This is a genomic window from Rothia mucilaginosa (assembly GCF_964211445.1).
Lineage (GTDB): Bacteria > Actinomycetota > Actinomycetes > Actinomycetales > Micrococcaceae > Rothia > Rothia mucilaginosa_E.
The window spans coordinates 1-53,560 of the sequence record NZ_CAXOQT010000015.1 but is presented as its reverse complement, the minus strand read 5'-3'; the positions used below and the strand labels follow the sequence as shown (position 1 = coordinate 53,560).

Here is a 53,560-nt window from a genome sequence, read left to right as displayed (position 1 = left end):
GCCCCCCTACTTCTGAAAGCTACTTCTTAGAGCCGAACACTCGCGTCCACGCCCAGTGGGTCAGCACCGCCGTACCCACCGCAACCGCCATCGGCAGCCACGCACTCGCACCCTGACCCGTAAAACCAATCAACAACGTCAACGCAGACAGCGGCGCATTCATCGAAATACCCAAAAACGCCGCCGTACCCGTCAGCGCCGCCGCATACAGCACCATCGACGCGCCACCCGGCACCCCGTCCAAAGCCGGGAACGCCCACAGTACCAGCGCCGCCACACAAAACGCGGCCGCCGCACCCAACGCCAAACCAGGCGTCAACGTACCACCATACGAACCCGAACGCAGACTCAACAGCACCACGGCAGCCTTCGCCACACACAACGCCAACACATATACTGCCGCCGCCGCAGACAAGCCGCCCGCCGCCGCATCCAGCGACACATTAAACGTGTGCTGAGTCAGCAGACGACCATTACCCAGAATCTCCGGAAGCCACAGCGAAACCACCGCGACCAGCACAAACGCCACCGGAATACGCCACAACAGAGAACGGTCCTTCGCCTTAATCTTCTCCGCACGCTGCGACAGCGCCCTAAAACCCAACGCCAGCGGAGCCAACACCACACCCGTCAACGCCGCAACCGTCAGCGTCGTCGCATCCAACGGAAGCTGCGGCACCGGGTAGGTCGGCGCATTCGAAATCACCAGATTCGCCGTGACCGTCGCCGTCCACACCGTTACCGCACCCACATACAGCGACCACAGGCTCAAACCCGCAGCCATCGCCTCCACAAGGTACACCAGGCCACCAACCGGCACCTGATACACCGCCGCCAAACCGGACGCCGCACCCGCCGCCACCAGTAGACGACGCTCACGATCACCCAGTAGCGGCGAACCATCCGGGCGAGTGCCACCAATGCGCTCCAGTAGGCGCGCGCACCGACCCGCAGCCAGGGCGCCCAGCTCACGCGGTGCGACCTCCTTACCCACCGGGGAACCCGCACCCACCGCAACAATCTGAATGACCGAATGCGAAATCTGCCGCCACAGCGACGGTGCGCGATCCTCCTCGGTAGCACCGGCAATCTGCGACTTCACGCCAACCACGCGCCGACCGCCCGACTGCAGGTAATACCAAACCAGCGCCACGAACGGGCCCAACGCCGCGAGCACCAGCGCACGACGCGCCGGGTCGGCACCGTCAGTGACCATCGGGTGATGACCCTCAGAATGACCAAACGCTAGCTCCTGCATAAAGTCCAGAACATAGTGCAAGGCAATCGCGCCCAAACCGCTGAATACGCCCGTGACCAGTGCGGCAAGAGTCAGCCCCAGCAGGAGGCGAAACGAAAAAGAACGGGAACCCGCAGGAATCTGCGGGCTATCAGAGGAAGAACTCGAGGAAGAACCAGTATGAGAAGACATAGAAAAGGGGTTTTGTGTGTTGCGTGCTGTGTGGTGTTGGAGGCTCCATACCCGGCGAAAATCGCCGCAGCTGAAGCCGATTTAATTCTACGCCCGTACTTTTACGCCTCAGCGGTGTGCCAAAGATTGAAAGGCAGAGCGGCACAGCAGGGAAGGCGCCCCAGAAAATCACATGAAACACGAGCCAGGTCACATGCCCACCGCCGTACCCGCTATGCTGGAAGGGTACGCCTCCACGCGCCTGCCGCACACCGCGCAAAGCCGCCGCCGGGCGCAGGCACCCCACTCGGAAGGATCAACGATGACCGCAACTATTGCTTTTCTCGGCACCGGCTCCATGAACGGCTCCATCGCCGCAGGCCTGCTCGCCGCAGGCCACGACCCCGCCCACATCCGCGCCACCGTGCGTAGCGAAGAATCTCGCGCCGCCCTCGCCCAGCGCCTCGGCGACAAGGTAGAAATCATCACTACCGGCGGCGAAGCTGACGGCAACCACAAGGCAACCGCCCACGCAGACGTCGTGCTGCTCGGTGTGAAGCCCTACGGCATTGTCGAGCTTGCCCGCGATATTGCACCCGCCCTCGCGCCGAATGCTGTTGTGGTGTCCGTTGCTGCTGGCGTGACCCTCGAAACCCTCGCCGAGTGCCTTCCCGCAGGTCAGCCCATTGTTCGCTGCATGCCGAACACCCCCTCCTCCGTGGGCAAGGGCGTGCTCGCCATCTCCACCACCGACACCGTGAAGGACGAGCAGAAGAAGCTCGTCGAAGAGGTCCTGGGCACCGTCGGCTTGGTCGTTGAGGTCCGCGAAGACCAGATGGATGCGGTCACCGCCGTCTCCGGTTCCGGCCCGGCATACGCGTTCCTGCTTGCGGAGGCAATGGCAACCGCCGGTGAGAAGCTCGGCCTGGACGCAGACACCGCCCTCAAGCTGGCCAGCGCAACCGTTGCCGGCGCGGGCTACCTGCTCGACGCCAACCCGGATGCGCCCGCCCTGCGCCACGCCGTGACCAGCCCGAACGGCACCACCGAGCGTGCGCTGAACACCTTCGTGGACGGTGGCCTCTTCCAGCTGACCGAGGACGCGATGCGCGCCTGTGCGGCACGTTCGGCGGAAATGAGCCAGCTGTACACCGCTGACGAGGACTAACCAGCGGAGACTAATACCGTCCGGTAGTATCCCCCTGACTAGCTGAAACTATAGAAAAACAGCCTCCTCCCGGCAGAACGGGAAGAGGCTGTTTTTCTATGTCTAATCGCGGGCTTCTCAAGGCAGCGAGGAAAAATGCGCTTAGGGTCGCGCCGCGAAACGCTCGATCAGGTCCACCTGGCCCGACACGATTAGAATGTCGCGCGAATGAATGCGGGTGGTCGCGTCCGCGTAGGTGAAGTCCTCACCGGGGGACTTAATGCCGACCACGGACACACCGTACTTGGAGCGGATATCCGACTCGGCGAGGGTGAAGCCGTGGGTTTCCTTCGGCGGGCGCATCTTCGCAATCGCGAAGTCGTCATCAAACTCAATGTAGTCCAGCAGTCGACCCGAGACCAGGTGCGCGGCACGGCGGCCGGCGTCCGCCTCCGGGTAGACCACGTGGTGCGCGCCAATACGCTCCAGAATCTTGCCGTGCGCGGGGGTGATCGCCTTCGCCCAAATTCGCTCCACGCCAATGTCCACGAGGTTCGCGGTAATCAGCACGGACGCCTCAACGGAGGTGCCCACACCCACCACAGCGGAACCGAAATCGTCCGCACCCAACTGGTGCAGGGTGTCGATATCGGTCGCGTCGGCAGAGACCACGTGGGTCAGCACGCCGGACCACTTCTGCACCAGCTCGGGGTCCTTCTCAATGGCGAGAACCTCCTTATTCTGCAGGCGCAGCTGTGCGGCAACGGCGGCACCGAAGCGACCCAAACCAATCACGAGGACGGGGGCGTTATGTGCACTAGCCAATGGTGGGCCTTTCTTCGGGGAACTTGTAGAGGCGGCGGCGTGAACGCAGCGCCAGACCGGTTGCGGCGGTTGTGGTGCCCACACGGCCAATGAGCATCAGGCCGCTAAGCACGTAGATACCCGCCGGTGGCAGGCTGGCGGAGAGACCGTTCGAGAGGCCGCAGGTCGCGAAGGCGGAGATGACCTCGAAGATTACTTCTTTGAGGTCCGCGCCGCTAATAATCAGAATCGACGCGGCACCAACACCTACCACGGTAGCACCCATAACAATCACAGAGATAGCAATGCGCAGAGAGGATTCGGGGATGGTGCGGTTGAACGCGACGACCTTCTGGTCACCGCGCGCCTCAGCAAGAATGGACAGGGCAATTACGGCGATGGTCGTGACCTTCACGCCACCCGCGGTCGAGCCGGAGCCGCCGCCAATGAACATGAGCATGTCCGTCAGGAGCGTGGAGACGGGGGTAATGCTGCTCATGTCGACCAGGTTGAAGCCGCCCGAACGCATCATGACGGAGGCAAAAATGGCATTCAGAACCTTGTCACCCGCAGAGTAGTCGCCGATGGTGGCGGGGTTGTTCCACTCGAAGAGGCCCCAGAAGAACGCGCCAAAAGCAAAGAAAAACAGGGTCGTGACGGTGGTCAGCTTCGCGGTGAGAGACCAGTGGCGGGGGCGGAAAGGATGATGCTGAATCGCAATGAAAACAGGGAAACCGAGCGAGCCCAAGAACACGGCAATGCAGATGGGCACGAGCAGGAAAAGGTCATGGCCGTAAGGCACGATGCCGTCGGAATGCGGGGTAAAGCCTGCATTGTTGAAAGCTGAAATAGCGTAGAAGATGCTGTGCCAGATGGCTTGGAACGGGTCTTCGCCGAGGGTCAGGAAACGAGGAATCAGCACAAGCGCAATGATTGCCTCGATGGAGAATGAAGCATAGGAGACGCTCTTGATGATGCCACCGACCTCGCCAAGACGGCTGATGTTCAGGTCTTCCTGTGCGATGAGCTTGGTGCGCAGACCCATCTTACGGCCGATAGCCAGCGCCAGCAGGGAGGTAATGGTTAGAGTGCCCAAACCACCGACCTGACAAGCCACAAGAATCATTGCCTGACCGAAGGTGGACCACTGGTCGGCGGTGGAGACGGTAGTCAGGCCGGTCACGGTCACCGCGCTGGTAGAGGTAAAAAATGCGTGGTGGAAAGGCGCGGGCTGCCCATCATTGGAGGAGATGGGCAGTAGCAAGGTGAGCGTAAAGAAGATGATGACCAGCAGAAACGCAGTGATTGCGGTGCGCGAAGGCGAGGCAAGAACGGTCACGTCAATAAAGTCACGGAAGCGTTCGAGGGTCTGCAGATTGAACCCCATGGGGGCGCGCTTACGCTGAACCTCGGAGGTTTCGCTCACGTGGTCGCGTAGGGCGAGCAGACGATCGAGGTCAATACCGGGCACGCTCGTGAGGATGCTAAGGTTTTCGGCCTCGAGGCGGTCGCGTCGGCTACGGTGAACCTGCTGCTTTTGAGGCACGGATGTGGTGCCGCTGAGGGTGTCCCAGCGGCGGTTGAGCTGGCCCTGGGGGTGGTGGTGTCGGCGCCGGGTGCGGCGGATGATGCGTCCCATGCGCCTCCTTCAGCGGGTGTCTGGGTGTTGGTGTGTTGGGTGGCGGATATGTGCCTGTTTTGACGCCTTCTAGTGTATCGCGCCGGGTGCCTACTGAGGGGGTTGAGGCTCTGGTGGTTTGGGGGTAAATATGTGAGCTTGGAGAAGGCGTGCGGTTGGTTTTGTGGGTGGAACCACGAAAACTATATATTCTGAATTAGCTATATAAGTATTGAGGGTCTGGGTGGCTCGCATATGCCTAGGATGAGATACAGGAAATCTCCACGAGATGTGATAGGCACTTCATGCTTTTCTCCCCTTCAGTGCTTCATATTAGAGGTAGCATTCAGCGGTCTTTCAGAATTTTTGAAGGTAATTTCCGTATCAGCCTCATTCTAAGCTTGAGGTGTCACTTTATATGTCATAATCGCTATATGCATTCTGATGTTTTTTCTGTCATCGCGGATCCGACTCGCCGCCGAATTGTGCGTATTCTCGCTGAGCAAACCCACACGGTGGGTGCAGTGGTTGAAAAGCTGGGCATGAGCCAGCCGACCATTTCGAAGCACCTGAAAGTCCTTCGCGATGCAGATGTGGTCTCCGTGACCGTGGAGGGGCAGCGTCGCCTCTACTCCCTGAACCCGGATGTATTCGCCACTGTGACCGAGTGGATTAACGAGACCGTTCAGATTGCACGCCAGTCCAATGAGGCGCACGCACCCGTGGCACTGCCCGGTGGCGTGACTGCATCTGCCTCCGACAAGACGGCAGCTGAGAAGCCGGTCGAGAAGGCCTCTGAGAAGAGCGCCCAGAAGCCTGCAGTCGAAGAGCCCGCTCAGAAGCTTGCACCTGCTGTAGCGGCACCGGCTGTAACTGCGCCTGCTGCATCCGAGAAGAGCGCAACCGCTGAAAAGACCGAGGCGACCGACTCTGAGGCTCTTACCGTTGATGCTCTTACCATTGAGGCTCCCTCCGCTGAGGAAATCGAGCAGGCACGCATTCAGCGTGCCCGCGCCCAGTACCTGACCCCGAGTGCACGCATTTACTCGCGCCCGGCGGAGCATGCTGCTGAAAGCGCCGCCTCCGAATCGACTATTGAGAAGACCGCTGCTGAGCCCACCTCGCAGGAAGAGACAGTGGATAGCACCCCGATGCGCCCCTTCACTCCCGCATCGTACGGTTACGATGCTGGGGTAACCCCCGCGGCGTCGGCAACCCCCGTTCAGCCCGCTACCCCGGCGGCATCCGCTGAGGTGAAGCCCGCTGAGACCAACAAGACCACTGAGGCGAAGCCTGTCGTAGAGGATAAGCCGGTGGTAATCGCTCAGCCTGCCGCTACTGTGTCTTACGGTATTGACCCGGCTGCGGTTGTGGGCGGTTCGATTCAGCCTATTGCTGTGACCCCCGAAGCTCCTGCTGCCGAGGAGCCCGCGGTGGCTGAGAAGACTGTCAACGAACAGCCTGCAGAAAAGGCTGAGGAGAAGCCCTCGGTTGAAGAAACCGTAGTTGCTGAGAAGCCAGCAGTTGAAGAATCTGCACCTGAGAAGGACGCGGCAGAAGAGTCTGACAAGGCTGAAAGCAAGTCTGAGCCCTCCTCTGAAGAGGCTGAGTATCAGACCATGCCCGCCTACGATTCGGTGTACCGCCCCAGCACTGAGACGACCAGCACCGAGGCGAAGGACACTCATCGCGGTGGTCTCTTCGGCTTCCTGCGTGGCCGCCGCCGCTAAGGCGCGCCCTGACGCCGTTCAACCTCCGGCATAACTCATCGATAAAGCACACACACTCTCACTCACCTTTATCTAACCGAAAGACGCATTCACGTGGCTATTCATCGTAAAATTCTGCGCTGGCTCGAGAACGAACTGTTCGAGGGCAATATTCAGCTGGGTCAGGACCTGCCCAGCGATAGCGAGATTGCACGCGCTATTGGTGTGGGTCGTTCCCGCACTCGCGAGGCTCTGCGCACCCTGGAAGATATGGATCTGGTGCAGCTGTACAACGGTCGCGGCAAGGAAATGCTGGTACACCTGAGTGATGAGCCTGCCGCTGCCGCGAGTGCCGCTCTGCGCCTGCACATGTCCAGTTCGCGTTACCCGACTCGTGACCTGGTGCAGACCCGTATTCTGCTGGAAAGCTGGGCGATTGCGCGTATTGACCCGAAGACCGTCTCCTTCGCGGAGATGGACGAGGTTCTGGAGCAGATGGAAGACTTCGACCTGTCGATTCGTGACTTCCTGGAGCTTCTGTTGACGTTCCACCACCAGGTGATGCGTTGCGGTGGTAATGAGTTGCTGGTGGGTCTGCTCGCGTCGGTGCGTCAGCCGAGTTTTGAGTCGATGCTGTCTCTGGTGGGTCGTATGCCGCTGTGGAGTAGCGCTGTTGAGCGTCTGCGTGCTGAGAGCCGCGCTATTGCGGAGGCTCTGAAGGCTGGCGACGCTGCGACTGCGCGTGCCATGGTGATTGGTCAGCTGCGCGGCATGTATTCCGATGCCGGTATTGATCTGGAGCAGGAGGCGACCTCTGCGAATGGTCTGCCGGGTGAGCCGATTGCTTCTGAGTTTGCGCCGGTTGATGTGGATGAGTTTGCCGCTGATGACTTTGATGATTTGATGCAGGACGACCCGTCCTTCGCTGATGCGGAGGCTCTGCCCGCCGCAGATGCACCCGTTGCGGCACCCGCTTCTGTGGCGCCCGCTTCGGATTCTGTTCAGGCTTCTGCTCCGTCTTCTGTCGTGGAGTACACGGTGCCTGAGGGCGATATTGTCTACATTGAGGAGACTGCTGCTGAGACTCCTGTGGAGCGGGTTGATGAGCCTGCTGAGGTTCTTTCTAGCTCTAACGCTTCTGGCTCTGACAAGGTAGAACGTTCCATTCCCGCTGTTGCTCAGCCCGCACCTGCTGCAGCTCCTGCTACTCCCGCGCAGCCTACCGCTCATTCGGTGAGCGCGGATGTGCCGCTGAGCTTCGGCACCCCGCGCCGCAGCACCCCGGTCGCTCAGGCTGCCCCGGCTGCTTCTGCGGCTCCGGTATCTGGCGCCCAGACCCTCAATTCGCAGACTCCCAGCGGTCAGCTGCCGAGCGTCCCTGCCGCCTACGCGCAGGAAGAGGCGGAGGGCCCCGCGAAGGTTCTGCGCGCCTCCACGGCGGCTCCGCGTCGCCGTAGCGGCCAGATCGTTTCCCCGGTGCGTGCGACCATCATTAAGCCGGTGGATCGTAGCCAGGTGCTGACTGCGCCTGCCCGTACCGCGCGTCCTGTGGCTGTTGCAGCTACCTCTGCGCCTGCTGAGTCTGCGTCTTCTGAGAAGGTTCTGCGTGCCCCGGCGCGTCAGCAGGAGCCCGCTACTCTGGCGGCTGAGCCTACCCGTCTTGAGGCGGCAGCGACCATCCACGACACCTACGAGAAGCTTCCCCACGAGGAGCCGGTGCAGGAGCGCCGCGGCATCTTCTCGAAGATGAAGCGTTTCTTCGGCGTGGATGTGTACGAGCCTGAGCACGACGAAGCGCAGGAGAGCCCCGAGAAGGAGCAGGCTGTGAAGGCTGAAACGAAGCCCGAATCCCAGCCTGAGCAGCCCGTCATTGACGAGGAGGCGCTGGCTCGCGCCGAGGCTGAGCGTGCTGAGCGTTTGAAGGCGCTGCACGCGGCGGCTGAGGAGAGCACCGCTGAAGAGGTTTCCGTCGAAGAGCCGGTTGAAGAACCCGCTGAAGCTTCTGAGCCCGCGCAGGAATCGGTTGAGGAGTCGGCTGAGACCGCCTCCGAGGCTGAGGAGAACACTGCTGAGGGTGCTGTAGCTTCGTCCGGTTCGGTGCTGTCTCATGGCCGCGGTAAGGGCTCGAAGAAGTCGAAGAAGAAGCGCCGCTAGGGCTACCGAATCCCTATTTCGCCCCGATATACCCCGGATATAGCCGCGGGAAAAGCGGATTTTCAGGGAAAAACTCCTGAAAAGCCGCTCTCGAATGGTGAAAATGGGGGTAAACCTAGTACTCTAGGTAGGTAGCGCTCTAAAACGCAAGGGTATTTCTGTGCCTAAAATGCGTTTTGGATCGGTTATACCGGTATAAATTTCCCCGGGTAGCTACCGAGTCGAATGGCTCGGCCGGGTACGAGTAAAGTGAGGAAATCCTATGGGTTCCGTTATCAAGAAGCGCCGCAAGCGTATGTCCAAGAAGAAGCACCGCAAGCTGCTTCGTAAGACCCGCCACCAGCGCCGCAACAAGAAGTAAATAGACTTCTTTCGCCCCGCCCTCCGTTTGGAGAGGCGGGGTTTTTGCGTTTTGAGGGGTTATCTGTGGGTCACCTGTTTGGGGTGGGGCGCGCTATCTGAGAGACTGGGATTATGACTGAAACTTCCACCATTAAAGTTCACCTCATGCGTCACGGCGAGGTGCACAACCCCGAGCGTATCGTGTACGGCCGTCTGCCCGGCTACCGCCTGTCTGATAAGGGCCAGCAGATGGTGCGTCTGAGCGCCGAGGAGTTCGCCGCTCGTGCTGAGCGCGGCTCCCGCTTCGTGCACCTGGTCTGCTCGCCGCTGCAGCGCACCCGTGAGTCTGCCGCCCCGGTTGAGGAGCTGCTGGGCCTGACCGCGCAGCCGGATGAGCGCGTCATCGAGGCGGATAACTACTTTGAGGGTCTGCACGTGAACGCACAGGAGCTGCTGCAGAACCCGCGTCACTGGACGAAGCTGTACAACCCGGCGCGCCCCTCCTGGGGTGAATCGTACCTGGATCAGGTGCGCCGTATGGCGGCGGCTGTTCAGGATGCGGCGCGTACCGCCTACGAGCGCGGCGGCGAGGGCGCGGAGGCGATTATTGTGTCGCACCAGCTGCCGATTTGGATTACTCGCCTGGGAGTTGAGGGCCGCATGCTGCAGCATGACCCGCGCGCTCGTGAATGCAACCTGGCGTCGATTACGACTCTGGCGTTTAGCACCACTGATTTTGAGCATGAGATGCCGCGTTTTGTGGAGTATTCGGAGCCTGCCGCGCCGCTGTACGGTGGCGTGATTCAGCTGCCCGGCAGCTAAAGGTCCGGCAGCTAGTTCATAAAGCTGTTTTTGAGCATAGAGAAGAGGCTGTGAGCCCATCCGCATTGGATGTGCCCACAGCCTCTTGCTGTAAACCTTGGGTGCGCGAGCCTCGCCACCCTGACTAGTTCTGCCCGTTGCCCTGATTCGGGGTGCCGTCCTCGGGGTTCTTATGTTCGGGGTCCTGCTTGTTGTTTGATTCTGCCTCGCGGCTGCGGCGTTCGCGTTCTGCCTTTGCTTTGAGCCAGCGCAGGTACTCTTCATCGTCATCGGGGGAAGAGACCGAGGGAGCCGGGGTGCTGCGTCGCTGACCGAAACCGGCGCGAGGAGTGCCTGCTGCGGGCTGCGCCTTGGGGCGGCCCAGGATGAGCCACATGATGGGGCCTACCACGGGGAAGAGCAGGGTGACGAGAACCCACAGCCACTTGGGCAGGGTTCGCGCCTCGTGTGCGGGGGTGCGGACGGCGTCCAAGAGGGTGTAGAGGGTCAGACCCACGATGAGGGCTGCGCCGCCAATAATCAGCATGGCTCGAATCATAAGCACTACTATGACACACCGCCGCGTTATCGCGGAACTATGAACCGGGTGCCCGCTAGCGGCTTAACGGTACGGCTTAACGGGACGCGCTGAGCTACGGCGCAAACCTGCACGACGCGAACCGGCGCAGAGTCGTATGTCGGCTTAGTAGCCGGTGAACACCTGAACTTCGTGGCTAATAATATCCAGCGAACCCAGCCACACGGCGAGGGCAAGAATAACGGAGTACACGAGCGCCACAATACCCGCCTGCTTGAGCACGGGAATCAGCTCGCGGCCGCCGCGCGTCCACACGGTCACGCAGGAGTGGATGGTCGGGCCCACCAGCAGGAAGATGAGCAGGAACCAGGGGTTTTCATCGAGCAGGAGCACGCCCAGACCCAGCGCCAGAGCCATCTCCACAATGTAGGTGATGCGCGACCAGCGTTCACCCAGGCGGACCGCCATGGTCAGTTTGCCCGCCTCAATGTCGGTGGGAATGTCACGCACGTTATTCGCCATGAGCAGCGCACAGGAAATCAGACCAATGCCGATAGCACCGACCCAGCCGAGCAGGGTCAGGGTGTGCGCCTGAGTGTAGAGGGTGCCCAGAGTCGCGACCAGACCAAAGTAGACGAAGACGAACACGTCACCCAAGCCCATGTAGCCGTAGGGGTGCTTGCCGCCGGTGTAGCCCCACGCCGCGAAGACGCTGGAGGCGCCAATCGCCAGGAACCACCACTGGTTCGCCAACGCAACCAGGGCAAGGCCGGCGAGCATTGCGAGGCCGAAGCAGCCGAAGGCGGCGTACTTGACGGAGCGGGGGCTTGCCACGCCGGAACCAACGAGGCGTAGCGGGCCCACGCGGTCTTCGTCGGTGCCCTTGATGCCGTCGGAGTAGTCGTTGGCGTAGTTCACGCCCACCTGCAGGAAGAACGCGACGAGGAACGCCAAGAACGCGTAGAGCGGCTTGAATTCGTTGATCTCGTAGGCGGCAGCTGAGCCGGCAATAATGGGGGCGACGGCGAGCGGCAGGGTGCGCAGGCGAGCGCCTTCAATCCATTGGGCGGCAGTTGCCACGGGGGTTCCTTCCGGGTCTAAGTGCGTATGATGCGTGGGTGTCGTGATGCGAAGGTCAGGGCATGCGGGCGGGTGCGTGCGCGGGGTGAAAACCCGCGGATGAGCCTGCTTTAGCCCTGACGATAGTCTCTGTCCAGGATACTGTATATTTCTGCGCGGTCCGGCTTGCCGGTGCTGGTGAGCGGGAAATCGGGCAGGATGCTCAGCTGCTTGGGTGCGGCGGGGGCGCCGAGCTTTTCGGCGCAGCGGGCACGCAGCAGGGCGCAGAGTTCTTCGTTCAGGGCAGTGCCATTCTCAGAAGATGCAGTCGCGGCACCGGCAGAAGGCACCAGCGTGACCGCGGCGGCAATGGCGGTGCCCCAGCGGGCATCGGGTAGCCCGATCACGCAGGCTTCACGCACGGCGGGGTGCTCTTCGAGGACGGTCGCCACTGCGCGGGCGGAGATTTTCACGCCTCCGCTGATGAGCACGTCGTCGCTGCGGCCGAGCACCTGCAGGCGCTGCTCGCTACAGTTCTCGCTGCTGTCGGGAACCGCTACAGGGCTCAGCAGCCCGTAGTCGTCGGTGCGGTACCAGCGGGTACCGTCGGCGGCGGTGAAGAAGTGCTCGGCGGTGCGGACGGTATCGCCAATGTAGCCGCTGGCGAGGTGCGCGCCGCTAATCCAGATACGACCCACCTGTGCGGGTTTCCCCTCAATATTCGGCACGGTCGGCATGCCCTCTTCGGGTACGAGCTCCACTCGCACACCGGGCAGCACGGAGCCGGAGTAGACGCATCCGCCCGCGGTTTCGGCGCTACCGTAGGTGGTCACCGTGTTCAGCCCCAGCGCGGAGGCGGCGGCGAGCAGGTCGGCGCTGGTGGGGGCGCCTCCGAGCAGGATTCCGGTGAAGGAGCCGAGCGCCTCGTGAATCTCAGCGCCCAGGCGCGGGTCGGCATCCGCGCTTTCAAGCAGCTTATGTAGCTGGGTGGGTACCAGGGAGATAAACCGGCGTGCCGAGCTCATCTGCTCAACCGCCTGCAAGAAGACCTCCGGCGTGAAATGCACCGGCTCGGTTACGGACCGGGCAATGACCGGGAAGGTCCCGGCGAGCACGGAGCGGGCGAGCACCTGCGCGCCGGCAATATAGTGCGCGGGAAGAGCCAGCAACCACTGCGAGGCGGCATCGGTGTTTGCCTCAAAGAAGTTTTCGGTGGCTGTCGCACTGGCGGCAAGCGCACGAGCGGTGAGCGCGGTGCGTTTGGGGGTTCCGGTGGAGCCGGAGGTGCCCACCACCAGGGCAATAGGCTCAGCCGCCTCTACATCCTCAGCCCCCGTGCTGTTAGCCTCAGAACTTTCCGCACCCGCCGCATAGTCACCCAACAGCTGCTCGAAGGCGCCCAGCATGGCGTGCGGGTCGGCGGGCTGATTGGCGCGCACCTGTACCGCCTGCGGGTGCAGGGCAGCCTCATGCGGGGCGGGGGAGGGCGCGAGCCCGGGTACGGGGGTGTTCATCATGAAAAATCCTTAGCGGCTGGCTTTAACTGCTGCGTGCGGGGCGTGTGATACGCCGGGGCTGTTCCACCGAGGCGGTAAGAAAAGCACCGGAGCCGGATTCTTAGCTGAGGTTTTCAGGGTTGAATCCGGCTCCGAGCCTATGCATCTGAAACTACTTCTGCGGAAGGGACTGTCTCTTAGAAGTAGTACGGGTAGTTGGACCAGTCCGGGTCACGCTTCTGCAAGAATGCGTCGCGACCCTCCACTGCCTCGTCGGTCATGTACGCCATGCGGGTTGCCTCACCGGCGAAGACCTGCTGGCCGAGCATGCCGTCGTCGGGCAGGTTGAAGGCGTACTTGAGCATACGGATTGCCTGCGGGGACTGGCGGGCAATGTGCGCCGCGTATTCCAGGCCCTTGTTTTCCAGTTCGGCGTGGGGGACGACGTCGTTGACCGCGCCCATTTCGTACATGCGCTGTGCGTCGTATTCCTTGGCGAGGAAGAAGATTTCGCGGGCGAACTTCTGACCCACCTGGCGTGCGAGCAGCGCCGAACCGTAGCCTGCGTCGAAGGAGCCGACGGTTGCGTCAGTCTGTTTGAACTTGCCGTACTCCTCGGAGGCGATGGTCAGGTCAGCCACCACGTGCAGGGAGTGGCCGCCGCCTGCCGCCCAACCGGAGACGAGGGCGATAACGACCTTGGGCATGGTGCGGATGAGGCGCTGCACTTCCAGGATGTGCAGTCGGCCTGCGCGTGCCGGGTCGATGCTTTCGGCGGTCTCACCGCTGGCGTAGTGGTAGCCGTCGCGGCCGCGGATGCGCTGGTCGCCGCCGGAGCAGAATGCCCAGCCGCCGTCCTTGGCGGAGGGGCCGTTGCCGGTGAGCAGCACGGTGCCTACGTTGGAGGTCATGCGTGCGTGGTCGAGGGCGCGGTAGAGTTCGTCCACGGTGTGCGGGCGGAATGCGTTGCGGACCTCGGGGCGGTCGAATGCGATGCGCACGGTGGGCAGATCGCGTACGATTTCGCCGTTTTCGTCGCGCTGAACCTGGCGGTGGTAGGTGATGTCGGTGAAGTCTTCGAAGCCTTCGACGACGCGCCAGTCGGCGGGGTTGAAGATGTCCGAGACCTTTTCGGGAAGTTGTGCAGTCATAGACCCTATTCTACGTTGCCCAAGCGTTGTCTGAGGTTGTGGCATGGGTTGCCGCATATGAGAAGGCCCGGACCGCGTGTGTGCGGCCCGGGCTTCTCAATATGAAATGGATGTTATTTATCCATTGATAATTTTATTGATTAGAAGCGGCATAGCGCTAGAAGGGTTCGGTCCTATTCGGTTGAATTCCATATTCGGGTCGTTTCGTTGGGCTTTTTTGATAGCGGTATCATATTTTTCAATGGGGAAATCAGTATGAAGCTCTTTATTGTTTTTTCCTGTCATGAATGGGCGGGAAGCAGAGATTGCCTTAACTCGATTATTTATATCTGAATTTGACATATATCCATTAGGGGAATCTCCCATGTGCCAAAGTAGCCATACTTCAAATTTAATATTTGTAACGACCATTAATATATTCTTTTCTTTTGCTTCTTTTAGTGCCTGTTCTAAATTAGTATGCTGATCGACATCAACTACACAGAAAAAACTTTCATATTTATCTGAATCTTTATTTTTATAGTTTAAGCAACCCTTAAGGATACTGCCGGGGTCGGTCCCCTTAGGGGGAATTATATTAAAGTGGACCGAAGTTTTTTCAGGCCTGAGGTGTTCCTTTAATCGTTTAAAGTACTGAACTTCTGTTTTCTCGCCTTCGACGCATATGAGTATGTTTTTTTTGGGGGTGCGGATGGGTCGTTTATTTCGGGCGAATCGACTATTATTCCCCATTTTTTTCTTTCTGTGAATTTAGTTTCGATGAAGGATAATTGACTAGAGCCTTGAAAATACTGTCTGCAATAAACGGAACAGCACCGTAAGTTCCCATAAGGTAAAGTTTTTCAGTGTCGCTATTTAAATCTGTCTGAAAATCATCTAATGAAAACAGCTCTGTGACACCTTGGCGAGTTTTTTCGGTGAACCATATATTTTTACTGCTTAAGCCGAGATCCTCTTGGGCAGCGAGAAGTGTTGCGTCATGAGTGGTGAAAATTATTTGAGCGCCATGTATGTTTATGGAAGTATCCGTAAATAGCCTAACAAGAAGATGCACTAGGTACGGGTGCAGACTGGAATCTAACTCATCCCCGCATACAACCCCACCTTTACGGATGGCTTTCAATGCGGCAAAAGATACGGCGAGCCACGCTAAGGTTCCATCGCTTTCTTCTTCTATATAGAGCGGCGGTGTGTTTTCATCATAGGAATAATGGAAAAACTCTAGGCGTCGTTGGATTATTCGGGCAATTTTGGGTTTAAGGGAATCTGATGAATCATCGCCATCAGTAGAGTCTAAGTTTGATAGTAATTCCTTAATTTTTGCCTGTACTATAATGGGAATATCAGGCGGAAAATTTTGCCCATCAAATTCATTTTCTTTTTGCAAAAGGCCAACACTTTGAATACCGATATCAGCAATCTGCAATAGCAACTCAAGTTCTTCAAAAGAGATTGCATTTTTTGCGAGACCTTCTATTATGGAGTCAATACGAGATTTCTGGTCCCTGTTGAGTAGTATGAAATCAATTCCATGTATGATGCTTTCTGATACTTCCCATAAGATATCTTTCCTCTTAAGAACGAGTGCGCGTGAAAGTATAAGTTCCCGATCATTTACTTCAAGCTTTTGAATTCCTTTTGAAAATATTGTGCTATATTTACCTTCTCCTAGTTTTTCCCGACTAAAGATTCTTTTCCATCGTTTGGTTGGAATATATTCGAGATACTCAAAAGTAATTCCTTGAGGGGAAGCTCCAAAGCTATATCGATACCTTTTGTCGTTAAGCAAAAAATCCAGCTCATAGGCGCTCTCTGAATCTTGATAATGCTTATCCAGTTTAAAGGGAGCACAGGGGAAATCAGGGTGGCTCTGCCAGGTAGTAGATGAATTCCGGATAGCAGTTATAAAATACAGGAGCGCATCAAGAAAGTTAGATTTTCCTGATGCATTTGCACCAAATATGCTTGCAACATTATTTACATATTGGTTCCAAGTTTTTCCTTCGGCTGGGGTTAGCCTGTTAATGGAGGGGTCTAGGAGCTCCAATGCTGCCTCATCCCTCACGCTCTTATGGTTTTTAATCCTAAAGTTGAGAATCTTCATATTTTGACGATATCATACCCCTCTCGCAGTCCGGAACTACGAATCCATGTAAAGACGAAGCAGCCCGGCACTACAAGCTGTAGTACCGGGCTGCCGGGGAAGGCTGCGAACCTACGTCCTCACTTCCGATAAAGGTTCTGAAGGTTCGCTGAGCTGTCCTCGATGTATCCGCTGAATGCGGAGGTTTATTAAGTCAAACCTTTACTTGACCTTGGCGAGCTCAACCGCGCGGTCGAACTCTTCGTCAATGGCGTCGTTCTTCTTGTAGGTCATGAGCGAAACCACGATGGCGACAAGCAGCGCCGAAGCGAAGCCGGGAACCATTTCGTAGAGCACAGACTTCATGGGGCTCTGGCCCCATGCGAATGCCACAACGGCGCCGGTAATCATGGAGGCCAGCGCACCCTGGGTGGTCAGCTTACGCCAGTAGAGGGAGAGCAGAACGGTCGGGCCGAATGCCGAACCGAAGCCAGCCCAAGCGAATGCGACCAGCTGCAGAATGGAGCTGTTGGGGTTCCATGCCAGGGCACCGGCGACCAGCGCCACGATTGCCACGCCTGCACGGCCGAGCCACAGGGACTTGCCGGCGCTGAGCTTCTTCGAGGAGAAGATGCCGTAGAGGTCCTCCACCAGAGCGGAGGAGCACACAATCAGCTGCGAGGAGAGGGTGGACATAATTGCCGCCAGAACCGCAGCCAGAATTAGGCCCGCAATGAGGGGGTGGAACAGAATCTGGGCGAGGTCCAGGAAGACCGACTCAGCGGTTTCCGGGTTGGTGAGGGACGCCTCGGGGTGGCGTGCAAAGTATGCGATACCCATGAACGCGCCGCTCAGTGCGCCGAACACGGTCAGGACCATCCAGCTGATGCCGATGCGGCGGCCGGACTTGGCGTCAGCGGGGGTGCGCATTGCCATGAATCGCACAATAATGTGCGGCTGACCGAAGTAGCCCAGACCCCATGCGAGGGATGAAACAATACCGGCGAAGGTGGTACCCGCGAAGATGCTCAGTGCGTCGGGGCGTACCTGGCTGATGGACTCAACCACGGGGCCCACGCCGCCGAGGTCAATGATGGTGACGACCGGAACGGCAATCAGTGCTGCGAGCATGAGCAGACCCTGAACCATGTCGGTGTAGGACGCGCCCATGAAGCCGCCGAAGAAGGTGTAGAACACGGTAATGCCTGCCAACAGGAGCATACCGGTGTGGTATTCCTGACCGAAGGAGGACTTGAAGAACAGACCGCCGGACACCATACCGGAGGAGACGTAGAAGGTGAAGAATACCAGAATCACGACACCGGAGACGATGCGCAGCACGCGCTTGGTGTCATGGAGGCGGTTGCTCAGGAAGACTGGGACGGTCACTGCGTCGCCTGCTACTTCGGTGTAGCTACGCAGTCGCGGTGCCACGAACGTCCAGTTGCACCATGCGCCGATGGTCAGGCCGACGGCGAGCCATGCCTGGGAGAGGCCGCTGAGGTAGACGGCGCCGGGCAGACCCATGAGGAGCCAACCGGACATGTCGGAGGCGCCCGCTGAGAGTGCGGCGACGGTGGGGGAGAGCTGACGCCCGCCCAGCACATAGTCGTCGAGGCTGTTGTTCTTGCTATTTGCCCATAGGCCGATTGCGATCATGGCAACAAAATAAATCGCCAGCGCGATGACCTGGTATGTACTCGCGGCCATAATGTTCCTTCTCTCCTGGTGGTAGTGTGCGCCTGTGTGTATTTATGCGCTACCCCATAACTTTATGAGTGGCATAGGATACAGTCTAGGCTCTGAAGGGCTGAAAATAAAGTCTATTTGACGTTAAAGAGTGCGAGTCTATGGAATAAATATGTATTTGCTGTGTAAATCATATGGTCGTACACGTGGGGTGCTGTGGGAGCATGTGCGAAAAAGTGCCCGAAAAACCCCTGAAATTCAGGGTTTCGGGCACTTCGGTGCAAGAGATGCTACTGAAAAGCAACGCAAACGTACAGAGGCGTATGCATCTGAAACGAATTAAACGAAAAATTTAAAAGCCGTTCGGAGTGTTGAACTGTTACACAACAATGTCACAGAGGCTTAGAGATCCCTCACAACCCACGGCTCAGTAGCCATACGAGCCGGGTCAAAACGCTCCAAAATCGCCGCCGCATTGGGCACCGGGACGTCCGCAGAATGAGCGGAACCATCAGCGTTATACACCGGAATAGACGCGGCAATCCACCCCAAAATCGTGGGGATTTCAACACCAGCCTCACGCAGCTGCGGCAGAGTCACCGCGCCGTCACGCTTCGCCAGACGCTTACCCTCCTCATTCAGCGCCAGCGGCACGTGAGCGTAACGCGGCTGCGCCAACCCCAAAAGCTGCGCCAAATACGACTGGCGAGGCGCCGAAGGAAGCAGATCATCACCGCGCACAATCTGCTCAACCCCTACAAAGGCGTCATCCACCACGGAGGTCAGGTTATAGGCATAGGTGCCGTCATTACGCACCAGCACAAAATCATCCACCAGCCCCGTGTAGGCACCATAAAAATCATCCTGCACGGTGTAGCTCGTGCACTCAGCACGCAGGCGCAGAGCCGGCGGACGCTGGGTGCGGCGCTCCTCCCGCTGCACCTCCGTCAGCTCGCGGCAAGTACCGGGGTAGGCGCCCGGTGCACCGTGCGGGGCGCTCGACGCCTCCTGAATTTCGCGGCGGGTGCAGTAGCACTCGTACACGAGGCCCGCCTCGCGCAGCTGCGCAACCGCCTGCTCATAGGCGGCAAGGCGCGTGCTCTGATACAGAACGCCCGCTTCCTTGCTCTCGGTGCTCTCTGCCGCGCTGCCGGGGCTGGCGTCCCAGTCCAGACCCAGAGCCGCCAAATCCGCAATCTGGCGTTCCGCCGCGCCCGGGCGTACGCGATCCAAATCCTCCACGCGCAGGTAGAAGGGCTTGCCGCCGCGGCGCGCCATCGCCCACGCCAGAATAGCGGTACGCAAATTACCCAGGTGCAAATCACCCGAAGGGGAGGGGGCGTAGCGTCCGGTGCCGCTGGGGAACGGCTGAGCTGCAGGCTGAGCAGAGGAAAGGCTAGAGGAAGAAGTCATACTCCTATCCTATAGGGCGCGAATTTCTGGTTCCTGCTCAGATTCCCACGGGCTCCCCATGGACTCCTCACTGGCTCCTAACCGGCGCTGGACTAGCAGGAGGAACGCGCTACCCGCCTAATCAATCTGTGGAGGTTGTCAAGCATCACGTATCAGCTGTCCGTAGAGGCCGAATTGTGCAGAATGATGCACTTTTATCCCCTTAGAGGCGTGCAATAGTGCAAAAATATGTTCCCCAGAAGGCGGAATAACCCCGTAAGCACCAAAAATTACAGTAGGGTTGTATCTATGGCTCGTACTATTGAACTCGCAGACGGTGTGTACCGCATTGCGACCGATAACTACCGACTGAACACCGGACTGGTCCTCGGACTGGAACGGGCACTTGTCGTGGATACCGGCGCAGGTCCCCGTCAGGCAACCGAAATTTATGATGAGGTTCGCCGTCTCACGCGCCTTCCTATCACCGTCGTAAACACTCATGGACACTATGAGCGTTTCTTCGGTAACGATGTTTTCGCGGCAATGGGTGCCGAAGAATTCTGGGCGCATCCTCGCGCCGCGCGTGCAATTCGTAAATACGGTGAGGCGCAGCGTCCCTACGTCGAGACGCTCGAACCGGAAATGGCGCACCACCAGGGTGCAGCCACCGATATTATTGTCCCCAACCGCCTGGTCGCCAACAGCGGTGACGGCATTACCTTTACCCCCATTGACCTGGGTGAGCGTAGCGCAACCCTCATGTACATGGGTCCCGGCCACACCGACGGCGACATTCTGGTCGGTATTGAAGATGTGCTCTTCATGGGCGGTCTGATTGAAGAGGGTACCGACCCCTACTTTGAGGATTCTTTCCCCGACCGTTGGATCGATACCCTCGGTGCTGTGCTCGAATTTGATCGCTACCGCGTGTTCGTGCCCGGTAACGGTGAGCCGGTGGACCGCACCTTCGTGGAGCGTGAACGTAACACCATGGTGACCGCTATTGAGTCGATTCGTTCCTCCACTCTGGACCGTGAGGATGAAGCAACTACCGCAGCAATGTATAAGCTGCCGTATGCGCCGGGTGCTACTCGCTTCCTGCTGGATCGATTGGCTCAGCTGGAGAACGCACCGGTGGCGGCGTACCTCGATTCGGAGCACCCGGATACCAGTGGTTTCACGGGTCCGATTACTCTGGGTCAGGCCTCGTACTAAACCCCGTATGCAATATGCCTCATGGGGCATAAATACAGGTGAGGGCTGGTTTCTGTGATAGAAACCAGCCCTCACCTTTTATATGCCCTCAGCTGTTTACCGTCAGCGAGGTGACGTTTTTAGCGCTGAACGTACTGGGCGCGCATCGCCTCGCAATCAGCCTTCAGGGAGGCAGGGACTTCGCCCATTGCCTCGCACAGCTGAACGAAACGGTGACGCCAATCCAGGTGCTGCAGAGCCTGACGGATCTGCTGCTCACCCTGCGCCGGAGTCCAACGCGAGGCAGCCTCGGCAACCTGTGCAAGGCCCGCACGAGCATCCGCGTGGTCAATGTCGATGGTCGCGCCATCCCAAAGGATTTCACGTACGGTGGTGGTGTTCGGTACCTTGCCGACCACGGTCACGCCCGAAGCCAGAGCGTCGGTCCAACGGCCGGTGATGTACTCCTTGGTCGGGTGAGTGTAGGGTGCCGGGCTGACCGAGGTGGAGAACGCCAGCAGGAACTTCGCACGGTTCAGCGAATCCTGCAGGTGCTGAGCCGACTCACGGTCGTTCGCGCCGAAGGGCGGGCGGCCCTCAAAGCTCAGACCCAGCTCGCCGGCGAGAGCGGCGGTCGCCTCGTCATCCTCGTAGGCGGCGGGCTGACGACCCACACGCAGCAGGTCGGTGCTCTTCGAGCCCAGCGTTGCCAAACGGTCGCTGAACTTGCTCCACACGTCAGCGCCCCAGGGCAGCACGCCGGGGGTCTTCACACCGGCGGCGGTCCAGGGCTGAACATCGTCAACATCCGCAACGAAAATACGGTCGTAGGTGGAGGACTTCGCCACCGCGGGAATACGGTCGTCCCAGAAGCTATCAATCACCCAGCCGTAAATCGCGCCGTAGCGGCGGAACGCGAAGGAACGCTGCGAAATGGCGTACAGCTGACCGGGGTCAGAAGCAATCACCAGGCAACGCTTGGAGCCGCCCTTGAAGCGGGGCAGGCGTGCCAGAAGCTTGGTTTCCTTGCTGAGGGATGCGCCCACATCTACGGTGTGGACGGTGCCGCCGGTGTAGCGGGCGAGAAGCTCCGCCATGGCGTGCACGGGAACCCAACCGGCTCCGGAGGGGACGGCAACAATAATATCGAGTGAGCTCATGAGAATCCTTGGGGCTACGCCCGCCGCATGCACCGGGCTCACCGGGGTAAAACACCTGGTCGAGCGCGGTATGCGTTAGCGGTGAGAGCGTGAATGTTGATCAATGATAGATAGGGTGCCTTGCGTCAGCAGGTGCGCAGGAAAACGCGAAGGTAACGGCGAGTGAAACCGCTACGACCGGCTAACTTTCAGCCACGAAAGGCTACGGCACAGGTAGTTTTTAGTATATCGGTCAACCCCGTGCGCGGGGCATAGCCTGACGCCTTTGCGAGCGGCTTTAGGGTGTGTGAATGCGCACCTCAATACCCGATTCGGTACCGAAACCGGCAGCCATGCGCGCCAGATCAGTGTTCGGGGCGGCAGCCACCGTGAAGAAACGGTCCACCGCGGCGGCAAACTGCTCCTGACGAGCCATATCGCCGTGCTCAAGGGTCGTGAAAATACCGCCGCCGGCATCGTCAAAGACCTCTACGCGCAGTTCGGGAAGAAGCTCCGTGTTCGGCAGGTTCAGTGACGAAACATCGTGCTGGAAAGTCAGGTCACCGCACAGCAGAGTCACCGGCAGGGCGGCACCACCAACGACCGGGCGGGAGTTCTCATCCACGCCGGCGGGGTAGTAGCCCGACAGGGACACGCCAATAGCGGTCGCAATCGTGCCGTCAATACCCGCCAGACCGCGGTTCGCAAACACGCGTGCGGGGGCGGGCTCACCCAGGGCGGGGGCTGCCGCATCCAGGTCGCGCACCAGGTTAGAGGAGCCCAACACCATGAGGCGACGCTGAGCCACCGCATCCTTCCAGACGCGGCGCGCGTAGGAGCGGCCAGCGGTGCGGTTGCGGTAATCGGTGTAGTCTACGGAACCTGCAGAATCAGAGTGCTCGTAGGCGGCAATGGCGCGCAGGCACTCATCCTGCAGTTCGCGGGCGGGCTCAACCCACTGATCCAGCCAGCTCAGCTCGTCAACCGGTTCAGCAGCAACAGCGGAGGCGCACGCAAACTTGGCAAGCTCGTGCGGGGTAGACAGTTCCACGAAGGAACGGGCGCCCGGCTCGTACCAGCTGGCGCGGCGCGGCGCGTAGAACGCACACTGAATATCTGTGCGTTCGAGCAGCGCCGTAATCGGGCGCGAGAGCGTCGGGTGACCGAAAAGCACTACACGCTCAATCTGCGCGGCGGGTGCGAAGGACTCATCGCCGAGCAGCTGCGGGTAGTGGGGAATGGAGGTCGCGCCGTGGCGAGCCTCGGAGGAAGGCTCAGCAAACAGCGGCAGGTCCAGCACACGCGCGAACTCAGCCGCGAACTCGCCGGCACCGTCGGCGGCAACCACCACGGTGCGGTGCGCCGGGGTGTGTTCCGCCAGGTCAGCCTGTGCTTCCAAGGAGTCCAGGAGCCAACGCTGTTCAGCGCTGGAGAGCCCCGAACCCTCGGCGCGGGCGGCGCGGGCACGGCCCTCAGCCTGCGGGTCGTAATCCTCCAGCAGACTCTGCGCCCACTGCGGCAGCATCTGCGCAAAACGACCCGAGGGGGTCAGCGGCGTATCAAAACAAATGTTCAGGTGCACCGGGCCAATCGGCTCAGCAGACTGCTTGCGCCAGTGCTCGGCACTACGGCCGGTCAGTGCGTTCAGGCACGCCGCAAAAGCCTGAGTCTGCTCGCCCTCAACCTGCTCCGGGTAGGAGGACAAATCAGCTTCAGCACGCACAAAAGGATGGAAGAAACTTGCCTGGCGGGTCGTCTGATTAACGCCGCTACCGCGCAGACGCTCCGGGCGGTCGGCGCTCAGTACCGCCAGGGGTACACCGGCGTGGTACGCCTCCATGACGGCTGGCATGTACTCGCCCAGCGCCGTACCGGAGGTGCACACCAGACCCACCGGCTGTCCGGACGCCTTCGCAATGCCCAGGGCGGTAAAGGCGGCACTTCGCTCGTCCACACGCACGTGCGCAATGAGCGCGCCGGCTTCAGCGGCGGCGGCAATAGCGTACGCAAGAGGTGCACTGCGGGATCCCGGAGACACGACAACATGCCGCATACCGGCACGAATCAGCGAGTCGAGCACGGATACTGCGGTGAGCATGGCGGGGGTTGAGCGGTTTTCAGTCACCGTACCATTCTAATGCCGCGGGCTTTTTCCTTCAGTTTTGGTTACCCTTCACAGCCGCAACCTTTCACCGGCGCAACTCGTGACAACGGCAGTCTTTATAGTCCGGAGGCGCGTTCCAGCACGCGGTAGCAGGCGGTGACGCGTTCAATCCACCACCGGTGTGTCTGCTTGTCGGTGGCAAGACGCGCCAGGCGCTGTTCGTTGGGAGTAATAGCGCGTAGGTCCATGAATCCGTCGCGGGCGATGAGTGGCTCATCGGTGACGTCCTCCGCCATGAGGGAGACCGTGCCCAGACCGCACCCGTACCTCAGGGTCGGCAGGGAAGCCGCCAGAGATGCACCGGTAGCAATACCCACCGAAGACTCCAGCGCAGAAGAAACCACCGCCGGAAGCTGTGCCTGCTTCACTAGTGCGAGGGCACGACGCACACCGCCCAACGGCGCCGCCTTAATAACCATCAGGTCGGCGGCATTTGCGCGAGCCACCTTCAGCGGATCCTCCGCCTTCCGGATTGACTCGTCCGCGGCAATGCGGGCGGGTAGCCCCTCCTTGGCGATAGCAAAGCGGAGCGCCGCCATATCCTCAATGGTTGCTACCGGCTGCTCGGCGTAAATAATGCCGTACTCGCAGAGCTTGCGCAGCGCCTCAAGGGCACCGTCGAGGGTGTAGCCCATGTTCGCATCCACCTTCAAGCGTGCATTCGGGAGCGCCTTCCGCGCCGCCGCCACGCGCGCAATATCGTCGGCGAGGCTCTGCCCCTTCTCAGCCACCTTGATTTTCAGCTCGTGAATCTCGCCCTCGTATTTGGCGAGCACCTCCGGCACACGCTCGGCGGGTACCGCGGGCAGGGTCGCGTTCAGCGGGATGCGCGTACGCACCGGCTCCGGGGTAGGTAGCCACGCCGCCTCCAGCGCGCAGGCGAGCCACGCGGCAGACTCCTGTGCACCGTACTCGAGGAAGGGCGCGAACTCGCCCCAGCCGTGCGGGCCGCGAATCAGCGCGCTCTGGCGGCTATTGACCCCGCGGAAGGTCACGGTCATCGGAATTTCGACCGTGAAAAGGTTCTCCAGAACCTCCTGCAGCGGCGGCAGGGGAGTGTTCGTGAGGCGAAAACCGTAGCCGAGAGGCGGCACGCTCATGCTGGTATTCAAGGTATCTGCCCTTCTTCGATGCGCTATGAGCTCACCATAGCATTCCGCTCTGAAGCGGGTGCGCTCGCAACCCGTTTCGCATTCTCTGGAAACTCTCAGGTTGTGGTCGAAAAAACTTTAGTTTTTCATAGCTTAACCTGGGATAGTAGATAGTTATTCGCCCGATGACTCGAACGATGTTGCGCGCGATGCGGTAGCTTGGGGGCTGCCGCAATGACAGCGGACATCGGCGGGCTCGGGGATATCTAACAGACATGAGGGCAAGAAGGTACGAAGGGTTATGAAGAAGAAAACACCGGCAAATACATCGGGTTCGGAAAACTCCGGTTGGGAGAGCTCCGAAAAGCTTGATGCTACCAGTGTGCTTCACCCCGCTGACGTGCATGCAGCCGCCGCTGATAACGCGCCGACTACGGTATTTTCCTCTGACGAGACGCAGGTGCTCTCCGATTATCAGGACGCTACCAAGGTTCTCAACGCCCACGAGACTGTTGCGCCCGCTGATTCTGAAGACTCTACGGAAGTTATTGGTGCGACCCGCCCTCTGCCGCGCGCCTACCGCGCCCCCATTAAGATTCCTGAGACGATTCCTTCCGCTCAGGAGCGCGCCTCCCAGGGGAACTACAGCGCGGATGAGCCTCTGCAAGCTACGCGTCGCCTTGACCCGCCGAGGCCTCCGGTGAGCGGTTACCCGCTGAACGCCAATATAGGCGCGGGACACATGGGTGCTCCTCAGATGGGAGCCGGGCAGATGGGTGTTGAACAGATAAGCGCCCAGAAGCCGCTTCCCCAGCGTGTGCCGCCGCAGGCGCCTCAGCAGGCGCCTCCGCAGCCGGTTGCTTATCCTCCTGAGGCGTATCCTGCCGCGGCTTATCCGAACGGTGCGTATGTTCAGACCGGTCAGGTTCCCGTGGATGCTTCGGGCCGCCCGGTGAACCGTCCCGGCGAGGGAGAAATCATGCACCTTCCGAGTACTGGCGTTCTGATGCGCCACATTATGGCGTTGCTGTTCTTGGGCCTGTCGCTGTACGGTGCGTTTGCGTTCTTTATTTATACTGCGACCGGTCAGCAAGTTGATGAGCAGGCGTATACCGAGTACGCGCACCAGTTCAAGAGCTATCGCGGCCCGACCCTGACGGCGCTGGATTCTTTGCCCACGATTGTTGGTGTGATTGCGGTGCTGGGTTTGATTGCGGTGCTGATTTGGAAGCACCGGTTCCTGCCCTCGCTGATTGGTGTGCTGGTGGGTGCGGCTGCGGTGACGAGCACGTACCTGCTCAAGCACTACCTGATTGTGAAGCCTGATCTGGGTGTTCAGGAGGCGCTGAGCAATTCGGCGCCCAGTGGCCACACGACCTTTGCGGCGGCGGCGGGTGCGGCGCTCTTCCTAGCGGCACCTCGTTTCTTGCGGCCCACGGTGGCGCTGTGTGCGGCGTTGGCGACCTGCCTGACGGGTGCCTCCACGATTATTAATGGGTGGCACCGCCCTGCGGATGTGGTGACCGCTATTCTGGTCACCGCCATCTGGACCGTTGTGGGTATGGGCGTGCTACGTTATGTGCGTCCGGCAGATTTTGCGGTGCCGGCGCGTGGCGGTTTGGTGCTGGTGCCGTTGATGACGATTGCGACGCTGTTCCTGTCGTTCTGCGCGGTCATCCTGTATCTGATTGCGATTTTTGCGCCGATTCCCGGTGGCGCGTTTACTGCGGCGACCTGCATGATTATTGCGGTGAGCTTTGGTACGACGGCGCTGATGGTGAACCTGCTGCGTTCGCGTAATAGTAATCGCTCCGCCTATTCGAAGGTGTGGAGTTATCAGTAAATGTTGTTCCCCTCCTTGCGCGGGATGTTCCAGCCCGGTGTGAGCTGAAGCATTGTCCCGGCGCGGGGAGGGGAATACAATATAAATAATTTAGTATTTTTAATACCAATATTAGGGAGGGGGTGCGCACCCCCTTTCACTCACCCCTGAAGAGAAAGGTGCGTACCATGGCAGGTACCCATGAAGGCCGAGTCCTCGTATTCCCCCAGCTCACCGAAGCGCTGACCCCCTTTGAAGACAAGCCCCAGGCTCGCAAGATTGTTGATGCCGACGGCGGCAACCTGACCCTCATGGAGCTGGCGGCGGGCCAGTCCTGGCACGAGCACCACAGCGTGCACCCCATCTTCGTTCAGGTGCTCAAGGGTGAGGTCATCTTCCACGTGAAGGACCGCGACATCACCCTGGTTCCGGGCAAGCCGATTCACGTGACCGCCAAGCTGCTGCACTCCCTGCGTGCCGTGAAGGACTCCACCCTGCTGGTGACCATGCTGACCGGTGAGTCGCACCCCGAACCCAAGGTCAACATTGACGTCGAAGAGGTCTAAAAACTGACCCAAAAAGCTCGCCGCCGCATCTGCACCGGATGCGGCGGCGAGCTTTTTATCTGCTTTTCGGCGCTCACATATGCCGGCGAGAATACCCTCACACTACGCCCTGAGCTTTCTGCACGCCGGTTCACCCCGCGCGGGCGTACCCTGAGAAGTACACTCCCGCTAACACTTCAGGGAGCAACCCGAAAGGATGCGCAATGCCCAAGTCCCTGCAACGCCCCGTCGTTCTTCTCACCGGCGCCAGCTCCGGTATCGGCTACGATGTGGCGCCGCTACTGGTGCGCTACGGATACACCGTCTACGGTGCCGCCCGCCGCGTTGAGAAGATTGAAGAGCTCGCCCCCGAGGGCGTGAAGGCGCTCAGCATGGACGTCACCGATGAGGCATCTATGGAAGCCGCCGTGCAGCAGATTATTGATGCAGAAGGCCGCATTGATGTGCTCATCAACAATGCGGGCTACGGCTCCTACGGCGCTATTGAAGATGTGCCTATCGACGAGGCACGCCGCCAGTTCGAGGTGAACCTCTTCGGCCTGGCGCGCCTCACCCAGCTTGTGCTGCCGCATATGCGCGCACAGGGCAGCGGGCGCATCCTGAACATCTCCTCGATGGCGGGGCGCATTACTATGCCCCTCGGGTCCTGGTACCACGCCACCAAGTACGCCCTCGAGGCGTTCAGCGATGCACTGCGCATGGAAGTTGCAGAGTTCGGTATTGACGTGGTCATTATCGAGCCCGGCGGCATCAAGACCCCCTGGGGGCTCATCGCGGCAGACCACCTGGAGGAGTCCTCCCGAAACGGCGTCTACGCGGCTCAGGCGCAGCGGGTTGCGGCGAATATGCGTAAGCTCTACTCGCCCTCCTCCAACCTCTCGGAGCCGAAGGTTATCTCTAAAACTATTCTGCGAGCCCTGGAGGCGCGCCGCCCCAAGACCCGCTACCTCGTGGGTTTCGGAGCCAAACCCTCCGTGCTCCTGCATACCGTGCTACCCGATCGTCTCTTTGACAAGGTGGCGCGCCGCATCTTCTAGAACCGGAACAGACGCGAACTAGAGCATTAAAAAGCGGGCGGTGCTGCGCGAAACAGAATGTTTCGTACAGCACCGCCCGCTACGTTTTTCAAGAGCTAGTACTAGTCTACTACGGCGTGGGTCGGATCGAGCACGCGCGCCAAGAAAGCCTGAGTACGCTCATGCTGGGGGTTGCCAATCACCTGATCGGCGGGGCCTTCCTCCACGACCACACCGTCAGCCATGAAGACGACCTTATCGGCGACCTCGCGGGCGAACGCCATCTCGTGGGTCACCACAATCATGGTCATACCCTCGTCGGCCAGGTTACGCATAATGCTCAGAACCTCGCCGACCATCTCCGGGTCGAGCGCACTGGTCGGCTCGTCGAAGAGCATCAGGTCCGGGTGCATGGACAGTGCACGTGCAATAGCCACACGCTGCTGCTGGCCACCGGACAGCTGAGCCGGGAACCGGTCTTCCTTGCCCTCCAGACCAACCTTGGCGAGCTGCTCGCGGGCAACCGCCTCCGCCTCAGCCTTGGAGCGGCCCAGAACCTTAATCTGAGCGATTGTGCAGTTATCCAGAATGTTCAGGTGGCCGAACAGGTTGAACTGCTGGAACACCATACCCATGTGGGTACGCACGCGGTTAATGTCTACGTCCGGGTCGGTGACCTCGGTATCGCCCACCATGATGGTGCCGTCGTTCGGCTCCTCCAGCAGGTTCACGCAACGCAGCAGAGTGGACTTACCGGAACCCGAAGGGCCGATGAGGCACACGACCTCGCCCGGCTCGACCTGCATGTCGATGCCCTTGAGAACCTGAACCTTGCCGTAGGACTTGTGCAGGTTAGAAATGCGCACCGAGGAGGCGGCCATGGATGAAGTTGAAGCAGTCATAGTATCTTCCGTAATCCGTATCTGTCGTTGCGCTTACTTGCGGCCGGTCAGCTGGGTGCGGCGCTCAAAGTATGCGGAGAGCTGGCCCAGCGGAACGGTGATGATGAGGTAGCAGAGGCCCGCAACCACCAGGGGAGTCAGGCCCGCATTGGCGGCGGTCAGGCCTTCACGACCGAACTTTGCCAGCTCGTACTGAGAAACCGTCACGCCCAGCAGGTAAACGAGGGAGGAGTCCTTGGTCAGCAGGATAACCTCATTGGTCAGCGGGGGCAGAACCACGCGGAACGCCTGAGGAATAATGATCGAAATCATCGCACGGGTGTGGGACATGCCCAGCGAACGTGCCGCCTCCATCTGGCCCTTCGGAATCGCCTGCAGGCCCGCACGCAGAACCTCACTAATGTAGGCTGCCGAAACCATACCCAGCGACAGGGTCACCGGAATCAGGTTATCCACGAAGCGAATCTTGAACGCCAGGGGAATACCGTAACCGAACGCGAAGAAGACCAGCAGCGCCGGGATGCCGCGGAAAAGCTCCACGTACAGGGTCGCAATCCAACGGTAGGGCGCGATGGAGGAAATACGCATAAGCGCCAGCAACAGACCGCCGGAGAGGCCCACGATGAAGCCCAGGGTGGTGTACAGCAGGGTGTTCTTCAACGCCACGGTAATGACGTCGGGGAACTGCTGCGCCGCAACGTCCAGGTTGAATACCTGCTGGCTGAGGGTCTTCCAGTCAGCCAGAAGAATGGCTACCAGGGCGATAACTGCCAGAAGGGCATACTGTGCGTAGCGGAAGAGCTTCTGCTTCTGACGGGGTGAGAGTTTAGAGGACATGCGCTTTCTTATCCATGTGCTGTTCGGTCAAGAGCGTTCTACGCGCTCACAAGGGTGAAGGCCGGAGCAGCCCCCAACCCAAAAGTATTAAGGGTACTCCTGAATTAGGGGAGGGGCTAACCGGCTAGATGCTTAGGAAGCGGAGGAGGAGGCGCTCGCGGAGGTCGAGGAGGTGGTGCCCACCCACTTGGCCTTCATCTTGTCGAGCTCGCCGTTCTTCTTGAGCTTGTCGATGGTTGCGTTAGCCTTGGCCAGCAGTGCCTTGTTGTTGGAGGAGACTGCTGCGGCGATTTCCTCGGTGTTCTCGGAATCCTGGTACGCGATCTTGAAGGAATCCGGGTCGTTGGTCAGCGCCTCAGAAACCACGGAGAGGTTCGCTGCAACAGCCTTGACCTGACCGGTCTTCAGAGCGGAGAACATGAGGGAGGTGTCTTCGTACTGGATGACCTCGGCGCCGTTTTCCTTGGCGTAGGTTTCACCGCTGGTTGCCTGCTGGGCACCAACAGCCACGCCCTTCAGATCTGCTGCGGAGGTGATAGAGGAACCCTTGGGAACCAGGATTGCCAGGTTGTCGTCGAAGTAGACGGTGGTGAACTCCATCTTGCTCTTACGTTCATCGGTCACGCCGATACCCGCAAGGGCGATGTCGCACTGACCGGTGGCCAGGCCGGTGCCGGAGTCCAGACCTTCGAAGCTGATGGAGGTCAGCTGTGCCTTCACGCCGAGGTCGGAGGCGATAGCGTTGGCGATGTCTGCATCCAGGCCGACGATGGTGCCGTTCTCTTCGTATTCGAAGGGCTTGTAGGGGGTGTTGGTGCAGACGCTGAGGGTGCCGGACTTGACGAGGGTGACCTCGCCGTTGGCGTCGGAGTTCTCGTTCGCGGTGGAGACGCAGCCGGTCAGTGCCAGGGGCAGTACTGCCAGCAGCGCGAGGGGTTTGAGGGATGCCTTCTTGAAGGTTGCGGTGTTCATGGGGTGCTCCTGTGTGAGGTGTGTTCTATGAAATCTACGGTCTATTGTGCGCCTCTATGTTAAAAAATGCAAGCATATACATAAATATTCATAAATTTTTGCTGAGTATGCATAAATTCACCCTCGGATAATGAATAAAACCTCGAATAAGCGACTCAAAAACCACCCCGACACGCCCCTTAGCGCGCCACATGACGCTACTACGGTTCACCCAACTATCGAATCTCCTAACCTCCATGCCACAATTGAGAGCGTGAACGCAGAGAAGAACACCCGCGCAACTCGCGCAACCCTGGACAAGAAAACCGGCGACATCGCCGCCATGTTTGATACCGTCGCCGAACGCTACGACCTCATGAACGGCATCCTCTCCCTCGGCCAGCACATCTACTGGCGCAAGCAGGCTGTCGCCGCCGTTGACGCACACCCCGGCCAGAAAGTACTGGACGTAGCCGCAGGTACCGGCGTCTCCTCCGAGCCCTTCGCCGACGCCGGTGTAGACGTCATCGCAGCAGACCTCTCCGAGGGCATGCTCGACGTTGGTCGCCGCCGTCGCCCCGACATGACCTTCGTACAGGCAGACGTCACCGCCCTACCCTTCGAGGACGAATCCTTCGACGCGGTCACCATGTCCTACGGCCTGCGCAACGTCGCAGACTACCCCAAGGCACTGAGCGAAATCTACCGCGTGCTCAAGCCCGGCGGCCGCATCGTCATCCTCGAGTTCTCCACCCCGACCTTCGCCCCCTTCGGAGCGGTCTACAAGAACTACATCATGAAGGCAATCCCGCCGATTGCCCGCGCGATTTCCTCCAACCCCGAATCCTACGAATACCTCGCCGAGTCCATCATCGCCTGGCCCAACCAGCAGGAACTGGCGCAGAAGTTCAAGGAGGCGGGCTTCACCTCCGTGCAGTACCGCAACCTCACCGGCGGCATCGTCGCCATTCACCGCGGTTTCAAGCCCGAAGCACACAACGCATAGACACCGCGTTCACACACCACCGAAGACACCAACACCAAGAAGATAGAAGACACCGTGAGCAACGCAGAGCAGCCCATTGCCGCAACCGACCTGCTGGGAGACCTCGACCTGAAGCTTCCCGCGGGCTTTGAACTCATCGCCGCCGACCCCAAGCTGGGTCCGCAGATTCTCTCCTCCCTGGCGCGTATTGAGGAGCGCCTGGCAGAGGCAATCGCCCAGACCGACCACCTGGCGGACGTCGCATCCCGCCACTTGCTCTCCGCGGGCGGCAAGCGCGTGCGCCCCCTGCTGGCGCTGCTCTCGGCAGCTGTTGACGGCGAAATCAACGACGAGGTCATCGAAGCTGCCGTGGTCGTTGAGCTGACCCACCTGGCAACCCTCTACCACGACGACGTCATGGACGACGCCCCCAAGCGCCGCGGCGTGGACAGCGCCCAGATGATTTGGGGTAACTCCGTCGCAATTCTGACCGGCGACCTGATCTTCTCCCGCGCGTCCCTGCTGGTGTCCGAGCTGGGTACCCGTCCCATGAAGATTCAGTCCCAGACCTTTGAACGTCTGGTGCTCGGCCAGCTCTTCGAGACCACCGGCCCCCGTGAGGGTCAGGACCTGCTCGACCACTACATTGCGGTCATCGAGGGTAAGACCGGCTCCCTGATTGCTGCAGCCGGCGAGTACGGCTCCCTGCTTTCGGGCGCTTCCGAAGACGTCATCTCCATGGTCAAGGCGTACGGCGAACTGGTCGGCGTGGCATTCCAGCTGGCTGACGACGTCATCGACATTGTCAGCGACGGCAAGACCAGCGGTAAGACCCGCGGCACCGACCTGCGCGAGGGTGTTCCGACCCTGCCGACCATCCTGCTGGACCGTGCGGTAGCCGCCGGTGACGAGTCCGCTGTATCGGTTCGTGCCCTGCTGGATGCAGACCTGAGCTCCGACGAGGCGCTGGAGACCGCAGTGGAGGCGCTTGCCGCCCACCCGGTCACCCAGGAAGCATGGCAGATTGCTTACGACTGGGCGGACCGTGCGATTGCCGCGATTGCTCCGCTGCCCGAGTCCACCGCGAAGGCTGCGCTGGAGTCTTTCGCTCACGCTGTGGTGCACCGCGAAGGCTAAAACGCCTCGCCGTGTAGCGCATGCTTGAAAACTTTCACGTTCAAGCGTCTCATACTTCAAAACCCCCGCTGAATCTACCCGGATTCGGCGGGGGTTTTCTGTCTTTAGGCTAGTCAGCGCTGGTTTTTGGGAGAGCTAGGTGCAGTCCCTGCCTCCCAAAAAGTTCCGTATGCTGGGGTCTCCTTGACCGCCATATGCCTTTAAGGTAAACCTTATAGGCATGCCTGAGGTGCACATCCACCCCTCAAGCCTTCGACGGCTCCCACGCCCAACCTGTGTTGGAGAGCCGTTTACTATTTCTGGACGCGAGCAGAGCCCAACCACCCCGACGGGTTATTCTCGCACCAACCATCCGCGTCCCCACACATTCGAGGTTTACAACTATGGGAGCATCTACCCCTAAGGCGCCCGCAAAGCGTGAAGGCTTCTCGAGCCGTCGCGTCTTTATCTTTGCCGCCATCGGTTCTGCTGTTGGTCTGGGCAATATTTGGCGTTTCCCCTACATCGCATTCGACAACGGCGGCGGCGCCTTCATGATTCCCTACATTGTCGCTCTGCTGACCGCCGGCCTGACCTTCCTGTTCTTTGACTACGCGATTGGTCACCGCGCGCGTGCGTCGTCCCCGCTGGCTTTCCGCCGTCTGAACCGTAAGACCGAGTTCATCGGCTGGTGGCACATGGGTATTAACTTCGTGATTGCTATCTACTACGCCGCTATTGTGGCGTGGTCGCTGCGTTACATGGTTTTCTCCTTCACCAACGCGTGGGGTGATAACCCGAAGGCGTTCTTCCAGGGCGAGTTCCTGAAGGTTGCAGACAACCCCGGTGTCTCCCTGGACTTCAACATGAACGTCCTGATTCCCATGATTCTCGTGTGGGGCGTGCTGCTTGCCGTGATGGCTCTGGGCGTTCAGAAGGGTGTGGGCGCTGCCAACATCGTCTTTATCCCGCTGCTGCTGGTCATGTTTGTCGGCCTGGTGATTTACTCCCTGACCCTGCCCGGCGCTATTGATGGTCTGAATGCTCTGTTCACCCCCAGCTGGGATTCCCTGGCGAACCCGGACGTGTGGGTTGCTGCGTACGGCCAGATTTTCTACTCGCTGTCCATTGGCTTCGGCATTATGATTACCTACTCCTCCTACCTGAAGCCCAAGACTGACCTGACCGGTTCCGGTGCTGTGGTTGGTTTCGCAAACTCCGGTTTCGAGCTTCTGGCTGGTATTGGCGTGTTCTCGGCTCTGGGCTTCATGGCTCAGGCTGCTGGCACTCAGGTGAGCGAGGTCGCGACCAGCGGTATTGGTCTGGCGTTCATCGCGTTCCCGACCATTATTTCTCAGGCACCCGGCGGCGTGCTGATTGGTATCCTCTTCTTCGGCTCCCTGCTCTTTGCTGGTTTCACCTCCCTCATTTCGATTCTTGAGGTGATTATTGCGGGTGTTCAGGACAAGTTCGCGACTTCGCGTCTTGCCTCCACCGCTCTGGTGATTATTCCGGTTGCCGTGATTTCGCTGCTGCTGATGCCGACCACCACCGGCCTGTACGTGCTCGACATTCTCGATAACTTCGTGAACCTCTTCGGTATTCTGGCTGCCGGCCTGTGCGCAATTATTGTTGTGGCGTACGTGGTGCGTGCACTGCCCGCTCTGGCTGAGCACCTGAACCGCTACTCCTCCATCAAGGTCGGCAAGATTTGGATGGTCCTGCTGGCTGTTGTGACCCCGCTGGTTCTGGGCTACTCCCTGATTCAGAGCGTCATCAAGCTGATTCAGACCCCGTACGAGGGCTACCCGGCGGATATGCTGGCGATCTTCGGTTGGGGCATGAGCGCACTGCTGCTGGTTGGTGCGATTGTTGTTTCTCTTCTGCCCTGGTCGAAGAAGTCTCGTGCGGCTGAAGAGCCCCCGGCACCTCCGGTGATTGCCGGTCAGGTGGAGCACGGCCACGTTGATTCGACCATTACCCGTTAGGAGCCCTCATGTCTATCTCCGCAATTGTGATGCTCATTGTGGCAATCCTGATTATTTGGGGTGGCCTGGGTTTGGCTCTGCTGAACCTGCACCGTCATCCGGATCTGGATGCTCTCGATGATGCTGCTGAGGCTCAGGGTTCTGAGCTTTAGCGTGTGAACGCGACATAAAGTGATGCCCCGCTGGCGTTAGCCGGCGGGGCATCACTGTGTTTATATGGGCGTTTTACGCGGGCGTTGGGGGGGCTACTTGCTCTGGACGTCTTTAGCCTGTACCAGCGGAATCATGCCGGTTTCAGGGTCGGACAGTGCGGAGGGTCGGTAGGAGCGGGAGGCGCGCAACGCATCCACAGTGAAAATGATGAGCGCGATCCAGATGAGGCTCAGGCCCAGCACCTTGTCGGGGCTCATCTGCTCGTGCAGAACGGTGATGGCAAGAATGAACTGGATGGTCGGACCCAGGTACTGCACCATGCCGATGACTGAGAGCGGCAGTGCCTTGGTTGCCGCGGCGAAGAGCATGAGCGGCACAACGGTGACCACGCCGGTGGAAGCGAGAAGCCAGAAGTGACCGGCGCCCTCGCTGAGGAGGGTCATCTGACCCTGCGCGTTGAGCACGAAGAGGGCGGCAATGCCGAAGGGCGCCAGGATCAGCGTTTCGAGGGAGAGCGAAACGATGGGGCTCACCTCGTGAGCGATACGTGCCTTGAGCAGGCCGTAGATGCCGAAGGAGAACGCCACGCCCAGACCGGTCCAGGGTACCTGACCGTAGATGAGGCTCATCATCAGCACGGCAAGGCACGAGATTGCCACGGACACCCACTGTGCGGCGCGCAGTCGCTCCTGCAGGAAAATCACACCCAATACCACGGAGACCAGCGGGTTAATGAAGTAGCCCAGGGACACGTCAATCGTGTGGCCGGTCGTTGTCGCCACCACGTAGATGAGCCAATTCGCGCAGATGAGGAACGAGGCAGCCGTCAGTACCAGCATGACGCGGCGGTTCCGCAGAACGCGGCGGAAGTCCGCGGTTGCCCGCACCAGTGGCAGTAGCATGGCGCAGAAAATCAGGGAGAAGACTACTCGCGCCACCACAATTTCGATAGGACCGGCGGGAGCCATGAGCACGAAGTACAGGGGGAGCATGCCCCAAATGAGGTAGGTGCCGATGATGGTGATAAACCCGTTGCGGGTGGTGTGTTTCTGAGTCTCTGACATCGTTTCTTCTTCTGATCTGATTCTTCGGTTACGTTCTTCTAATGCTAATCGTCGATTCGGCGCTTGCGTAGGTAGAGGCCTGAATACCTCCACGAACGCCGCAGGCGCGGTACCACGAGGATACCGCGCCTGAAGTGTTGCTGCGTATTCGGTTTAGAGGCCGAAGAAGCGGGAGAAGAAGCCCTTCTTCTTGGGCTGCTCTGCCTCGCGGCGTGCAGTTTCTTCCTGCTCGCGGCGGGCTGCCTCTTCGTGCTCTGCCTGTAGGTCGGGAGCTGCGCCAGCGTTGCGGATGGGCTCCACGTGCTGCTCTTCGTACTCTGCTGCTTCCTGCTCAACCTCGGCGGGCTGCTCAGCAACAGGCTCAGCTGCGACCGGCTCCTCAGCGTACTCTACGGAAGCCTCAACGGTCTCGTACTCGGGCTGCTCGGCACCGATGGACTCGTCGGTGTAGACGCGAGCCTGCTCGGTCTCTTCTGCCTCGTACTCGCCGGGCAGGGTCTCCACGGTGACCAGGCCGGGCTCTGCGTGCTCTGCCGGTTCCTGATCGAAGGGAGCCTCGTCGGCGGGGTAGAGGTTCTCGGTGCTCTCGACGCCGGGCACCTCGGTCTCTGCGACCGGTGCGTGCTCTGCGATCTCGACAGCGCGCTCAGCCTCAGCCTCGGCACGTGCGGCGGCGCGTTCTGCCGCCTCCTGCTCACGCTGTGCGTTCTGTGCGGCTGCCTCAGCGGCTGCCACGCGCTCAATCTCGGTGCGCAGGGCGGCGAGGGATTCGCGGCGCTGAGCGGCAGCGGCTGCGCACTGCTCCAGAACCTCGGGGCCAACCTGAGGCTCAGCCTGCTCGATGCCGCTGATGCGGCCGTCGTCGAACCACAGGCGCAGGGCGCCGTCGGTTGCGGTCAGCACGGCGGTTGCCTCGGTGTCCCAGGCAATGTGGAAGCCGCGCTGCTGAGCGTAGGAGTCCACCGCCAGAACCTGGTTGTGAATCTCTTCGCTCTGCAGGGTCTTCGCGATGACGCGGCCGATACCCTTGTAGGTCGGTGCCTCGAGGGTCAGCTCAGCACCCTCCAGCAGGGTCCATGCGCGCACGCCAGCACCCGCGGGCAGCGGGTAGTGTGCGTACAGGCCGCTAATGGTCTTGGTCGCCAGGGTTAGGCGGCGTGCCAGGGACTCGGAGAGGGGCAGCTCGTCGGTGGTCAGCTCGGTCAGGCCGTCACGCTCACCGGTTTCGCGCGCCTGAATAGCGGCAGAAACAACGGAGTCGGGGAAGTAGCCCAGCTGCTGCCAAGACCAAATCCAAGTACCGCGGTTCTCAGATTCGGTGCCCAGCAGGTGCGGCTTGAGCGAAAGCGGGGGAGTGGTCTCAAAATCCAGAGACTGGGAGGTGAAGTCCACGTTCCACTCGGAGGTACCCACGAGCTCAGCGAGTCGAGCCTGGTACTCGGTGGAGATAAAGATCGATGCGTCGATAAGGTCCTGCAGAGAATTCGTCATGCTTCAAGATTATCAACCTTTTAGCGTTCACTATGCCGTGTGTCTCCGGTTTTGGGGTGCGCTTTAGGCGTATTGGACGCTAAGAGGGTCGAATGGGCCGTCTAGAGGGGTGCAGGGGAGAGGTAGAGCATATATCTTTCGGCGTAAACTATCTGCGTGGAGTGCCCGTGTTCGTTAGAATCGAAGAGACGGCTTCTTCCGGCACCCTGTAAGCCGACACTACGACCGAACACGGATGCCTCCAGCCGCGCCGTATTCACACTCAAGGATGTATGAACTATGACTGAACCCCGCCTCGCCGAGACGAGTAGCCGCGCCGCGCGCATCCAGGACGCGCTGAACAACATTGGAAGCTGGCTGCTGGATGTCGTTAGTGTTGACCCCGGCTGGAGCGAAATGGTGCTGGACGTCAAGCCTCTAGCAGGTCAGATTTTTGTGCGCGTGCGTGAATTCCGCGACGGTGAAGAGTTCATTGGCACCGTCGGCCCGCTCAAGGACGGCTCGCCCATTATTGCTGAGGTCCGCAAGCTGCAGCGTGCCGCCTACGACGGTAACCGCGGCACCTGGTTCACCGCATCCATCGTGGTGGCGGCGACCGGCTGGCCCAACCCGCAGTTCAGCGTGGGTGCCTCCTATAACCGTGACGATGAGCCCGCCAGCTGGAAGAACGAGGGAACCCTGACCGCAACCGACGTGCGTGAGCACCTGGCTGAGTTCCCGCGTGATGCGTCGCGTATCCCGCAGTGGGCTCGTGAGCGTATGGAGGGCCGTGCCCGCCACTCTGCTGCTGCGGCGCTGTCTTCGAGCGAGCACGAGATCCCGAACCCCTACCTGGTCGCTGCCCTGGAGACTTTCCGCAACGATGTGCAGGAGCGAACCCTCATTAACGTGGTTCGTACTATGCTCGGTGGCGACGTTCTGCTGGATGCGACCGGCTCCCTGCTGATTCCGTCCGAGACCGACCCGATGGGCCCCGAATCGGTGCTGACCCACCAGGTCATCCGCATGCCCGAGACCGGTATGCAGGCGCTGTGCGTGTTCTCCTCCTCCGAGCACATCGGCAAGAGCTACGTGCGTCAGGAATCCGAGGGTGACGAGCTGATTCTGCGCGAGCCTGCGATGAAGGTCTTTATCGACTTCCTCAGCAATGAGGCGCTGGATCTGATTGTGGTTGACCCCGGCACCGACCACGAATGCTACATTGAGCGCGCTCAGGTGCAGTGGATTGTCACTTCTCCCCGTAATGACGGCGCGAAGATGGCGCTGACTCAGGACAACATGCAGATGCTGCTCGGCTCGCTGGTGTCCCCGGCATCCGTGCTGCTGGTGGGTGTTGACCCGGCTGACCCGTCCGGTACCTCCTTCGTCTTTGACCCGGATGAGAACGGTAACCCGCAGAGCCTGCTGGTGTTCACCTCGCCCATTGAGATTGCGGCACTGGATCCGCATATTGAGGTGCGTTCGGCGAACGCCCTGGATATTCTGCGTTACGCCCTGGAGATTGGCGCCCCGAGCGTGAAGGTGAACGCGATTAACCCCTCCACGGTGCTGACTGCGGCGCAGATCCGCGAACTGCTGGAGATTGTGGGCTCGCAGCCTCGCATGGGTGCCTAAGCTCCTGCATTAGCTCCTGCATTGAATACTTAAAGCCGTTGAGGCGGCGACACGAGTTGTGTCGCCGCCTCAACGGTTTAAAAGCTCTCATGACCGAGCTGGTGTATTCCTCATGCTACGCCGCCAGGATGCGCGCTGCCGCCTCCTGCTGGGAGCGGGCGAGTGCCGCCTCCTGCTCGGTCTGGCAGTCTACGCACACGCCCTGGTAGAGCACGTCTGCGCTGAAGAGTGCCATGCCATGAAAATCGCTGGGGGTCAGGCAGGGTGCGGAGCCAACCGCGCAGTCCACGTCTTCGACCTTGCCGCAGCGTACGCAGAAGGCGTGGTGGTGGTTGTCGCCCGTGCGGGTTTCGTAGAGGGCGGGGGTTCCCGGCGGCTCGAACTTACGCAGCAGGTCGATATCGGTTAGGTCGGCAAGAATGACGTAGACCGACTGGACCGTGATGGCGGGGATGCGCTCGCGGACTGCCTGCACGATGGTGTCGGCGGTGGAGTGCGGGTGTTCCTGCACTGCGTGGAGTACGGCGAGGCGCTGCTTGGTGACGCGGCGGCCCTTGGTGCGCAGGCCGGTGGTCCATGCTTCTTCGAGCTGCTCGGGGCTCATGGCTGAGAGCAGGGGCAGGCCGGTGGTGTGGGCGCAACCGGTGTTGTGATGGTCTGGGTTCTGGGTCTTTTTCGTATCGGAGGTTGTCATTGCGTCGGTCATAAGTTTAAGTCTACACGTTATTATGAGAAATTCATCATTATTTTATGAAAAGCTCATAATAAGCCGGGAGGGTGTCCCTTTCATCCACTCTGTGGCGCTCCTCCTCACCCCGGCCTCGGGTGTGAAGAGATGCCGTACAATCAAAGAACCTAGAGTACCCGTACCGACGAGCATCATCAAGGAGGATAGGGCCATGGCGTACGACTTCACAAACCCCATCTACATTCTGCTGATGATTCTGCTCTTTGGTGTGCCCATCGTGACCCCGGTGATTTACGGTCAGTACCGTAGCACCACTACCGGCTTTGACTTGGAGGGTCAGCTGATGCTCGGTCTGCTCTTCATCCTTTTTCTGGGTGCTTACGGCACGATTCTTCTTCTGGGTATTTTTCCGACTGCTACGGCGCAGGTGCTGGAGCAGGTGCCCCTGGTGAATATCCCCGGCGCCATTCCCTAGTTCTTCTCGCGCTTTTAGCGTCTGGGTGACGCTCTGGGTGAATCCGCGCGCCATAAGGTGCGCCCGCAGGTGCTTGCACGTATTCTATAGAGTCAAGTACACGCTGTACGCACTGACCTAATTGTTCAGGAGGATACCCATGCACAGCCATAACAACGGACTGAAAACTGCCCTGTTGATGGGCTCCATGGTGGGCATGATGCTGCTCATCGGTGGCCTGCTTTCGGCGACTTTCCGCACCTCCATTTTCATCTGGATTATGGGCCTGTTTAGCCTGGGTTCGGTGGCGTACACCTACTGGAACTCCGATAAGCTCGCCCTGCGCTCCATGAATGCGTACCCGGTGAGCCGTGAAGAGGTCCCGGTGCTCTACGACATTGTTGAGGAGCTGTCCTCTCGTGCGGGCCAGCCCATGCCCGCCCTTTACGTGGCACCGACCATGACCCCGAATGCGTTCGCGACCGGTCGTAACCCGCAGAACGCCGCGGTGTGCTGCACTGAGGGTATCCTGCAGTTGCTGGATGAGCGCGAGATGCGCGGTGTGCTCGGCCACGAGCTCATGCACGTGTACAACCGCGATATCCTGACCTCGTCGGTGGCGGCGGGTATTGCCTCCATCATCGGTACGGTCGCGCAGTTCCTCTCGTTCGGTGCGATGTTCGGCGGTTCCAGCCGCGACGGTGAACGCTCGAACCCCATTGCCATGTTCGTGATTGCCCTGCTGGCTCCCATTGCTACGCAGGTCATTCAGATGGCCATTAGCCGCACCCGCGAATTTGATGCTGATGAGGACGGCGCACGTCTGACCGGTGACCCGCTGGCTCTGGCGTCGGCACTGCATAAGCTGGAGAGTGGCGTGTCCATGTATCCGATGGACCCGAACAACCGTAACACCGAGGCGGCGAGCGCCATGATGATTGCGAACCCCTTCGGTTCGCTGAAGAACATGCTCTCGACTCACCCGCCGATGGATCAGCGTATTGCGCGCCTGCAGCAGCAGGCTCGTGAGATGGGTCAGTATTAAGTCTTTTCTTGGCTGAATCATTCGGGTACTAATATGACGCTGTATGAGTATGACCCAGCGTGACGATTATGACCCGCGATGACGGGTTGGCAGACAAAAAATCCTCGGGGTGGCTACTGTGGAAGTAGCCACCCCGAGGATTTTTGTGTAGAGGATTTTTGCGTATCGGCCTCTAACCGCCTCCCTCACCCATCGCGGGGCGGGGGAGTGCCGCCTGAGCTTAGCGGTAGTTGACGAACTGCAGGTCAACCTCAAGATCGGCGGACTTGAGCATTGCAATGACTTCCTGCAGGTCATCGCGGGACTTGGAAGAGACGCGCAGCTCATCACCCTGGATGTTCGCCTTCACGCCCTTGGGGCCCTCTTCGCGAATCATCTTGGAGATCTTCTTCGCCTGGTCCTGCGCGATGCCTTCCTTGATGGAGCACTCGATGCGGGTTTCCTTACCGGATGCGTAGGGCTTGCCGGAGTCCAGGGACTTCAGGGAGATGCCGCGCTTGACGAGCTTGGACTGGAAGACGTCGAGCACTGCCAGGGCGCGCTCTTCGGCGTTTGCCTTGATGAGGATCTTGTCGCCGGAGTAGTCGATTTCTGCACCAACGCCGCGGAAGTCGTAACGCTGGGAGATTTCCTTCTGCGCCTGGTGCAGTGCGTTGGAAACTTCCTGCTTGTCCACCTTGGACACAATGTCGAATGACGATTCGCTAGCCATGGGCTTTCCTTTCGTGAATGAGGTGCTACTGGCACCGGTTAGTACTAGCCTACCGGGTTGGGGCTCTTGTTCACAGCTAACTATCAGAAATACGGGCCTGTTTTACAGGCGCCACTAACCTTAAAAGAGGACAATAGAAATATGACCACTCCTAACCTGTCCGTAACGGACGCACGCACGAGCGAGGAAGCTCGCGACCTGCAAACCCTTCTGTTCCTTGACCTGCACACTTCTTTGGGTGCTGAACCCGAGGGTATTCCTGAGGCGGAGCGTCTCAACGAATCTGACCGCCACGAGATTCACCTTGACCTGCACGAGGGAGATGCTGAGCCTTCTCCCTTTGACGGTATCGGAATTACCCTGACTGAGCCTTCGCTGGTGGCGCGTTTCCGCGGCGTTCGCCGTGACCTGGAGCGTGAGATTGCCGGCGACATGTGCACCGTGGAGCAGGCGCGCCGCTACCTGGAGCATCTGGAGATTGTGCTTCTGCTGGAGCAGGATGGCGATACTCCTTCTCGTTCCTTCTAAAGCTGCTGTGTAGGCGGCACAGCTGTTCGGGAGGCGGGGTTGCCGCTCTCTGTTGGCGAGGTAATCGATAAAATCAGCCAAATATATAACCTTCGTCACAAAACCCTGCGTGAAGTGTACAAGTCCCCAAAACTGCTGTAGAGTAGTCTCTGTTCGCGTGAGCGAGCAACTAGCACCTAGCTAGGCGGCAGGTTACCCGAGCGGCCAAAGGGGGCTGACTGTAAATCAGCTGGCACTGCCTACGGGGGTTCGAATCCCTCACCTGCCACAAATAGCCCGGTTACGAAAGTAACCGGGCTTTTGTGTATCTAAAACCGGTTTCTACAACCAAGGGCGGCGAGGCACAGTCGCGCTGAGCTTCTCGGTGAAACTCTTATACGGCGCTCTTGTGCGGTTTTTACTCGCCGGTCGTTTCACCCGCCGGATGCGGCGCCTCCGCAACCCGTTACAGGCACCTCGCTGGAGCCTCCGCGACACGCCCATGAACCGGCAGAATTGGCCACGGAAAGAGTCAACTATGACGGTAAGTTGTCATATCTTTCACAATGTTTGAATCCCAGGGCGAACAATTCGCGATTGGGGTCTAGAGGGTGTAGCTTTATCTCATGGCTACTATTGAAATTACTCAGCAGAACCTGACTGCTACCGTCGAGAGCAACGACATCGTCTTCCTGGACTTCTGGGCAGATTGGTGCGGTCCCTGCAAGCAGTTCTCCCCCGTCTACGAGGCGGCTTCGGAGAAGCACACCGACATCGTTTTCGGCAAGGTCGACACCGAGGACCAGGGCCAGCTCGCTCAGGCAGCAGGCATTACCTCCATCCCCACCATCATGGGCTTCCGTGGCGGTATCCTGGTTTACCAGCAGGCTGGCGCACTGCGCGAAGACCAGCTGGAGACCGTGATCGGTTCGATCCGCGAGCTCGACATGGACAAGGTCCGTGCAGAGATCGCAGCAGCAGAAGGCTCTGCAGAGAAGAAGTAAGCTCACCACCACAAAAGAGCTTGAACGGGGCGCACCCGCCGGTACAACCGGCTGGGGCGCCCCGTCCCTTTTAACCTCGTTAGGGTGCGTTAGCGGTCGCGATGATCCTCAATGGTCATACGCGCCCCGTAGCGCTGCTTTGAGAAGCCCGAGGCGTGCATGAGCCGCACCAGGCGCTGCCGATGCGGGCTGTAGGGTGCGAGCAGGGCGAGCATTCCCGCATCATCGGTGCGCTTGCCGGTGAACAGCTCGCCGACCGCGTGCGCCAGATGATAGTCGCCTACGCTGATGGCATCCGGGTGCCCGCACACGCGCTGCAGAGCCTCAGAAATGCTCCATGGGCCCACGCCGCGCACAGTGTGCAGGCTCCGCGCCAGTAACGCGATGTTCCCGTTTGCGGCAATGTTTTTGAGAGACTCGGCGGAACGGGTGTAGGCGTACACGGCATCGTAGCGGCTTTTATCAACGCCCGCCCGATGCCAATCCCAGGTCGGAATCGTCGCCAAAGTCCGGGCGGTGGGGTAGACGCGCATCCCCTCCGGCTGATGCCCCATCCCGGTCGAAGGGGCGGCGGAGCCGTACTTCTGCAGGACCCAGTGTAAGGTTCTGAACGCCTCGGTCTGGGTGATGCGCTGCTCCACAATGGCGTTGAGCATCTGCCGGTCTAGCTGACCGGAGGCGCTGAGGCGAAGACCCGGATTCTGCCGCCACGCCTGCTGAATACGCGGCGGAAGAGCCTCAAAAGACGACAGCGCGCCGAACTGCTCGGCGGGGTCGTGCAACCCCAGCCAGTAGGTCATTTCCTGCGCCAGCGCCTGAAGATCGGTTCGCGCCTGCATCTGCTGGTCAGCGGCGGTGTAGGAAGCCCAGATGCGGATACGCACCGGGCGCATCAGCAGACGGTGCAGGGCAGACAAAGCCTCGGGAAGCTTGGTTGCCTCCGAAACTCGTTCGATGTACAGCACCGCCGGGAACTCATGAAAGGGTGTGCGGGCCGTCAACCAGATTCGTTCGGCGCCATCCGCGCGGCTGAGCGCACGATAGGAAAGGTCCTGAGCGCCGCGGCGCAACGACCCCAAAGTCTGCGCCAACTGCACCGGAACCTGCGGCTCAATCACGACTTCACACGCCTCGGGAGCCAGAGCCCCCGGAAGAATCGAAGCCGCGGGGGAGAGAGTACGAACCTGGACGCGCGGCTGGTGAAGAACGGTAGGCTCCTGAAGAACATCCGTAAACGCCGGCGCATAGGGTACACCAGCGGCCGCCAAAGGATGCCGGACGCACTGCACACCCGCTCCAGGGTGGTTACCGGGGTTCGCGCCGCCGGGGATTGAAGAAGGAAACGTACTCACCCCACCAGTCTATGCGCCCAAACCGGGCAGTAGCATTCGGGGCAGATATTTGAAGAACAAGATACAAAAAGTGCAGGAAGGGCAGGCATACCGCTAATGCGATACCCTAAAGTAGAGCGAAAATGAACGCAAACTCCGCCACCGGCACAACACAGGCTATGCGTTCCGCCCGTTCACAAGGGCGCCCACGCCCGGACATCACCCCGAGAGAAGGACGCCTATGGCACCGGAAGCACATGACGCACCCTCGATGACTGACGCACCTGAAACGAAGAGCGGCACCGCTACAGGCGCGCGCCGCCAGCGTACCCAGAAACAGCCGCGCCAGTCCTTCACCGAGCGCGTCAAGAGCATCCGCCCTCTCGAACTTCTGCCCGGTCTGCTCCTCGCCGCCGCCGTCATGGCGCTGTACACCTACTACTCGTTGCAGCAGATGAAGCACTGGGTGACCCCCTCCTGGGACCTTGCGATTTTCACCCAGATGGCGCAGGCGTACTCGCACTTCTCCGTGCCCATCGTGCCCATCAAGGGACCCGACTTTAACCTCTGGGGTGACCACTTCCACCCGATTCTGGTGCTCCTCGGCCCCGTCTACGCGCTGTTCCCTTCGCCGACCACGCTACTGGTCGTGCAGAACGCCATGGTCGCCTTCGCAAGCTTCGCCATTGTGCGCTTTACCCAGCGTGCCTTCGCGCTCGCCCAGAAGGCTGAACTCGCTACGACCGGTACCGCTGAACCCGCTCAGAACGCCAAGCCCGCAAAGTATCAGGGCGTTATCCCCACCATTACCGGTCTGCTACTCGGTGCCGGCTTTGCCCTCAGCTTCGGCGTTCAGCAGGCCATCGCCGCCCAATTCCACGAGGTTGCCTTCGCCGTGCCGCTGCTCGCCATGAGCCTCGGCTACCTGGTGCTCGCCTCGCGCGTAAGCGGTACCGAACGCGCGCGCTACCTCGCCTACGCTTGCTGGTGGTCCCTGCCTATCGCCTTCGTCAAAGAAGATATGGGTATCACCGTCGCAGCTATCGGCCTCATTATCTTTATCCGCACCGGCTGGCTGAGCACCGCCGTCGACATCCTGATGCCGCGCCTCTCCGCAGGTACCCCCGCCCCCATGCGCACCCGCATGCAGCAGCTCTACTCCTCCTGGGCGCGCACCCCCGCCGTCGCAGAATCCACCATGGTCATGATCTGGGGTGTGTTCTGGTCCGCCGTCGCCATCTACGTGATTCTGCCCTACTTCAACAGCGGCGGTAACTTCGACTACGCCGACAAGGTGAACTTCTCCGCAGCCCTGGGCGACCCCTTCGGCTCGGTTCTGCAGATGCTTAGCAACAACACCAAGCTGGCAACCCTCGGACTGCTGCTCATTACCGGCGCAATCCTCTGGGTCATTTCTCCTCTGGCGGCAATTGCCCTGCCGACTCTCGGCTGGCGTCTGCTCTCCACCATGGAATCCTACTGGGCAAGCACCTGGCACTACTCGCTGGTGCTTATGCCCGTCGTCTTCCTTGCTCTGCTGGATGCTGTCGTGCGTGTACGTTACGGCGTGGTTCCCGCCGAGATTCCGGTACGCTCGGCTGCGCGAGTAGCCGATAGCGCCTCCACCCAGGATGCTGTTGCACCGACTGAACCCGGCCGCCTGACCACTCTGGCTCGCCGCATGCCCGTATGGGTTCTGCCCGCCGTGGCGCTCTTCCTCGCGGTGTCCCCAATCTTCGTTGCTGGTTCCCAGCAGCCCCTCGCATCCCTGGGTAACGCACAGTTCACCGCCTCCGCTCTGACCACCACCGACCAGATGAAGCAGGACGCAGTGCAGAAGGTGCCCGAAGGGGTAACGGTCGCATCTGACCTGTCGATTCTGACCCAGCTGATTCCCGGCCGCACCGTCTACTGGATTGGCCACACCGGCGAACCCGCCCCCGACTACGTGGTCATTGACCGCAAGAGCAACTCCTGGGGCGGCAACCCGCCGACCAACGCCGCGCAGTACGCGGCCGACCGCTACGGCCACTCCTACGCTAAGTACGCAACCGTCGGCACGATTGATATTGTGCGACGCGTCGACTAGCCCCTCGGTTTAACTTCTCAATGAGCGTCCACCCTCCGAAAGTGAGGGTGGGCGCTCGCCTTTAAGAGATGAGGTTTTAAGCACCTTTTTATAGCCCAAGCGGGGACCCTGCGGTACACTAGGTAGAACACGGGAACCCCCGATGAAGGTCTTGTGCGCACCCGGCACCCAAGGTGGTGCTGGAATTGTAGGTGCGCCGTACTCACCATCACCGATTGATACGCCCCATAAAAATGCGGTTCATACCGTACCCGCGGGCTTCTCTTAACGATCTCTGGTCCAGCGTCTTTGCTGCGTCTGCTGTAACAGACACACCACCGCCGTAGAGCGGGAAGGCGAACCACCAGGAATACGTGACATTGCATGTGAGCATTACCCACCCTGTACACCCCTGAATCACAGGGACTACTGTGCGCTGAGCGCAGAGTACGAGCAGGCGTGCGGATAATGTGCCGAGAAATTCAAGACCACCCCCAGCAAAAAGCCGCTACCCGCAGCATCCGCAGAACACCTCTGCAGAATGCGCCGGTAACGGAGGCCTCCTGGATGCTCTACTCCCCAGGGGATGATGTGTGGCTGGGCCGTGAAGGGGACACCCGGTAAGCGCCGAAAAGCGTGCGCTATCCACCCCTACCGTATAGAGGAAAAATTGACTGAGAATACTGCTACCCCGGCCGAACTGAACGCCGAGGCAGAGACCGTTGTGACCACTGAGAACATCACCGAGAACACCGTTGAGAGCCCTGCTGTAGAAGCAGAAGAAACCACTGCAGAAGCAACTGCAGAAACCGCTGCAGAAGAAACTGCCGCAGAAGCACCCGCCGAAAAGGCTGAAGAAGAAGGCGTACGCTTCACCGACCTGGGCCTGGACGCACGCGTCCTGGCAGCGCTGGAAGAGGTCGGCTACGAGAAGCCGTCCCCCATTCAGGAACAGACCATCCCGTTGCTGCTCGAAGGCCACGACGTGGTTGGTCTGGCACAGACCGGTACCGGTAAGACCGCAGCCTTCGCGCTGCCGGCACTGTCCCGCATGGCTGAACTCGCCGACATCAACGGTGTCTCCCGCGACACCCAGGTCCTGGTCCTGGCACCCACCCGTGAGCTGGCTCTGCAGGTTGCAGAAGCCTTCTCCTCCTACGCAACCCACATGGAGGACTTCACCGTCCTGCCCATCTACGGTGGCTCCCCCTACGGCCCGCAGCTGGCTGGTCTGCGCCGCGGTGCGCAGGTTGTCGTCGGTACCCCCGGTCGCGTGATTGACCACCTCGAAAAGGGCTCCCTGGACCTGTCCAACCTGCAGTACCTGGTACTGGACGAGGCAGACGAAATGCTGCGCATGGGCTTCGCCGAAGACGTGGAGAAGATCCTCGAGGGCACCCCCGACAGCAAGCAGGTTGCACTCTTCTCCGCAACCATGCCCAACTCAATCCGCAAGATCGCTCAGCAGTACCTGAACGACCCCGTCGAGGTCCGCGTCAAGGCAAAGACCACCACCAGCGCAAACATCACCCAGCGTTACATGCAAGTCATGCACTCCCACAAGCTGGATGCAATGACCCGCGTGCTCGAGGTTGAGAACTACGACGGCATCATCGTCTTCGTGCGCACCAAGAAGGAAACCGAGGAAGTCGCCGACAAGCTGAAGGCACGCGGTTTCGCGGCAGCAGCGATTAACGGTGACATCCCCCAGCAGCTGCGTGAGCGCACCGTCGACGCCCTGCGTGACGGTCGCATCGACATCCTCGTGGCAACCGACGTGGCTGCACGTGGCCTGGACGTTGAGCGTATCTCCCTGGTCGTCAACTACGACATCCCCCACGACACCGAGTCCTACGTGCACCGCATCGGTCGTACCGGCCGTGCAGGTCGCGAAGGTGCCGCAATCCTCTTCGTCACCCCGCGTGAGAAGTACATGCTGCGTCAGATTGAGAAGGCAACCCGCCAGAAGGTCGAGCCGATGCACATGCCCACCGCAGAGGCAGTGAACGAGACCCGTAAGCAGCGCTTCGCACAGCAGATTACCGAGACCATCGAGTCTGAGGACCTGAGCTTCTTCCGCCAGATTATCGAAGACTACGAGAACGAGCACGACACCACCGCTGAGGACATCGCAGCCGCACTGGCTGTTATTGCCCAGCAGGGTCGCCCCTTCTTCCTCGACGAGGAAGAGGACATCGCACGCAACTCCCGCCCCTTCTCCGACGATGATTCGGACCGCGGCGGCCGCAAGGCAAAGCGCGCACACAACGACGAGGGCATGGTCAACTACAAGCTGAACGTTGGCCGTTCCTCCCGCGTGACCGCAGGCGCTATTGTGGGTGCGCTGGCTAACGAGGGTGGCATTAAGGGCTCCCAGATTGGCTCGATCGACATTCGCCAGCACTTCACCATTGTTGGTCTGCCCGAGGACCTGCCCCGCGACTTCTTCGATCGCCTGCGCGACACCAAGATCGCTGGCGAGTTCATCAACATCCGTAAGGACAATGGTCCCAAGGGTGGCGGTGGCCGCGGCTTCGGCGGCGGTCGTCGTGAGGGTGGTTACCGTGACTTCGATCGCCGTGAGGGTGGTCGTCGTGAAGGTGGCCGTCGTGAGGGCGGCTACCGCGGTAACCGTGACGGTGGCCGTGACTTCGGCGGTGACCGTGACTTCAAGCATGGCGGCCGCGATTTCGGTGGCAAGCGCAATGACCGTGACTTCGGTGGTCGCGGCTTCGGCGGCCGTGATAACCGCCGTGAGGACCGCGGTGGTCGCGACTTCAAGCGCAACGACCGCGACTTCGGCGGTCGCGATAACCGCCGCGATGGCGGCTACCGCGGTAACCGCGACGGCGGCCGTGACTTCGGTGGCCGTGGCAAGCGCTACTAAGGTTTCGGCTTGGCCTAGAGCCTGCGTCATGTGGGGCCGCTGAGATGATCGGCTAGCTGCCCGCAACCGCATATGATTCAAAGACCGGTAGGGGAGCGATGAGCTCTCCTGCCGGTCTTTGTGCGTCTGCGGCAGCTATTGTGGTGGTGCTTGGCTAATGTTTGGCTTTCATATGGCTGCTCGGGGAGCACATAGGCCCCAAATGTGGTGTATGCCATAGCTTTTCCGCTTGCGAGCATTCCTGAAGACCTGTATAGTTTTACCTGTTGCCCCGATAGCTCAGTGGTAGAGCGCCATCTTGGTAAGATGGAGGTCCCGGGATCGATTCCCGGTCGGGGCTCTCTCATTAATTCATGCGAGAGCACGTATTAATGATGTGGCGGTGTAGCTCAGCTGGTTAGAGCGCACGACTCATAATCGTGAGGTCGACGGATCGAGCCCGTCCACCGCTACGCCCCGATAGCTCAGTGGTAGAGCGCCATCTTGGTAAGATGGAGGTCCCGGGATCGATTCCCGGTCGGGGCTCAGATAAGCCTGTCTCTTCGGAGGCAGGCTTTTTTGTTTGCCCATTTTGTCTGCGCCCAAAACCCACTCAGGCAGGTCCTTAGCCCCGTGGCTCGATGCTGGGTACAGCAAAGCCCCCGAGAAGAACTCGGGGGCTTCATCTTTATGCTCCTACGAAAGCGTTAGGAGGCGCGGCTTACCACCGGCAGCTGGGAGAGCAGCTCGTAGGAGCGCAGGCGGTCCTCGTGCTCCCACGCCTCGGTCATGACGATTAACTCGTCAGCACCTGTGCGTGCCACCAGGTCCTCAATACGTGCCTGCGCGGTGGCAGGAGAGCCCACAATCGCCTCGGCGGTCATGCGTTCAATGTGCATCTTCTCTGCGTCGGTCCAGATGGTGTCCATATCCTCCACGGGAGGTGCGAAAGATAGGTTGCCGCGCACCACGCCCAGGAAGTGCTGCTGCTGGCTCGTGTACAGGTAGCGTGCGCGCTCATCGGTATCAGCGAGCATTGCGCTGGCACCCACCATGACGTAGGGCTGCTCCAGGTGCTCGGAGGGCTTGAAGTTCGCGCGGTAGGTATCCACAGCCTCCTGCAGCATGGCGGGCGCGAAGTGCGAAGCGAAGGCGTAGGGCAGGCCCAGCTGCGCGGCAAGCTGCGCACCGAACAGGGAAGAACCCAGAATGTACAGGGGCACCTTCGAGCCCTGACCGGGGATGGCGTGCACGCGGTGCATGGGGGAGGGCTCGCCCAGGAAGCGCTGCAGCTGCTGCACCTCGGCGGGGAAGCTCATGGCGGCAGAATCGTCGCGGCGTAGGGCGGCGGCGGTCATCGGGTCGGTGCCGGGCGCACGGCCCAGACCCAGGTCGATGCGGCCGGGGTGGAAGGCGTTGAGGGTGCCGAACTGCTCTGCCACCACGTAGGGTGCGTGGTTGGGGAGCATAATGCCGCCCGAACCCACGCGAATACGCTCGGTGGCGGCGGCAATCTCCGCCATGACCACCACGGTTGCCGAGGACAGCAGGGAACCGGCATTATGGTGCTCAGCGACCCAGAATCGCTCGTAGCCGTAGGACTCAGCCGCGCGAGCCGCATCGATGGTATTGAGCATGGTCTGATGCTGGCTCTGGTCGGAGCGGTGCGGCATCAGGTCAAGAACCGAAATTTTTACGCTGGCAGACATGGGTTTTCCTTCTGAAGTAGATTGCGGGTACCCGTTCAGCCTACTCTTGCCTGGGCAAGAAGTGTAGGGGCACATTGCGCGCCTTCGCTAGCAGGTAAATAATGCGACGAAATACTGCGCGGGTACCCTCTGAATCTTCGATGCGCCGTCCACTCTGCGCGCCCAAGCTGAACACTGTGCACAAGAGCTGTAGACTGAAACCATGAGCATTAACCCTGAGATTGTGGGCAGGGTCTACCCGTCCGAGAACACCTACGTTGTCGGCCGTGAGAAGATCCGCGAATTTGCCCGAGCAGTTCACGCAGAAAACCCCCTTCACCACGACGTTGAGGCAGCCCGCGCGGCAGGGTACGCAGATGTGATTGCCCCGCCGACCTTCGCCATTATCCTGGCGCAGGCAGCCGACGCGGCACTCATCAACGACGATTCCGCCGGTATTGATTTCTCCCGCGTGGTGCACGCCGACCAGCGCTTCACCCACCACCGCCCCATTGTTGCCGGTGATGAGCTGCGCACCGAAGTTCACGTGGACTCCGTGCGCGTCATGGGCGCCGGCGCAATGCTGACCACCCGCGAAGAAATCGTTGACGCGCAGGGCGAGCCGGTCACCACCTGCATTTCTTCGCTGCTGGTTCGTGCTGAGGAGGAGAACTAATGGTGCGTTTTGAAGATCTTGAAAAGGGCCAGGAAATCGGTTCGCGTACCGTGGAGCTCTCCCGCGCTTCGCTGGTGCGTTACGCTGGCGCATCCGGTGACTTCAACCCGATTCACTGGAACGAGCGTTTTGCTCAGTCGGTGGGCCTGTCCGGCGTGATTGCTCACGGCATGCTGACCATGGGTACCGCCGTGCAGCTCGTGAGCGACTGGGTGGACGACCCCGGCGCGATTGTGGACTACCAGACTCGCTTCACCAAGCCCGTTCCCGTGGCGGATGCACCCGGCGGCGAAAACCCCGACACCCCCACGAACGCCCTGACTATTAGCGGTAAGGTGGGCGCCCTGAACGAGGAGGAGCGCACCGCCCGCATTGACCTGACCGTCACCGCCCGTGACGAGGAGGGCAAGGAGCAGAAGGTTCTGATGAAGAGCCAGGTTGTGGTTCGTTTCTCGGCATAGTCTCTCAGCTTAGTCTCTCGGCATAGAGTTTCTGTGCTCGCAGATAATGTTGCTGGAAGCCCCGGCGCTACCTATGAACTGCCTCCCGTTTCTTGGACATCAAAAATAAAGTCCAAGAAACAGGAGGCTTTTCATGTCTGCACACCTGGGAATGAGACATGACCGTTTGCTCCGGGAACAAGCAGTGAAGATGTTCGAGAAGGGGTTCGGCTATCGTATGACCGCCAGGACGCTTGGTGTGTCTGCCGCGACTGTGAGAGAGTGGCAGAAAATGCACCGCGCAATCGGGAAGGACGGGCTTCTTGCCATGGGAGTAAAACAGACCAGATACAACTATGAGACCAAGGTCGCCGCAGCGAAGGCAGTGGTTGATGGTGGGATGAGTAAGCCTGAGGCGATGGTACGTTTCGGTATTGCGAGTGCGACACCGTTGAAGCAGTGGTGCAGGCTGTACCGTGAAGGCGGCGCGCAGGCGCTTAAGCCCAAGCCCAAGGGCAGGCCAAAGGGGTCGGTGCGGGCGGTGCCACCAACGCGTGAGGAGGAACTCGAAGAGCGCGTGCGCAAGCTCGAGGC

General features: G+C 60.1%; 46 protein-coding genes and 4 tRNA genes. 27 read left to right on the top strand and 23 right to left on the bottom strand.

Annotated elements, in window-relative coordinates; genetic code table 11:
* Positions 1-19 precede the first annotated feature (19 nt).
* Positions 20-1,429: a chloride channel protein gene (locus tag AB8E48_RS05240; protein WP_294628230.1), complete on the bottom strand. Its 1,410-nt coding sequence runs from the start codon at positions 1,427-1,429 to the stop codon at positions 20-22.
* Positions 1,430-1,730: 301 nt separating this feature from the next.
* Here AB8E48_RS05240 and proC point away from each other — a divergent pair, with 301 nt between their 5' ends.
* Positions 1,731-2,576, top strand: coding sequence for a pyrroline-5-carboxylate reductase (gene proC, locus AB8E48_RS05235; RefSeq protein ID WP_049341024.1), 846 nt, complete (start codon positions 1,731-1,733; stop codon positions 2,574-2,576).
* A gap of 141 nt (positions 2,577-2,717) precedes the next feature.
* Here proC and AB8E48_RS05230 read toward each other — a convergent pair whose 3' ends face one another.
* Both AB8E48_RS05230 and AB8E48_RS05225 read right to left on the bottom strand, forming a co-directional pair.
* Positions 2,718-3,380, bottom strand: a complete 663-nt coding sequence (locus AB8E48_RS05230) for a potassium channel family protein (RefSeq protein ID WP_314658715.1) — start codon at positions 3,378-3,380, stop codon at positions 2,718-2,720.
* Positions 3,373-4,998 carry a TrkH family potassium uptake protein gene (locus AB8E48_RS05225; protein ID WP_368885987.1) on the bottom strand — a complete coding sequence of 542 codons (1,626 nt, stop codon included), beginning with the start codon at positions 4,996-4,998 and terminating at the stop codon, positions 3,373-3,375. Before AB8E48_RS05225 ends, AB8E48_RS05230 begins: the two co-directional genes overlap by 8 nt.
* 413 nt (positions 4,999-5,411) lie before the next feature.
* Here AB8E48_RS05225 and AB8E48_RS05220 point away from each other — a divergent pair, with 413 nt between their 5' ends.
* The 4 genes from AB8E48_RS05220 (at position 5,412) to AB8E48_RS05205 (ending at position 10,004) form a co-directional block, all read left to right on the top strand.
* Positions 5,412-6,707 carry a metalloregulator ArsR/SmtB family transcription factor gene (locus tag AB8E48_RS05220; RefSeq protein WP_368885986.1) on the top strand — a complete coding sequence of 432 codons (1,296 nt, stop codon included), beginning with the start codon at positions 5,412-5,414 and terminating at the stop codon, positions 6,705-6,707.
* Positions 6,708-6,800: 93 nt separating this feature from the next.
* Positions 6,801-8,840 carry a FadR/GntR family transcriptional regulator gene (locus AB8E48_RS05215; protein WP_368885985.1) on the top strand — a complete coding sequence of 680 codons (2,040 nt, stop codon included), beginning with the start codon at positions 6,801-6,803 and terminating at the stop codon, positions 8,838-8,840.
* 262 nt (positions 8,841-9,102) lie between these two features.
* Complete coding sequence (locus AB8E48_RS05210) at positions 9,103-9,201, top strand: 30S ribosomal protein bS22 (RefSeq protein ID WP_005504750.1); 99 nt, start codon at positions 9,103-9,105, stop codon at positions 9,199-9,201.
* 113 nt (positions 9,202-9,314) lie between these two features.
* Complete coding sequence (locus AB8E48_RS05205; RefSeq protein ID WP_070846778.1) at positions 9,315-10,004, top strand: histidine phosphatase family protein; 690 nt, start codon at positions 9,315-9,317, stop codon at positions 10,002-10,004.
* A gap of 124 nt (positions 10,005-10,128) precedes the next feature.
* Here AB8E48_RS05205 and AB8E48_RS05200 read toward each other — a convergent pair whose 3' ends face one another.
* From AB8E48_RS05200 to gluQRS, 8 genes are all read right to left on the bottom strand, one after another.
* Positions 10,129-10,542, bottom strand: a complete 414-nt coding sequence (locus AB8E48_RS05200) for a PLD nuclease N-terminal domain-containing protein (protein ID WP_368885984.1) — start codon at positions 10,540-10,542, stop codon at positions 10,129-10,131.
* 144 nt (positions 10,543-10,686) lie between these two features.
* On the bottom strand, positions 10,687-11,601 hold the full coding sequence (locus AB8E48_RS05195) for a 1,4-dihydroxy-2-naphthoate polyprenyltransferase (protein WP_049363321.1): 915 nt from the start codon (positions 11,599-11,601) through the stop codon (positions 10,687-10,689).
* 110 nt (positions 11,602-11,711) lie between these two features.
* Positions 11,712-13,097 (bottom strand): AMP-binding protein, encoded by a 1,386-nt coding sequence (locus AB8E48_RS05190; protein WP_368885983.1) that lies wholly within the window; start codon positions 13,095-13,097, stop codon positions 11,712-11,714.
* 176 nt (positions 13,098-13,273) lie between these two features.
* Complete coding sequence (locus tag AB8E48_RS05185) at positions 13,274-14,227, bottom strand: 1,4-dihydroxy-2-naphthoyl-CoA synthase (RefSeq protein ID WP_070737789.1); 954 nt, start codon at positions 14,225-14,227, stop codon at positions 13,274-13,276.
* 117 nt (positions 14,228-14,344) lie between these two features.
* Complete coding sequence (locus AB8E48_RS05180; protein ID WP_368885982.1) at positions 14,345-14,959, bottom strand: RloB family protein; 615 nt, start codon at positions 14,957-14,959, stop codon at positions 14,345-14,347.
* Entirely contained in the window at positions 14,949-16,331 is a 1,383-nt protein-coding gene (locus tag AB8E48_RS05175; RefSeq protein ID WP_060824362.1) for an AAA family ATPase, read from the bottom strand. Before AB8E48_RS05175 ends, AB8E48_RS05180 begins: the two co-directional genes overlap by 11 nt.
* 201 nt (positions 16,332-16,532) lie before the next feature.
* A complete protein-coding gene (gene putP / locus AB8E48_RS05170; protein ID WP_049341036.1) occupies positions 16,533-18,020 on the bottom strand; it encodes a sodium/proline symporter PutP in 1,488 nt (495 codons plus the stop codon).
* Between the two features lie 381 nt (positions 18,021-18,401).
* Positions 18,402-19,412: a tRNA glutamyl-Q(34) synthetase GluQRS gene (gluQRS, locus tag AB8E48_RS05165; RefSeq protein WP_368885981.1), complete on the bottom strand. Its 1,011-nt coding sequence runs from the start codon at positions 19,410-19,412 to the stop codon at positions 18,402-18,404.
* Between the two features lie 288 nt (positions 19,413-19,700).
* Between gluQRS and AB8E48_RS05160 the strand changes: the two genes are divergently transcribed.
* Positions 19,701-20,609, top strand: coding sequence for an MBL fold metallo-hydrolase (locus AB8E48_RS05160; protein WP_049341038.1), 909 nt, complete (start codon positions 19,701-19,703; stop codon positions 20,607-20,609).
* 119 nt (positions 20,610-20,728) lie between these two features.
* Here the strand turns inward: AB8E48_RS05160 and AB8E48_RS05155 are convergent, their stop codons facing one another.
* The 3 genes from AB8E48_RS05155 to AB8E48_RS05145 all read right to left on the bottom strand — a co-directional run bounded on the left by AB8E48_RS05155 (position 20,729) and on the right by AB8E48_RS05145 (position 24,991).
* Entirely contained in the window at positions 20,729-21,748 is a 1,020-nt protein-coding gene (locus AB8E48_RS05155) for a glycosyltransferase (RefSeq protein ID WP_368885980.1), read from the bottom strand.
* A gap of 277 nt (positions 21,749-22,025) precedes the next feature.
* Positions 22,026-23,852 (bottom strand): 2-succinyl-5-enolpyruvyl-6-hydroxy-3-cyclohexene-1-carboxylic-acid synthase, encoded by a 1,827-nt coding sequence (menD, locus tag AB8E48_RS05150; RefSeq protein ID WP_368885979.1) that lies wholly within the window; start codon positions 23,850-23,852, stop codon positions 22,026-22,028.
* 95 nt (positions 23,853-23,947) lie between these two features.
* On the bottom strand, positions 23,948-24,991 hold the full coding sequence (locus AB8E48_RS05145; protein WP_368885978.1) for an o-succinylbenzoate synthase: 1,044 nt from the start codon (positions 24,989-24,991) through the stop codon (positions 23,948-23,950).
* A gap of 292 nt (positions 24,992-25,283) precedes the next feature.
* On the opposite strand from AB8E48_RS05145, the gene AB8E48_RS05140 reads away from it, so the two are divergent.
* The 3 genes from AB8E48_RS05140 (at position 25,284) to AB8E48_RS05130 (ending at position 28,407) form a co-directional block, all read left to right on the top strand.
* Positions 25,284-26,825 carry a phosphatase PAP2 family protein gene (locus AB8E48_RS05140; protein WP_368885977.1) on the top strand — a complete coding sequence of 514 codons (1,542 nt, stop codon included), beginning with the start codon at positions 25,284-25,286 and terminating at the stop codon, positions 26,823-26,825.
* Between the two features lie 167 nt (positions 26,826-26,992).
* Positions 26,993-27,370 (top strand): cupin domain-containing protein, encoded by a 378-nt coding sequence (locus tag AB8E48_RS05135; RefSeq protein WP_049327511.1) that lies wholly within the window; start codon positions 26,993-26,995, stop codon positions 27,368-27,370.
* Positions 27,371-27,573: 203 nt separating this feature from the next.
* Complete coding sequence (locus tag AB8E48_RS05130) at positions 27,574-28,407, top strand: oxidoreductase (RefSeq protein ID WP_368885976.1); 834 nt, start codon at positions 27,574-27,576, stop codon at positions 28,405-28,407.
* Between the two features lie 101 nt (positions 28,408-28,508).
* Here AB8E48_RS05130 and AB8E48_RS05125 read toward each other — a convergent pair whose 3' ends face one another.
* The 3 genes from AB8E48_RS05125 to AB8E48_RS05115 all read right to left on the bottom strand — a co-directional run bounded on the left by AB8E48_RS05125 (position 28,509) and on the right by AB8E48_RS05115 (position 31,097).
* The gene (locus AB8E48_RS05125) at positions 28,509-29,288 is read right to left on the bottom strand and encodes an amino acid ABC transporter ATP-binding protein (protein ID WP_012902969.1); all 780 of its coding nucleotides are present in this window, start codon (positions 29,286-29,288) and stop codon (positions 28,509-28,511) included.
* A gap of 33 nt (positions 29,289-29,321) precedes the next feature.
* A complete protein-coding gene (locus tag AB8E48_RS05120; protein ID WP_368885975.1) occupies positions 29,322-30,125 on the bottom strand; it encodes an amino acid ABC transporter permease in 804 nt (267 codons plus the stop codon).
* Between the two features lie 132 nt (positions 30,126-30,257).
* Positions 30,258-31,097 carry an ABC transporter substrate-binding protein gene (locus AB8E48_RS05115; RefSeq protein WP_368885974.1) on the bottom strand — a complete coding sequence of 280 codons (840 nt, stop codon included), beginning with the start codon at positions 31,095-31,097 and terminating at the stop codon, positions 30,258-30,260.
* Positions 31,098-31,350: 253 nt separating this feature from the next.
* Between AB8E48_RS05115 and AB8E48_RS05110 the strand changes: the two genes are divergently transcribed.
* The 4 genes from AB8E48_RS05110 (at position 31,351) to AB8E48_RS05095 (ending at position 35,317) form a co-directional block, all read left to right on the top strand.
* The gene (locus AB8E48_RS05110; RefSeq protein WP_070677538.1) at positions 31,351-32,082 is read left to right on the top strand and encodes a demethylmenaquinone methyltransferase; all 732 of its coding nucleotides are present in this window, start codon (positions 31,351-31,353) and stop codon (positions 32,080-32,082) included.
* 54 nt (positions 32,083-32,136) lie between these two features.
* Positions 32,137-33,198, top strand: coding sequence for a polyprenyl synthetase family protein (locus AB8E48_RS05105; protein WP_368885973.1), 1,062 nt, complete (start codon positions 32,137-32,139; stop codon positions 33,196-33,198).
* A gap of 383 nt (positions 33,199-33,581) precedes the next feature.
* Complete coding sequence (locus AB8E48_RS05100; protein ID WP_368885972.1) at positions 33,582-35,165, top strand: sodium-dependent transporter; 1,584 nt, start codon at positions 33,582-33,584, stop codon at positions 35,163-35,165.
* Between the two features lie 8 nt (positions 35,166-35,173).
* Positions 35,174-35,317, top strand: a complete 144-nt coding sequence (locus tag AB8E48_RS05095; protein WP_080974200.1) for a methionine/alanine import family NSS transporter small subunit — start codon at positions 35,174-35,176, stop codon at positions 35,315-35,317.
* Between the two features lie 93 nt (positions 35,318-35,410).
* Here AB8E48_RS05095 and rarD read toward each other — a convergent pair whose 3' ends face one another.
* Positions 35,411-36,382: an EamA family transporter RarD gene (gene rarD, locus AB8E48_RS05090; RefSeq protein ID WP_368885971.1), complete on the bottom strand. Its 972-nt coding sequence runs from the start codon at positions 36,380-36,382 to the stop codon at positions 35,411-35,413.
* A gap of 153 nt (positions 36,383-36,535) precedes the next feature.
* The gene (locus AB8E48_RS05085) at positions 36,536-37,873 is read right to left on the bottom strand and encodes a DUF6882 domain-containing protein (protein ID WP_368885970.1); all 1,338 of its coding nucleotides are present in this window, start codon (positions 37,871-37,873) and stop codon (positions 36,536-36,538) included.
* 279 nt (positions 37,874-38,152) lie between these two features.
* On the opposite strand from AB8E48_RS05085, the gene AB8E48_RS05080 reads away from it, so the two are divergent.
* Positions 38,153-39,487, top strand: coding sequence for an SseB family protein (locus AB8E48_RS05080; RefSeq protein ID WP_368885969.1), 1,335 nt, complete (start codon positions 38,153-38,155; stop codon positions 39,485-39,487).
* A gap of 115 nt (positions 39,488-39,602) precedes the next feature.
* Here the strand turns inward: AB8E48_RS05080 and AB8E48_RS05075 are convergent, their stop codons facing one another.
* The gene (locus AB8E48_RS05075) at positions 39,603-40,193 is read right to left on the bottom strand and encodes a Fur family transcriptional regulator (RefSeq protein ID WP_368885968.1); all 591 of its coding nucleotides are present in this window, start codon (positions 40,191-40,193) and stop codon (positions 39,603-39,605) included.
* A 193-nt stretch (positions 40,194-40,386) separates the two neighbouring features.
* On the opposite strand from AB8E48_RS05075, the gene AB8E48_RS05070 reads away from it, so the two are divergent.
* Together AB8E48_RS05070 and htpX are read left to right on the top strand one after the other, a co-directional pair.
* A complete protein-coding gene (locus AB8E48_RS05070) occupies positions 40,387-40,650 on the top strand; it encodes a hypothetical protein (protein WP_303949388.1) in 264 nt (87 codons plus the stop codon).
* A 139-nt stretch (positions 40,651-40,789) separates the two neighbouring features.
* Positions 40,790-41,674 carry a zinc metalloprotease HtpX gene (gene htpX, locus AB8E48_RS05065; protein ID WP_368885967.1) on the top strand — a complete coding sequence of 295 codons (885 nt, stop codon included), beginning with the start codon at positions 40,790-40,792 and terminating at the stop codon, positions 41,672-41,674.
* A 220-nt stretch (positions 41,675-41,894) separates the two neighbouring features.
* Here htpX and AB8E48_RS05060 read toward each other — a convergent pair whose 3' ends face one another.
* Complete coding sequence (locus AB8E48_RS05060) at positions 41,895-42,386, bottom strand: YajQ family cyclic di-GMP-binding protein (RefSeq protein WP_005508322.1); 492 nt, start codon at positions 42,384-42,386, stop codon at positions 41,895-41,897.
* Positions 42,387-42,527: 141 nt separating this feature from the next.
* Between AB8E48_RS05060 and AB8E48_RS05055 the strand changes: the two genes are divergently transcribed.
* From AB8E48_RS05055 to AB8E48_RS05045, 3 genes are all read left to right on the top strand, one after another.
* Complete coding sequence (locus AB8E48_RS05055) at positions 42,528-42,914, top strand: hypothetical protein (protein ID WP_368885966.1); 387 nt, start codon at positions 42,528-42,530, stop codon at positions 42,912-42,914.
* Positions 42,915-43,100: 186 nt separating this feature from the next.
* Positions 43,101-43,182 (top strand) — tRNA-Tyr (locus AB8E48_RS05050).
* A 337-nt stretch (positions 43,183-43,519) separates the two neighbouring features.
* Positions 43,520-43,897 (top strand): thioredoxin family protein, encoded by a 378-nt coding sequence (locus AB8E48_RS05045; RefSeq protein WP_049353817.1) that lies wholly within the window; start codon positions 43,520-43,522, stop codon positions 43,895-43,897.
* A gap of 89 nt (positions 43,898-43,986) precedes the next feature.
* On the opposite strand, the gene AB8E48_RS05040 is transcribed toward AB8E48_RS05045, so the two are convergent.
* The gene (locus AB8E48_RS05040; RefSeq protein WP_368885965.1) at positions 43,987-45,249 is read right to left on the bottom strand and encodes a DNA-3-methyladenine glycosylase; all 1,263 of its coding nucleotides are present in this window, start codon (positions 45,247-45,249) and stop codon (positions 43,987-43,989) included.
* 220 nt (positions 45,250-45,469) lie between these two features.
* Between AB8E48_RS05040 and AB8E48_RS05035 the strand changes: the two genes are divergently transcribed.
* From AB8E48_RS05035 to AB8E48_RS05015, 5 genes are all read left to right on the top strand, one after another.
* On the top strand, positions 45,470-47,317 hold the full coding sequence (locus tag AB8E48_RS05035; protein ID WP_368885964.1) for a DUF2079 domain-containing protein: 1,848 nt from the start codon (positions 45,470-45,472) through the stop codon (positions 47,315-47,317).
* 649 nt (positions 47,318-47,966) lie between these two features.
* Positions 47,967-50,183 carry a DEAD/DEAH box helicase gene (locus tag AB8E48_RS05030; RefSeq protein ID WP_368885963.1) on the top strand — a complete coding sequence of 739 codons (2,217 nt, stop codon included), beginning with the start codon at positions 47,967-47,969 and terminating at the stop codon, positions 50,181-50,183.
* A gap of 268 nt (positions 50,184-50,451) precedes the next feature.
* Positions 50,452-50,523: transfer RNA gene (locus AB8E48_RS05025), tRNA-Thr, on the top strand.
* 38 nt (positions 50,524-50,561) lie between these two features.
* Positions 50,562-50,635, top strand: a tRNA-Met gene (locus AB8E48_RS05020).
* A gap of 1 nt (position 50,636) precedes the next feature.
* Positions 50,637-50,708, top strand: a tRNA-Thr gene (locus tag AB8E48_RS05015).
* A gap of 161 nt (positions 50,709-50,869) precedes the next feature.
* Here AB8E48_RS05015 and AB8E48_RS05010 read toward each other — a convergent pair.
* Complete coding sequence (locus AB8E48_RS05010) at positions 50,870-51,871, bottom strand: LLM class flavin-dependent oxidoreductase (protein ID WP_368885962.1); 1,002 nt, start codon at positions 51,869-51,871, stop codon at positions 50,870-50,872.
* Between the two features lie 202 nt (positions 51,872-52,073).
* On the opposite strand from AB8E48_RS05010, the gene AB8E48_RS05005 reads away from it, so the two are divergent.
* The 3 genes from AB8E48_RS05005 to AB8E48_RS04995 form a co-directional block, all read left to right on the top strand.
* Positions 52,074-52,526 carry a MaoC family dehydratase N-terminal domain-containing protein gene (locus tag AB8E48_RS05005; RefSeq protein WP_005504824.1) on the top strand — a complete coding sequence of 151 codons (453 nt, stop codon included), beginning with the start codon at positions 52,074-52,076 and terminating at the stop codon, positions 52,524-52,526.
* The gene (locus AB8E48_RS05000; protein WP_368885961.1) at positions 52,526-52,987 is read left to right on the top strand and encodes a MaoC family dehydratase; all 462 of its coding nucleotides are present in this window, start codon (positions 52,526-52,528) and stop codon (positions 52,985-52,987) included. The genes AB8E48_RS05005 and AB8E48_RS05000 overlap by 1 nt, the downstream gene beginning before the upstream one ends.
* Before the next feature lie 133 nt (positions 52,988-53,120).
* The coding region (locus AB8E48_RS04995; RefSeq protein WP_368885960.1) for a helix-turn-helix domain-containing protein at positions 53,121-53,560 on the top strand (440 nt) is incomplete at its 3' end.

Excerpts from the sequence above, each read along its gene's own strand:
- AB8E48_RS05240 (WP_294628230.1), bottom strand. The coding sequence starts at position 1,429 with ATGTCTTCTCATACTGGTTCTTCCTCGAGTTCTTCCTCTGATAGCCCG.
- proC (WP_049341024.1), top strand. The coding sequence starts at position 1,731 with ATGACCGCAACTATTGCTTTTCTCGGCACCGGCTCCATGAACGGCTCC.
- AB8E48_RS05225 (WP_368885987.1), bottom strand. The coding sequence starts at position 4,998 with ATGGGACGCATCATCCGCCGCACCCGGCGCCGACACCACCACCCCCAG.
- AB8E48_RS05220 (WP_368885986.1), top strand. The coding sequence starts at position 5,412 with ATGCATTCTGATGTTTTTTCTGTCATCGCGGATCCGACTCGCCGCCGA.
- AB8E48_RS05210 (WP_005504750.1), top strand. The coding sequence starts at position 9,103 with ATGGGTTCCGTTATCAAGAAGCGCCGCAAGCGTATGTCCAAGAAGAAG.
- AB8E48_RS05205 (WP_070846778.1), top strand. The coding sequence starts at position 9,315 with ATGACTGAAACTTCCACCATTAAAGTTCACCTCATGCGTCACGGCGAG.
- AB8E48_RS05200 (WP_368885984.1), bottom strand. The coding sequence starts at position 10,542 with ATGATTCGAGCCATGCTGATTATTGGCGGCGCAGCCCTCATCGTGGGT.
- AB8E48_RS05190 (WP_368885983.1), bottom strand. The coding sequence starts at position 13,097 with ATGATGAACACCCCCGTACCCGGGCTCGCGCCCTCCCCCGCCCCGCAT.
- AB8E48_RS05185 (WP_070737789.1), bottom strand. The coding sequence starts at position 14,227 with ATGACTGCACAACTTCCCGAAAAGGTCTCGGACATCTTCAACCCCGCC.
- AB8E48_RS05180 (WP_368885982.1), bottom strand. The coding sequence starts at position 14,959 with ATGGGGAATAATAGTCGATTCGCCCGAAATAAACGACCCATCCGCACC.
- AB8E48_RS05175 (WP_060824362.1), bottom strand. The coding sequence starts at position 16,331 with ATGAAGATTCTCAACTTTAGGATTAAAAACCATAAGAGCGTGAGGGAT.
- putP (WP_049341036.1), bottom strand. The coding sequence starts at position 18,020 with ATGGCCGCGAGTACATACCAGGTCATCGCGCTGGCGATTTATTTTGTT.
- gluQRS (WP_368885981.1), bottom strand. The coding sequence starts at position 19,412 with ATGACTTCTTCCTCTAGCCTTTCCTCTGCTCAGCCTGCAGCTCAGCCG.
- AB8E48_RS05160 (WP_049341038.1), top strand. The coding sequence starts at position 19,701 with ATGGCTCGTACTATTGAACTCGCAGACGGTGTGTACCGCATTGCGACC.
- AB8E48_RS05155 (WP_368885980.1), bottom strand. The coding sequence starts at position 21,748 with ATGAGCTCACTCGATATTATTGTTGCCGTCCCCTCCGGAGCCGGTTGG.
- AB8E48_RS05145 (WP_368885978.1), bottom strand. The coding sequence starts at position 24,991 with ATGAGCGTGCCGCCTCTCGGCTACGGTTTTCGCCTCACGAACACTCCC.
- AB8E48_RS05140 (WP_368885977.1), top strand. The coding sequence starts at position 25,284 with ATGAAGAAGAAAACACCGGCAAATACATCGGGTTCGGAAAACTCCGGT.
- AB8E48_RS05135 (WP_049327511.1), top strand. The coding sequence starts at position 26,993 with ATGGCAGGTACCCATGAAGGCCGAGTCCTCGTATTCCCCCAGCTCACC.
- AB8E48_RS05130 (WP_368885976.1), top strand. The coding sequence starts at position 27,574 with ATGCCCAAGTCCCTGCAACGCCCCGTCGTTCTTCTCACCGGCGCCAGC.
- AB8E48_RS05125 (WP_012902969.1), bottom strand. The coding sequence starts at position 29,288 with ATGACTGCTTCAACTTCATCCATGGCCGCCTCCTCGGTGCGCATTTCT.
- AB8E48_RS05120 (WP_368885975.1), bottom strand. The coding sequence starts at position 30,125 with ATGTCCTCTAAACTCTCACCCCGTCAGAAGCAGAAGCTCTTCCGCTAC.
- AB8E48_RS05115 (WP_368885974.1), bottom strand. The coding sequence starts at position 31,097 with ATGAACACCGCAACCTTCAAGAAGGCATCCCTCAAACCCCTCGCGCTG.
- AB8E48_RS05100 (WP_368885972.1), top strand. The coding sequence starts at position 33,582 with ATGGGAGCATCTACCCCTAAGGCGCCCGCAAAGCGTGAAGGCTTCTCG.
- AB8E48_RS05095 (WP_080974200.1), top strand. The coding sequence starts at position 35,174 with ATGTCTATCTCCGCAATTGTGATGCTCATTGTGGCAATCCTGATTATT.
- rarD (WP_368885971.1), bottom strand. The coding sequence starts at position 36,382 with ATGTCAGAGACTCAGAAACACACCACCCGCAACGGGTTTATCACCATC.
- AB8E48_RS05085 (WP_368885970.1), bottom strand. The coding sequence starts at position 37,873 with ATGACGAATTCTCTGCAGGACCTTATCGACGCATCGATCTTTATCTCC.
- AB8E48_RS05080 (WP_368885969.1), top strand. The coding sequence starts at position 38,153 with ATGACTGAACCCCGCCTCGCCGAGACGAGTAGCCGCGCCGCGCGCATC.
- AB8E48_RS05075 (WP_368885968.1), bottom strand. The coding sequence starts at position 40,193 with ATGACCGACGCAATGACAACCTCCGATACGAAAAAGACCCAGAACCCA.
- AB8E48_RS05070 (WP_303949388.1), top strand. The coding sequence starts at position 40,387 with ATGGCGTACGACTTCACAAACCCCATCTACATTCTGCTGATGATTCTG.
- htpX (WP_368885967.1), top strand. The coding sequence starts at position 40,790 with ATGCACAGCCATAACAACGGACTGAAAACTGCCCTGTTGATGGGCTCC.
- AB8E48_RS05060 (WP_005508322.1), bottom strand. The coding sequence starts at position 42,386 with ATGGCTAGCGAATCGTCATTCGACATTGTGTCCAAGGTGGACAAGCAG.
- AB8E48_RS05055 (WP_368885966.1), top strand. The coding sequence starts at position 42,528 with ATGACCACTCCTAACCTGTCCGTAACGGACGCACGCACGAGCGAGGAA.
- AB8E48_RS05045 (WP_049353817.1), top strand. The coding sequence starts at position 43,520 with ATGGCTACTATTGAAATTACTCAGCAGAACCTGACTGCTACCGTCGAG.
- AB8E48_RS05035 (WP_368885964.1), top strand. The coding sequence starts at position 45,470 with ATGGCACCGGAAGCACATGACGCACCCTCGATGACTGACGCACCTGAA.
- AB8E48_RS05010 (WP_368885962.1), bottom strand. The coding sequence starts at position 51,871 with ATGTCTGCCAGCGTAAAAATTTCGGTTCTTGACCTGATGCCGCACCGC.
- AB8E48_RS05005 (WP_005504824.1), top strand. The coding sequence starts at position 52,074 with ATGAGCATTAACCCTGAGATTGTGGGCAGGGTCTACCCGTCCGAGAAC.
- AB8E48_RS05000 (WP_368885961.1), top strand. The coding sequence starts at position 52,526 with ATGGTGCGTTTTGAAGATCTTGAAAAGGGCCAGGAAATCGGTTCGCGT.